Origin of the sequence: Peribacillus sp. NPDC096622 (assembly GCF_044762665.1) — a bacterium.
Lineage (GTDB): Bacteria > Bacillota > Bacilli > Bacillales > DSM-1321 > Peribacillus > Peribacillus frigoritolerans_B.
In genome coordinates this window covers 1-57671 of record NZ_JBIWES010000003.1, presented here as the reverse complement: position 1 = coordinate 57671, position 57671 = coordinate 1, and the positions used below count along the sequence as shown (strand labels likewise).

Here is a 57671-nt window from a genome sequence, read left to right as displayed (position 1 = left end):
CCAGACGTGCCGGGTGAAGTGGGCTTGATGGCATACGAGGAGGCTGTATTTATGCAAACAAACATTGTCATTGGCACTTATCGATTTGTGGGATTCTATGTGACTCAATATTTTTTGAACCAAGGGAAAGAAGTAATCGGAATCGATTGGGCTGATTCCGAAGCAAATCAATATATTATGGAAGAAAAGGAACTTGAAATAGGCAGGAATTCAAATTATATATACTTTCCGATAACTAAACTAAAATTATTGGATATTTCACAGGAGGACACGGTGTTCATCTCTTGTTACGATATTCAAAGCGGAAAAATGGACAAAATCGATTTTCTGATTGGCGAAATCGTTTCCTTCATTGAGAAATTCAAAAATGGCAAGAATGAAACGCCAAATTTCGTTCTTTTCATGCCCATTGAAAAAGATATCAGTATATTTCAGTCCATTTTAAGCACGATTCGTGGCATAGATTCTGCAAAAATCCTATTTTTGCCGACGATTTATGGACCTTGGCAATCGGAAGGCATGAGCTTTGAAGCTGGAATCAATCAGCTTGGACGGTCTGATATCGAAGCGGCAATTGCTGCCGAATATACCGGCGATGCTCTCTATATCACTGATTTTGTTAATGCTTTGGAAGCGGTGCTTACCTCAAGTTCCGATAGGGACATCCAATTGTACAGCAGTATAGATGATCATTGGATTGAATGTGCCAAGCTAATATTTGGTGAAAGTATGGATTCATTCACTACCCAACAATCAATAACTAAAATCAATAAAGGAACAAAATTTGAAGTGCAATGCAAAATGGAACCAGAAGAAGGCATTGCATTGCAAAGAAAACATAATAAACGGTTAAACTTACTTAAAAAGTGGAGAAAGCGTGATTAACGCGGGACAGCGATAATCAAATATTTTCGTTATTTGGGAAGGACAAAACTGTATATTTGCCTCTAATCTATATGTCTTGTACTATAATGTTCAAGGATAGGAATTAACATCAAAAGATATTCATGATTTTATATGTGCGCCCTTTACGAAAGGGTTCTGTGGAATTATGATATTATTGAGCTTTATTTGGGCATCACAATGATCAATTGATGAACATTCAAAAGATAGGGGGGAAAGCGAATGAGTTCAGATAAAACTCTTGAATTTATGGGAATCGCCATGAAATACTTCCCAGAGGCTAAAGCGAAGCTTGAGGCAAGCGGGATTCCATTCTCAATGGAGATGGCAGAGCCATTCATGGAGCTCTTTAAAAGCGTAATGCAAGAAGCTTATGAGCTTGGTAAACAAGATGCTCAGCGTTAATTAAAGGCAGGCTGTCCGGATAAAGGGCAGCCTTAATTTTTTTATTCTTTTTTCAAGAACTTGGCGATCAATGGGTTCAGATTGATTTTATCAATGGTCGGTTTGTATTGACTGTATAAGCCCATCAATGTTTCAACGCTCGCCATCAATTGCAAGTAATCAACCTGCGATTCCTCTTGCTCCGGTTCAGCTTTCCTGCCAAACATCAAATTCGAAAAATGATCATCCGGTTTTCTTTCGCGGTTGCGATTGAAGATGTCCACAATGAGTTCCTCCTCTGCTCCTTTTATTTATAATGTATGTCCCTGAATTTCCCCTGGCATAGGCGCTTGACCGACTTCCGAAAGAGATTTCTTTAGCTTTTCAAACTGTTAACTCTTGCAAGGAAGTCTTTTTTTATATAAAATTAGTACCAGGTAATAATAGATGATTATAATAACTCATTAAAATATAAGGGGATGGCAAGATGAATGCTGGAATACTAGGGCTTGGCCGCTACTTACCCGACAAAATCGTTACAAATGCGGATTTAGAAAAAATTATGGACACTTCCGACGAGTGGATCCGGACTAGGACGGGTATTGAGGAAAGAAGAATTGCAAATGATGATATTGATACATCGGATATGGCTTATGAAGCCGCAAAAGCTGCATTGAAAAATGCGGAAATTTCGGCTGAAGAGATAGATTTAATTCTTGTGGCCACTGTTACACCTGATCAGTCGTTTCCTTCTGTCGCTTGCATGATTCAAGAGAAATTGGGAGCGATGAAGGCAGCTGCAATGGATGTAAGTGCTGCATGTGCCGGATTTATGTATGCAATGATCACGGCGCAGCAATTTATTCAGTCAGGTGCATATAAGCATGTGTTGATTGTCGGTGTTGAAAAACTTTCGAAAGTAACCAATTGGGAAGACCGCAATACTGCTGTACTTTTTGGTGACGGAGCGGGTGCAGCTGTACTTGGACCTGTATCTGATGGCAAAGGGGTCCTTTCCTTTGAATTAGGCGCAGATGGAACTGGCGGGAAGCACTTATTGCAGGAAGGAGATTTCATTCATATGAATGGACGTGAAGTATTTAAATTTGCTGTCCGTCAAATGGGGGAATCCAGCCTGGGTGTATTGGACAAAGCTGGTTTGACAAAGGAAGATGTGGATCTGCTTGTTCCGCATCAAGCAAACATACGCATTATGGAAGCCTCAAGGGAACGATTGGGTCTCCCGCTTGAAAAAATGACAAAAACGGTTCATAAATATGGGAATACTTCATCAGCGTCCATTCCAATGGCCCTTGTGGAAGAAATGGAAGCGGGTAGAATCAAGGACAATGACTTAATCGTCATGGTCGGTTTTGGTGGTGGCCTTACTTGGGGAGCGATCGCTCTTAGGTGGGGTAAATAATAGAAGAAGCAAAACGTAAGAGCTTTAAAAATAGGAAGGAGCCATTTTTAATGACTAATCGTCGTGTAGTTGTAACAGGTATCGGAGCAATCTCTCCAGTTGGTAATGATGCAGAAACTGGATGGAAGAATATAATCGAGGGGAAATCGGGAATAGGGCCTTTAACTCGTTTGAATGCTGAAGAATATCCCGTTAAAGTGGCTGCTGAAATCAAGGACTTTGATATAGAGACATATATAAATCGTAAAGAAGCACGCAAAATGGACCGTTTTACCCATTATGCAATTGCAGCTTCCGTTATGGCATATAATGATAGCAAGCTGGAAATAACAGATGAAAATGCTACACGTGTCGGGGTCTGGATCGGTTCGGGTATCGGCGGGCTGGAGACACTTGAAACACAGCATGAAAACTTTTTAAACAGGGGATATAAACGGGTGAGCCCATTTTTCGTTCCAATGATGATTCCGGACATGGCAGCTGGCCAGGTTTCCATCTTACTGGGTGCAAAAGGAATCAATTCATGTACGGTAACAGCTTGTGCAACAGGAACAAATTCAATTGGTGATGCGTTTAAAGCCATCCAACGGGGCGATGCCGATGTCATGATCACAGGCGGGGCCGAAGCGCCAATCACAAAAATGTCGGTTGCAGGCTTCTGTGCAAATACGGCTTTATCGACAAACCCTGATCCACAAACGGCTAGCCGTCCTTTTGATCTTAACCGTGATGGTTTCGTAATAGGTGAAGGAGCTGGAATCATCGTTCTGGAAGATCTTGAACATGCATTGAATAGAGGAGCCAAAATTTATGCTGAAATAGCTGGTTATGGATCAACTGGAGATGCCTTCCATATTACCGCTCCGGCACCAGGTGGAGAAGGCGGGGCAAGAGCGATGAAAATTGCAATTGAGGATGCTGGTTTGAATCCGGAGGACATCCAGTATGTGAATGCCCATGGAACGAGTACACCATACAATGACAAATACGAAACGATGGCAGTCAAGGAAGTCTTTGGCGACCATGCTAATAAACTTGCAATAAGTTCCACTAAATCAATGACAGGCCATATGTTAGGCGCAGCAGGCGGTGTGGAAGCAATATTCACGATTCAGGCAATCAGGGACAGCATTTTGCCTCCAACCATCAATATTGAAACCCCAGACCCTGAGTGTGATTTGGACTATGTTCCGAATCAAGCAAGGAAAGGCGAAATCAATGCAGCCATCAGTAATTCCCTTGGATTCGGTGGACATAACGCAACTATTCTTTTCAAAAAATATCAATAAGTTTTGAAGGAAGAGCAGATCTTTTGGGGTCTGCTCTTTTTATGTTGAAGGGAAAAGGGATATAAAATGTGTCAACCGCCTTCATTGAATCATACGATAGTCAATAGATGCGGAGGTGTATGGGAAATGGGAGTCATTTCAACCAATGAATGGATGAGGAAGGATTTCAACCGGCCGGTCCAGATGATGGAAAGACTTAAAAGCACATTCAACGATACCCTTGATGCGGAAATGATTTATCATCATTTAATGAAGCATGGCATGTATTCACCGAATCAAAAAACAAAACTCACATGGGAAGACTTAAAAGAAAATAATGTATGGGAAAAAACACAAAGCTTGTTTACAGCTTATAAGAAGCTTTGGGGAGGGCCTGATGTTCCCATATATATTTTCCCGCTCATGTCTTCAGGAATATGGAATAAAAAGGTTGAAACGAAGTCAGGGTTGGCATTTAAAGATAAACTATTCCTTTTTTACGGCAAGGGGATAGCGGAAAAGGAAATGGAGGCCCTGTTGATTCATGAATATCATCATGTTTGCCGTCTGCATCATTTGAAAAAGGACCAAAAAGAATTCACTCTCCTTGATACGATGATCATGGAAGGACTGGCGGAAAGAACGGTGGGAAAATATTTAGGAACAAAATTTTTAGCGAATTGGACTAAGTTATATCAGGAAGATAAACTACGAGAATTTTGGAGCAAGCATTTAGAGGAAAAGCACACGATAAAACGTACAGATCCTCTTCATGATGTACTTCTGCTTGGGATGAAAGGATATCCATATATGCTTGGATACTGCAGTGGTTACTACCTGGTGAAAAATTTTGAGAAACTCTCTGTGAAAAAATCGTTCATTATTCAATCTGAAGAATTCTTATCAAAAAATAGTTAATATATACGTTCTTTTTTTCTTAATCTGTTTTCTAGAATAGGAATAAATTGTATGGTTCCTGCCTATACTGATTGACAAACAGAAATTTGTTTAAGTGAGGGATGAATGATGCTATATCTTCATGATGTATGGGTTAACTGGTTTGAAGGAGAAGAAAACGGCTATAATATTTGTCATTTTCATGAATGGAGGAAAGATGACGGGATCGAACTACTAGATCAAGTTCCTTTGTTGAAAGTGTCATCAACATTGTTCCACTACATAGAAAACGACTTGTCAGAGTTACCCAAGCCATTGCTGAATGATGTTTATCAAAAAGCATATGCAAGGAAAAATCATGAGCGAATTCAGCTTGACTATTGTTTTATCGTGACTGACGGAAATGGAATTTTAGCTGTTGATACGATAGGTTATCATATTCCGATTAGGAAAAGCAGAATAATTCCCCGGCAGGAACAAATTGTTTATGACATGATAGAAAACCATGATGAGATGGATTACACCTTTACTGAAAAACCTACATCTGAGAAAGAATATCATATTTTGTCGCCGTCTCCCTTATTCATGAACGGTTTGACAAGAAAAGAAAGACAGCTAAAGCAACTGCTATTCATGGCCATGGACCAATTATTCACGGCGAAAAACACTGCTGAAATCCGCTATTGGTACACAGAATGGGCCCCTGAGAAATATGAAAGCATTCAAGAAATGGATTTTCAGATCGCTTGGCTTGAGTTATATGAAGAAATGAAGGAAGGCTGGTCAGAGAAGCACCTTCAACTTTGTGAAAACCTTGTGAAGGGGCAGCCTTTTTTTGAAAAGCTTTGGCAAGTGGAGGCTGGCGATAGCCCATCGATATTATGAACAAAAAAGACGACCCATTGAGTTAAGTCCCAGACTGTAGACAGTCTCGATGAAAATCGAGTTTGTTTACAGTTTTATTATGGTTTGTACTATTGGAAATGCCTTTCAGGCACTCGCTTTCCGCGGGCGGTCCTTTGAGCCAGCGGAGGAGTACACATCATATTTGGCAGGAATGCGTGAAAGGATCACGAGTCAACTTCTCTCTAACCGCTTCAATTCCAATAAAAAATCAAAAAGGTTTCGGAATGATATCATTCCGAAACCTTTTGTTTACAAACTGAGACGATTCGTTTGGAATCGTCTTTTTTTATCTCTTTCTGCCAAGTCCCATGCCATTATACATTTTTCTGATCATTTTATTGGCTTCAATATTCGCCTTTTCTGCACCGCGGTCCAGAATTTCATCCAATTCAGGTGAATCGATCAATGCATTATAGCGTTCTTGGATTGGAAGGATTTCACCAAGAACCACCTCAGCCAAATCACTTTTAAAGTCACCATAGCCTTTGCCCTCATACATCTCTTCAATTTCTGAATAGGATTTTCCACTGAAGATGGAGTAGATGGACATCAGGTTGGAAACACCGGCTTTGTTTTCCTTATCGTAACGGACAATTCCTTCCGAATCGGTAACTGCGCTCTTGATGTTTTTCTCGATTTGCTTCGGATCATCCAATAAGGCAATCGTCGCCTTTTTATTAGGATCTGATTTACTCATTTTCTTGGTTGGTTCCTGAAGGGACATGATACGGGCCCCTTCTGTAGGGAGGCTGATTTCCGGGATTTTAAATATGTCATTATGCTTTTTATTGAACCGTTCAGCCAAATCGCGTGTCAATTCAAGATGCTGTCTTTGATCTTCCCCAACAGGAACCACATCTGTACTATAAAGGAGAATATCGGCAGCCATCAACGGCGGGTAAGTAAGCAGTGCTGCGGATACCCCTTCTTTGCCAGCGGATTTGTCCTTGAATTGTGTCATTCTCTCAAGTTCCCCAATATAGGATATACTCTGTAAAATCCAGCCTGCCTGTGCATGTGCTGGTACTTCTGATTGAATGAAGATGGTATTCTTTTCAGGATCCAGGCCAATGGCCAGATATAGAGCGGCCAATGTTTTGATGCTTTTCCTTAACTTAATGCGATCTTGTGGAACTGTAATTGCATGCTGGTCAACAATACAAAAGAAACATTCATATTCATTTTGTAAGTTAACGAATTGTTTCATGGCTCCGATGTAATTTCCTAAAGTAACGGAACCGGATGGCTGAATGCCGGAGAAAATCCTTTTCAACTGCTAGTCACTCCTCTAAATACGTTATTGATAAATGGATATTCGCTCTTCATTATTGTAAGGATAAATAGAAAATGAATCCACATTCTTTGAAAGAAATGTGCATATTCCTGTGATGGGAAACGCTCATTTGAATCTTGTGGAGGGCCGTTTTGTCCTGTATCGATGCCATTTTGAGAATACGAAATGTCCACTATACTGTATTTTAGCATTTATTCATATTAAATGTATAATTGAAACGGAAATCAAGCCAATTGAACGGATTATCCGTTTCTTTTTTTTGACATGGAAGAAATGAAGGGTTCAAGGAAAATCAAACCGTTTAACATATATCACAATGGGCAGACCATTTTAGGGAAGGATACTCACAAGGGGATACAGGATTGTTTAACGTTTTAAATTATTTTTAATATATAGGAGTAAAATTAATTGTTTGTGGTATTAAAGAAAGGGGTTTATTATATTTGTTGAATATTGATGACTGATGGCGAATGAGGTGGAGAAAATGAAACCAATGTGTAAATGGTTGATGACAGGCATGTGCATATTCCTGATTCAACAGCCAGTTCATGCGCAAGGCATGAACGAAACCAGGCAGGTAGCATTAGAAAATAAAGAATTGCCTGTGAGCGTACCACGTTTTGTTTTTGATTCGGGGTTGAAATTTGACTATCCGGATGCTGTACGCGGGATATATGTGACAGGGCCTGCAGCGGGTGGCACTAAATTGAATGAACTTATTAAATATGTAGATGAAACCGATTTGAATGCGATGGTCATTGACATTAAGGATGACAAGGGGAACGTAACGTTTAAAACCGAAGATCCCGATTCTCCATATGCTGGGATTGGTAAAGACTACATAAAAAACCCAAGGGCAATGCTGAAAAAATTTGAGGATAAACAGATTTATCCGATTGCAAGGGTTGTCGTCTTTAAAGATTCCCTTTTGGCCAAAGAGAAACCTGAATTGTCTTTTTTAGATGGTGAAAAGGTGTGGAAGAATGGCAGAGGTGAAGCCTTCGTGAACCCATTCTTAAAAGAGGTATGGGATTATAATGTCGGTGTTGCCATTGAAGCGGCAAAGATGGGTTTTAAAGAAATTCAATTTGACTATGTCCGTTTTCCCGAAGGATTCGAAAATAAAGAAGATGATTTGGAATATAATGTCGGTGAATATGATGAAGCGAAAATGAGTCATACAGCCAAAAGGGTTCAGGCAGTGACAGACTTCGTAAGTTATGCGAGGAAACAACTGGAGCCATACGATGTGGAAGTGTCAGTGGATATTTTTGGATATGCGGCTACATTGCCTGAAGCTCCCGGAATCGGGCAAAACTTCACAAAAATCTCTGAGAATGTCGATGTAATTTCCTCGATGATCTATCCGAGTCACTGGACATCTTATTTTGGTATCGATAAGCCTGATTTGGAGCCTTATAATCTCGTTAAGGAATATGCGAAATTGGAGAACGGAAAGCTGAAGGAATTAAAAACACCACCAACTTCAAGACCTTGGTTACAAGATTTTACTGCCTCATATTTAGGAGAGGGTAATTACCAAAGGTATGGTAAGGAAGAAGTGGAAGCCCAAATAAAAGCATTGAATGATAATGGTATTGATGAATACTTATTATGGAATGCAGCAAATCGATATACAAAGGGAGTAGACTATACCCCATGAAAAAAGGATGACCTTGGAATTTCCTTCCGGTCATCCAATTTCTCTCAGAATCACCGCTTTTTATTCCCGCCAACTTTACTCCACCCTGACTGAATTCGTTTCGATTGATCGAAAATATGAGAGTGACGTTTCCCGCCAAACCATTTTTCGCCGACGCCATTCGTTACAACGCCATTCACAGCTGTAATGCCAATAACGCAAGCAGCGACTAAAAAAAAGTCTAAAAAGTAACTGATCATCAAAACCCTCCTAATATTTTCAAGCTATTCAAGTTCCATTGTAGTGGATAAGAAAAAATCTGGAAAGTATAATCTAGCAAATGAGGAGATTAAATTATGAATTGGTATGATAAGTTGAACCAGTATTTCCCTATTGAGGAAATGAAGTCCAAAGAACATATAGAAGTTCTTTTAGAAGATAAGCAGGAAATATATAAAAAGGATGAAGGCCCCGACCATGTTTTATTGTATGTGGAAGGGGAAGAGTTTATATTCGTTGATTACCTTTTTGTATCAAAGAATTCAAGAGGGCAGGGACTAGGAAGGAAATTGATTCAAAAATTGCAAAAAAAGCAGAAAACGATCTTGCTGGAAGTAGAACCAGTACAAGAAAATGATGACGATACATTTAAAAGGCTGAAATTTTATAAAAGGGAAGGATTCCAGCATGCCTCTTCAATTTCCTACAGCAGAAAATCCCTTGCCACCAAGGAGAATACGCCTATGGAAATTTTATATTGGCCGGCAAATCCATCTGTTGATGAAGAAGACGTATTTGATTTCATGAAAGAGATATATTCTGAAATCCATACTTACAAAGATGATGACCTTTATGGGAAATCTTATCAAGATGTAGATGAAGTACTAAGTTTGAATGCAAGTCAGGAAACGGATATTTTTAAAGAGATGGAAATTTGAGGGGAAAGGGCCGGTCGTTCACCGGCCCTTTTTAGTTTGTCGAAAAAAGTTGCGGAAAAGGACGAAAAAAGTACTCAGCAGAGAACATTTATTTTAGAAAAAGTGAAGCAATCTGTTTTTTCTTAGAATTTGTCGATAAAAGAGATCCGGAATGGTTTTACTTCACACCATGCTTTTTAAAAGGAGAACTTGGTTAAGATCCAATGTTCACCCTTTTCACTTGGATGTAACCCCAAATATATTGAAGAATTTTGCGACACTCCAGCCGAGCAACTGGCTGACCAAGCTACCGGAGACGCTTGAGTTCAGGAGGGGATGGCAGACAGTCGACGGAAAGGGGGCGGATTTCTGAAATCAACTGGAACGCTTTTAAAGAAAAAACTGTAAGCAAACTCGATTTATATGGTTTTTTATTGTTTTAGGAAACCCTTAATGGATTGAAGAAATATGCGACACTCCAGCCGAGTAACTGGCTGACCGAGCTACCGGAGACGCTTGCGTTCAGGAGAGGGTGGCAGACAGTCGGCGGAAAGGGTGAGGGTTTCTGAAAACACCAGGATCTTTTTTTAGACTGTCTTTTCTTATTTTGCATATTTTGCAAGAAAATGAATATCTATAACTTCTTGGATGGTAGATTACTCCCTTATCGTTGATTCTTTCGAATTACCTTTTTAACTTTTGGAAATATATGTGCTAAAAGAATGGTTTTTAATGTAAAAGGAGGAATTTGCTTTTTATTAAAGAAAATATATTAACATGAACTTGTTTATTGACAAGGATTGGGGGTAAATAAAAGTAACGAATTAATTAAAAAATCATGAGGGCCGAATTGAGAGTTAAATGAGAATGGCAGGTGTGTTTTTTCAATTAGAAAATGTGGTCTTAATGTATTACATAAAAAAATGAAAAAGCTATAGTACAGGCTGAACAGGAAGTTTTAAAGGATTTTTTCAAATATCAAAAAGGGTATTCATTTTAAAAAAATTAGTGTATAATAAGGAACATGAAATACTTATTTAAAATTATTTCAAATTAGAGTGGTACTTATGAATACTAATAGTAGATTTCCCCTCATAGATCACCGATTCTATATTTAGGGAGTGTGAGTAAGCATGGTAACATTATATACATCACCTAGTTGTACTTCATGCAGAAAAGCAAAAGCATGGTTAGAGGAACATGAGATTGGATATAAAGAAAGAAACATTTTTTCAGAACCGTTAACGATTGATGAGATTAAAGAAATTCTTCGTATGACAGAAGATGGAACGGATGAAATCATTTCAACACGGTCAAAAACTTTCCAAAAGTTAAACGTTAATTTAGAGAGCCTGCCTCTTCAAGAATTATATAAATTGATCAAGGAGAATCCAGGATTGTTGAGACGCCCAATTATCCTTGACGAGAAACGGCTTCAAGTTGGTTATAATGAAGATGAGATAAGACGCTTTTTACCGCGTAAAGTCCGTACCTTCCAATTACGGGAAGCACAACGTATGGTCAACTAATAAGGTCTTTCAAGCTCTGCCAGGAAATGTGCAGGGCTTTTTCTTTATACATATCCGATTTTCCGCCGATTTTTTTTACTTAATGACGGGGAACATAACAGGATTCATAGGCGACAGCGGTCGTTCCCGAGCTGTAGCAGGTTCCTTGAACCGTCATCATTTAAAGAAAAAATAAGAATGCAGCTCATCATGCCGTGTATATAATATGACATTGACGGCATTAAGATTAAAATTTATTAAAGCATTATGATAGTTGCATGTGGATGTATTTTTTTATAGAATGTATGGAATATTAGGCAAACAATTGTTTTTTAGATAAGTAATGTTTTTTATTTCCCTTCTTCAAGGTTTTGTCATAAAATGATGTAAAATAGTCTGTTTTAATGACTATCATGATTTACAGTATTCACTTACGGGTAAAGAGCTTTTAAGAGCAATTTTCGCTTGGGGGTTATTATCCCTTCAAAATGAGAAAGGAAGGGAGAGGGGAATCATGGAAATCGAACGCATTAATGACGATACGGTAAAATTTTATATTTCCTATATAGATATTGAAGAAAGAGGCTTTGATCGCGAAGAAATTTGGTACAGCCGCGAGCGAAGTGAGGAACTTTTTTGGGAAATGATGGATGAAGTGCATCAAGAAGAAGAATTCATGATTGAAGGACCTTTATGGATTCAAGTTCAAGCCCTTGAAAAAGGCTTGGAAGTTTTGGTCACAAAAGCCCAGCTTGCCAAAGATGGTCAGAAACTCGAGCTGCCTCTTTCAGATGATAAGTTAAGGGATTTGAATGTATCAGACAAGATGGATACGCTTCTTGATCAACATTTTCATGGTAAAGATGAAGAAAGCGGTATGACATTCGAAGATGGAATGATTGAATTCATCACGACTTTCGAGGATTTTGAAGATGTCATTTCATTGAGCAAACGTCATGGCTTGGATGATTGGACGACTAAACTTTATGTTTATCAGAATAAATATTATCTTTATATCGAATTTTCCGAAGCGGAGATTGATGAGGAAGAAATCGATAATGTTCTAAGTCTTTTATTGGAATATAGCCAGGAGTCACCTATAACGGTGCACATGCTTGAAGAGTACGGAAAGATAGTTATCGAAAATGATGTATTCACAACGGTCGATAAATATTTCGCATAGACTGTTGAGGCCGATTTCAGTAGAAATCGGCCTTTTCGTCTAAGGGGGTTTTTTAGTGTGCCTGTGTTTGTTAATTGGAGGGAGTCTAGGTGAAGAATATAGTTGGCATCGGTCTGCTTATTCTCATGTTGGTCAGCACTTGGTATTTTCTAATAAATGGCGTTGATGGGGGGCTGATTTTTTATTCTAGCCTTATATTGACCCTTTTCTTGGTGATAATTGGATTCAACATTTTCCTGGAAAATCGAGATCCCATCCAGACCATAACATGGCTTGTTATTTTTTGCGCTTTCCCATTCATCGGTTTCATTTTTTACTTTTTGTTTGGCCGTAATTTTCGGAAAGAAAGGATATTTCGCAAGAAGTACTTTTTGGATAAACAGACTTTCGTGAAAATAAGCGGCGAAGCGGGATATAATGAACGAATTAAGGAAATGGGCGAGAACCCTCAGCAGTTAATCACTCTTGCAAATAGGCTGGGGAATAGCCCTGTTTCATTTACGACCGAAACCAGGGTTTTAAGGAATGGTGAGGAGACATTTTCCAATATCATCGAAGAATTGAAAAAAGCAAGACATCATATTCATTTAGAATATTATATTGTTAGGGATGACCGCATTGGCGTACTGCTAAAAGACATCTTGATACAAAAAGTAAAAGAAGGGGTAAAGGTCCGTTTTCTCTATGATGCGGTTGGTTCTTGGAAGTTGGCTCGCTCTTATATCGATGAACTGAAGAATGCGGGAGCCGAAATGGTGGCCTTTGGTCCGTTGCATTTCCCTTTATTAAATAATAAATTCAACTTTCGCAACCATCGTAAAATAATTGTGATAGATGGTTCTGTCGGTTTCATTGGCGGCCTCAATATAGGGGATGAATATTTGGGACAAGACCAGAAATTCGGTTCTTGGCGGGATACGCATCTTATCATAAAGGGGGAAGCGGTCAGGACTTTACAGCTCATATTTCTGCAGGATTGGTATTATAGCACCAATAATAGTTTTTTAAGCGATGAATACCTCATGGCCGGAATGACGAACCATCACGGACATGGCGGAGTACAATTGATTGGCGGCGGGCCGGATAGTGAATGGACAATCATTAAAAGCATTTTTTTTAAGATGATCACTTCAGCAGAAAAGTCCGTCTGGATTGCCTCCCCGTATTTCGTTCCTGATGATGATATCTTACAAGCATTGAAGGTGGCTGCTTTAAGTGGTTTGGATGTCAGGCTTCTCGTCCCGAAGAACCCCGATAAACGTATCGTATTTCATGCATCGAGAACTTATTTTCCCGAATTGCTTGCTTCGGGAGTTCGTATATTCCAATATAATGAAGGCTTCATGCATAGTAAAATCATCATTGTGGATGACCAACTGGCATCAATTGGGACAACCAATATCGATATGAGAAGCTTTCACCTGAATTTTGAAGTCAATGCTTTTCTCTACCGGACGGAAAGTACTCAGCAGCTGGTGAATGATTACATGGAAGATATGAAGGTATCCCAAGAACTGGAGATTGATGCGTTTTCCAAACGGAATTTCGGTTTGAAATTATTGGAGTCCACTTGCCGATTGCTTTCCCCCCTTCTTTAGATAGTAACTCTCTTTTATGCCGATCAGGCATTTTTTTTTGCACATTAAAAGGAATCCTAAGCGAAGCAGGCGAATGTAGTGGATGAGGAGGAGATGTATGCTAACTGCGATAAATAAAGATGGGGCTTGGATTACCCTTCCTGAAAAGATACCGGCAAACATGATTGATGAGTGGAGAAAATCAGCAGATTATTACTGTCCATGCTGCAAGATGGAATTGACCATCAAAGCGGGAAACGTAAGGGTTCCGCATTTCGCCCATAAAAATAGTTCTTCATGCGGTGCTTCTTCAGAACCGGAATCTGCCTATCATTTAATGGGAAAAAGAAAATTGTTTCAGTGGTTTTTATCACATGGTTATCAAGTGGATCTAGAAGCCTACCTTCCCGAAATTAAGAAAAGGGCTGATATTTTAGTTAGGATAGGAAGTAATCGCTATGCGATAGAATTTCAATGCTCAGTTATTCCCGAGGTGGAATTCATGGAAAGGTCAAGAGCCTATCAAAGCATAGGCATCAAGCCAATCTGGATCCTCGCTGCAAAAAGCTTAAAAAGGAAAGGCTTTTATGAATTCAGTTTATCCCGCTTCCAATGGCTCTTCGTCACCGGCAGCTTCCATCATCCGTTTCTTTGGTTGTATTGTCCGGAAACTGATCATTTATCAGTATTGAAAAACCTCACTCCTTTTACCCCTAGAACCGTCTTTGCCGAATTGACAACAGCTTCTTTCAAGCTCCTTCCCCCTAGTCGGGCATTGCCCCAGAACTGCTTCCGTTTCCCTTTTCTCCCTGTATGGAGATATAAACGAAATGGCTGGTCCCTCCATCGAGTGAAAACAGCACGCAGACGCGATCCTTTTTTCGAAGCGCTATATTTACATCATATATCACCTGCGACACTTCCAATTGAAGTGGGTGTTCCCGTCAGAGGGATGCTGTTGATCGAAACTGCCTCAATAGAATGGCAGGCATGGTTATACATGGAGGTGTTTCAAGGAAAAAGAACAGGGGAAAAGATTTCTATGGCTGATATTATCCACATTTTTAGAAAGCGTTCAAAAAAAGGGGAAATAAAGTTCAGATCGTTGCCATTGCTTCATGAAAAAACCATCGAGTATCCTATAGGTCAATATATCAGGATTTTGGAGCAATTGGGTTATCTATCAAAGCTGGAAGAAGGGGTTTTTAAAGTTGAAAAGGAAATTACTCTTCCCGTCACAAGTGATCAAGCTCAAATTTTGGAAAAAGATTTCTATGAAAAGCATAAATTGATGATTGAAAAGGGGAATATCCAGTATAATCAGTGATGACATCTCTATTTATCTTGAATTCAGATGAAATGGCAGGATTATTTTTGTAAATGGAGAAATAGTAATAAGAACTGGGAATCAAAAACGTTAAGAAAGAATGAACGCAGAATGAAGCATTGCAGTGTTCAATCGGATTAATGAGTCAGCCCAATGGCAAGTTTCTATAGAATGGGGAGGAATTTTTTATGGCACAGGAAACAAAAGCGAATACATTACCTTCAAGAAGCGAAATAGCTCCTGAAGATACTTGGAGACTGGAAGATATCTTCGCAACCGAGGAAGATTGGGAAGCTGCCTTCAAAACGGTAAAGGAAGACCTCAAGAAAGCGGAGGCACATAAAGGGACGTTGGGGGAAAGCGCAGAAAAGCTATTTGCGGCCCTTCAACTTCAAGATGAGGTTTTCGAGAAGCTAGGCAAAGTTTATTCTTATTCACATATGCGCAATGATCAAGATACAACCAATCCTTTTTATCAAGGGATGGAGGATCGGGCAAAAGCTTTATACGCCCAGGCAGCGGCTGCGTTTTCATACATGGTTCCTGAACTATTGAGTATTGACGAAAGCAAAGTGGAAGGGTTTTTGGAAGAAAAAGAAGAATTGAAATTATATAAACATTCTTTAGAGGAAATCAATCTTCAGAGACCCCATATCTTATCAGCAGAGCAGGAAGAATTATTGGCGCAGGCATCAGAAGTACTCGATGCATCGGGCAATACTTTCGGTATGCTTAACAATGCCGACCTGAAATTCCCGACCATCAAGGATGAAGAGGGAAATGAAGTCGAAATTACTCACGGAAGGTATATCAGGTTTCTTGAGAGTGAAGATCGCCGTGTACGTGAGGAGGCATTTAAAGGGGTATACAGCAAGTACGGGGAGTTCCGTAATACATTTGCTTCAACCCTGTCAGGTGAGGTGAAAAACCACAACTTCAATGCCACGGTTCGAAAATATGAATCAGCACGCCAAGCGGCGTTAAGTAATAATAACATTCCTGAGACCGTATACGATAATCTCGTTAAAACGGTCAACGACAACTTGCCATTACTGCACCGTTATCTTGATTTACGTAAAAAAGTACTGGAATTAGATGAACTTCATATGTATGATCTATTCACTCCTCTTGTTAAAGAAGTGAAGATGGAAGTGACATATGACGAGGCCAAAGATTATGTCCTTAAAGGCCTTGCTCCGCTTGGGGAGGACTATTTGAACGTTTTGAAAGAGGGATTTGAAAACCGTTGGGTCGATGTGCATGAAAACAAAGGGAAACGAAGCGGTGCCTATTCTTCGGGTACATACGGGACGAACCCTTATATTCTGATGAACTGGCAAAATAACGTCAATAACTTATTCACGCTCGTTCATGAGTTTGGGCATTCGGTCCATAGCTACTATACACGGAAACATCAGCCATATCCATACGGGAATTATTCAATATTTGTAGCGGAAGTTGCATCGACTTGTAATGAAAACCTGTTGAATGATTATTTACTGAATTCAATCGAAGATGAAAAGAAACGCATCTATTTACTGAACCATTACCTGGAAGGTTTCCGTGGCACATTGTTCCGACAAACGATGTTTGCAGAGTTCGAACATACCATTCATTTAAAAGCTCAAAATGGGGAAGCGTTGACAGCGGATATGCTCACTAAGGAATATTATGAGCTGAACAAGAAATACTTTGGCGAGAACGTGACGATTGATGAAGAAATCGGTTTGGAATGGGCTCGTATTCCACACTTCTACTATAATTACTATGTTTATCAATATGCAACTGGAATCAGTGCAGCAACAGCATTGAGCAAGCAAATCCTTGAAGAAGGAGAGCCGGCTGTCGAAAGGTATCTGGAGTTCTTGAAGTCAGGAAGTTCCGATTATCCGATTGAAGTACTCAAAAAGGCCGGCGTAGATATGACAAAAGCCGAGCCTGTACAAGAAGCCATGAATGTATTCGAAGAAAAATTAAATGAGTTGGAAGAACTTTTGAAAAAATAGGATGTGAAAAGGACCCGAACACTTCGGGTCCTTTTCATCTTTATATCGATGTCCGTCATAATCCTTTAAAACGATTTCTCTGATTTAAACTATGAAGAATTATGAAGAAAGCAAAAAATAGAATAGGGGAGGTAAAATACAGAGGAATGAGGTCCATGATACCGAGTAGCTGGACAAATAGCGACCCTATCAAGAGTATGAGTAGAATAAAGCCTTTCAATTTGGTCACCTCCAACCTGGCAGCAGTAAAAACTCATCTGCTCTTTATTAGATAGTATGTTTTAGAATAAGCAGTATTCTAAGAATATGACAATAATGTGAAGTTGCGCACAAAGTTCTTGCAAATAAGGTGTATAATCTGCTATAGTACAGATATAGAAGTTATCACATCCCAAACATATACCCCTTTGTTTGTTCGTCGTGAAATTTCTCCCATCCCCTTAATCGTATAAATAGATGAAAACCTCAGCAAATTTCGCGATTTGCTGGGGTTTTTCATTTGAATGAAATGTAAAAAGATTAAAATGGTAACGGTAGTAACAAAAGTAACGAAAGATGAAGTTATAAAAAGAAATGAATTAGTTTATTATTGTGATATATTTCACAATTAGTTCATTCCAAGCTATATCAGATATCAAAAACACTTAAGGCTTTAAATTAAAATTGGCTCTTATTTAGCTATATATACCAGCAGGGATAATAAAAGATGAAAAAATATATATTGTGAACAATTTGTGAAAAGTTACACATATAGTTGAAACGTAAAAGGGTTATCTGTTATATTATATATTGTGAAGTGAATCACAAACAAACTTATACCCCTTTGTTTGATCGTGTAAAATTTCTCCCATCCCCTTATTTCTAAATAAAAAAACCATGCAATCTTTTGATTTGCATGGTTTTTCCTTTTTATAACTAAGAAGCAGCCAAATTCATGACTGCTTCTTTGTATATCTCCAAAAAGTTCCGTATTTAGCAGGAATTTTCTCTGCCAACTGTTTTAAAACAAGCTTTTTCATTTCCAACTCGACGTTATTCTTACTCATATTATAAACCGTTTCAATCTCCTTTGTGGCCACTAGTTTGAAACAGCTTAAAAATTCTTCGAGAGAGGGAGGGGGTGCAGGGGCTGGAAGACCATTCAGCATATCTTCTAAAATTTGAACATATACCTCGTAAGAATAGACACCTGAAACCTTTATTCCCTCTTCTTCAATATTTTGATTGAAAAAGACAAGGGAAGGTATTTCAGTCACTTCCATTTCACTTGTGATTTTCATGTCACATTGAAAGCCTTTGGCTGCACTGGAAGAATTGATGTCATAAAGGAATTCCTCAACATCCAGTCCAACCATTTTGGCACATTCGGTCAAGACTTCGATATTGGATATATCCTTTTTACCTATGAATACATATTCTTGAAGCTGCCTTAAAAAGCGAATGGCCAATTTACGGCCCTGCAATTCCGCGGCTTTTATTGCGATGGAAGCTGTATATGGAGAAGAAATTGGGTTTTCAGACCAAAGGCTCCCGTCACAGGACATTCCCGAGCGGCTGGCTGTCTTTTCCCAAACTTGAGCAATGTTTTCATAATTTTTATTTTTCCCCATATTAAGAGAATCGATTTTACCGCTTAAAACATGGCGTAAACTGAACAATTGGCCATATTCTATCTGTAATTTCCTAATAATTGGTTCTAAGCCCCAGCATTCGGGACAAAGCGGATCAACAAAAACATAAATTTCAATTGGCTTTTTTCCTATATCATAGCAATGCTGCGTCTTGATCCAATCGGAAATATTGAAAACTGGTTTTTGTGCGCTCAACTGTCTTCTCCTTTCCCGTCAGTTCCGGATGTATTGATCATATGCTGTGCCGTCAAATAGAGGCGGTGATAGAAAAACTCCCTAATCTCACCTTCAAGGCCAACTTCGTCCATGGCTTGATACATGCATGAGAGCCAGGCTTTCGCACGTTCTGGTGTAATTTCAAAAGGTATATGTCGAGCCCGCAACATAGGATGGCCATGCTCTTCGGTATATAAAGAGGGACCCCCTAAATATTGAGTCATGAATTGTTTTTGCTTACGGACCGTTTCAGTTAAATCGTCAGGGAATATTGGCTGCAGATCCGGGTGTTGACTAACGTTGGAGTAAAACACATCAATTAATTTGTGTAATTGCCCTTCTCCAATTAATTCATATGGTGTAGGGTTCCCTTGCATCATGTTGATTACTCCTTTTAAAGAAAGATGGTTGATATTTATTCATATTTTATCAATGACGTACTGATATAACAAATATATAGCTTAAAGAAAATTTTACATCTGTAGTATGACACAGGGGAATGGTTGAAAATGAAGGCTTTTGGGGAGCTTTACCATTTGCTCGGGGTGCGTGGAAGAAGCATATATAGACATGAAAAAACTGACCCGTCATGAACAAACAGGGTCAGCTTGCTTTAGCTTGAAAATGTGCCAAAAACTTTTTGAACATAGTTCTGAGTTTCTCTAAAAGGCGGGATGCCGTTATATTTATCGACATTTCCTGGTCCTGCATTATAAGCAGCAAGGGCAACCTGGATGTCCCCGTCATAACGTGCCATCATTTGACTTAAATATTTACTCCCGCCCATGATGTTTTGTTCTGGATCGGTTGCATCATCCACCCCAAGGCTTTTTGCAGTTGCTGGCATTAACTGCATAAGGCCAGTTGCACCCGCATAACTGGTGGCTTCAGGGTTGAAGTTCGATTCTTGTTTAATGACAGACTTAATCAGTTTTTCCGGGAGATTATATAAACTTGCCGCCTGGCTGATGATATGATCATAGTTTGTTTCGGTTTCGCTGCTCTGATTGTTAGCATGGGCAGTGGATATCGGGTTGATGTTCATGTATGTCAGGCTGCCGGGCTGAAGAAAGGACTTCGTTTCCGCTTCCACATTGGATAATAAAGAACCCAATGTCTGTGAAGTGCCTTCCAGAGCATCACCCGAAACCAGCGACGAAAGCATGTCCTGGAAAACGGATCGAGATGAATTTGTATTTTTGATGTTGTCGTTCGTGAATTGCTGGATTGCCTGCAATTCCATAAACGTTTTGAAATCTTGGATTTTCAAACTCTCCACCTCCGAATGGGTTCAAACAGGATTATTCCTGGAATTTGGCACGATAAAACCTCTTAACTTTATTTTCGGTTTCCCTTACCGGAATTTGAAGGGTTTCAAGGAGGGCCAGGAAATTTTTTTTCCCGGCTTTTGCATCCGTCACTTCATATTCAAGCTCAAAATCTTCCTGATTCAAATACGAACTATGATCTAAAACGATTAAACCCTCTTTGTAAGGAAATTCAAAACGGTCTGTCTTTAGTGTCCCGAAGCATATAAAGTCTTTTGGATCAATTCCGCATTCGAGGATAAGATGTCGGATCCCGCCATCAGGGAATATGTTTTGTTTCAGGAACGCATATGCAGTTTCTTCAGGAATATCCTGATTCGTTTCCAATAATCCTTCTGTAGCTGGCTGTTTTAAAGTCAGCTCGTAATGCCCGTTTTTCTCCCTGATCCTAAGTGCAGAGTCTTGCTTTTTCAAAGAGAATCCAGGTGTATCGAAGTAATGGTTTTTCTGTGTTTTAAACTTCGATGCCCCGACATGAAAGTAGTCGATCAGTTGGCGAAATTCTTTTTCGTTTAAGAGGTTTTTAAATTCAATTTCAATATGCTGGTTCATGTGTTACCTTCCTTTCTGGCTGATTCTTAGGTTAATCATATAAGAACCATTCCAGCTGTCAAATTGAATTCAATAATTTTTTGCTATTGTACTTGAATATTTAGGAATCAATTGCAGGATATGATAAAATATAAACGTTGAGCACGAGAATGAATCATCGTATATATAGAAATTTAATACATACTTTTTGCTAGGGAAAGATTTAATAGGATCCAGTGGTGAATTTTGCATAAGTCATGTGACTTCTGGATTCAGGAGAGCGTTCTGCCCATACCAGAGTTGAACAGGCGCTTTTTAGATAGATATAGGTGGTGTGGCAATGGAGAGTTGGGACGATTTCTTGGCGCCTTATACTCAGGCTGTCGAAGAATTAAAGGTTAAGCTAAAGGGTTTAAGGAAACAGTTTGAGAGAGAGAATATTCACTCACCGATCGAATTTGTAACAGGCAGGGTAAAGCCGATTGTCAGCATATTGGATAAGGCGAGCCTAAAGGACATTCCCATTGATAAATTGGGAACTGAAATTCAGGATATTGCAGGGCTTCGCATGATGTGCCAGTTCGTGGATGATATCGAACAGGTAGTTGAACTATTACGAGGTCGCAATGACTTCGAGATAGTCGAGGAGAGGAATTATATTTCCCATAAAAAAGCAAGCGGTTATCGATCTTATCATGTTGTAATCCGCTATCCGGTCCAGACGATACATGGCGAAAAGAATATCCTTGCCGAAATTCAAATCAGGACTCTTGCGATGAATTTTTGGGCGACGATTGAACATTCTTTGAATTATAAATATAAAGGCATTTTCCCGGAAGATATTCAACTGCGGCTCAAACGCGCAGCTGAAGCGGCCTTCCTGCTCGATGCAGAAATGTCGCAAATCCGTACGGAAATCCAGGAAGCACAGCGTCTTTTTTCCAGGAAGAAAGATTCTTGAACGCATAAATGGGAAAACGAGAAGAAGTCTAAATTGAAGGTGGGATTACATGAAATTTGCGATTACGTCAAAAGGAGATGCTAAATCGAATACTTTAATGCAAAGGATGCGAACATATCTCCAGGACTTTCATTTGGAATATGACGAAGATCAGCCGGATATTGTCATTTCTGTCGGTGGTGATGGCACTTTATTATATGCTTTTCACCGTTATAAGAATCGATTGGATAAAACCGCCTTTGTTGGTGTACATACAGGACATCTTGGGTTTTATGCAGATTGGACCCCTGATGAAATCGAAAAATTGGTGATAGCTTTAGCGAAAACCCCATTTCAAATAGTGGAATATCCACTGCTCGAAACGATTGTCCGTTATCAGCATGGAGGACGGGAAGCCAGATTTTTGGCTTTGAATGAATCGACAGTCAAAAGTGTTGAAGGTACGCTCGTAATGGACGTTGAAATACGCGGCCAGCATTTCGAGACGTTCCGTGGAGATGGTTTATGCATTGCGACGCCATCTGGAAGCACTGCGTATAATAAGGCGCTTGGCGGGGCCATCGTCCATCCATCAATCGATGCCATCCAGATTACCGAATTGGCATCCATTAATAACCGGGTATTTAGAACGGTAGGATCTCCACTTCTGCTGCCGGCACATCATACATGCATGTTCAGGCCGGTAAATGCGGTCAATTTTCAAATTACTGTCGACCATTTGTCCTTGCTTCAGGAGAATGTAAAGTCGATACAGTGCCGAGTGGCAGATGAAAAGATCCGATTTGCCAGATTCCGCCCTTTTCCTTTCTGGAAAAGAGTGCATGATTCATTTATTGCTAATTAAGGAGATAGACTCACCTCATGTCAAATCAAAACTTTTCTTTGACCTGGTCGGTTTTTGAAGAGGATTCTGGCTCTTTATTGCGAGAGTTTCTCAGCAAATGCGATATTTCAAAACGAGCATTAACGGATATTAAGTTTAAAGGTGGATATATCCGGTTGAACGGCGAAGAAGTAACCGTTAGGGAACGGATTGAAACAGGCGACACCGTCACCGTCATATTCCCGCCGGAGCAGGCTAGCGAAGGCCTTTTACCGGAACCCATCCCACTGGATGTCAGGTATGAAGATGACTTTGTATTGGTGGTGGCCAAGCCCCCTTTCATGAATACCATTCCTTCCCGCGAGCATCCCAACGGCAGTCTGGCGAATGGCTTGGCGGGTTATTATAGGGAGACGGGAGTACAGGCGACGATCCATATAGTTACACGTCTTGACCGGGACACATCGGGTCTGGTTTTAGTTGCCAAGCACCGGCATATCCATCACCTTTTAAGTGAACAGCAAAAATCAGGACAGGTTAAACGGAGATACCAAGCCATAGCTGAAGGTATCGTTGAAGGACCTGTAGGGGAGATAGTCGCGCCAATCGGACGAAAATCGACAAGCATCATTGAACGGGAAGTCAGGGAGGATGGCCGGCATGCCTGTACCCTATTTAAGGTATTGGCACACACAGAGTCCCATACATTCCTTAATTTGGAATTGCGAACAGGGCGTACACATCAAATCAGGGTCCATATGGCGCATATTGGTCACCCGCTGGCTGGTGATGATTTATATGGAGGGAACAGGAGAGGTATCCCTCGCCAAGCCCTGCATTGTTTTGAGTTGAAATTTTTACATCCTTTCACAAAGAAGATGATGTTGTTTCAAGAAGAATTGCCAGAAGATATGACCCGTTTGCTCGAGGGAAGTAAAGGATGGGATTCCTGACTTTATAACGGGGCACATTAAAACGAATGATTCAAGATTATGAAAAAATCCATAGACGCAAAAAAACTCACCAGGATGGCGAGTTTTTTTGGTTAATCAAAAGATGTCCTGAATTTTTCAGCTATATATGGCATCGTTGAAGGCACCTCTTGAAGATCCATTTCGGGATAACGGACAGCCGTCAGTTTTCCACCGAAGACGCAGCCTGTATCAATATTGTATGTATGATTGACTCGTCTAGCTTCAGGGACAGGTGTGTGTCCATATACGATCCAAGTTTCCCCTTTGTATGATTTGGCCCAGTCCTTCCTGACCGGAGACCCATCCGGATGTTTGGAGCCATTTATATCACCATAGAGGACAAAGGTTTTTACTTTACTGCTATATTGACCAATATAGTCACTGCGAATTCCTGCATGGGCAATGATCAATCGCCCTTCATCAATGAGTTGGTAAAGTGGGGAACGTTCATACAGATCCATGAATTTTTTTCGGATTTTTTTCTGCTCCCGACTGTTCAGTGATTCGTATTCAGCTACAGTAGTCTCCAAACCATGTGATATTTGGACTTTATTGCCTGAAAAATAACGATACAATTTATTGCAGTGGTTACCTGGGGCATACCTTGCTATATTTTGGTTAATGACTAATTCATGGACAACCTCGATCACTTGCAGGGAATTGGGGCCGCGATCGGTTAAATCCCCTACAAAGCCGAGGATCCTTCCAGAGGGATGTACAGGAAACCCAGTCTCCCATGTATAGCCCATTTTTTCGGTCAGCTGCCTGAATTCAGCGAAACATCCATGAATGTCCCCTATGATATCGATGTTCATTTGACACATCCTTTGTTTGTTTTGTATATGTTTATGGTATTAGTATAGTATTATTTAAAAAATAAAATATAAACCGAGGAAATGAAAAAATATGTTTTAGGAGGTGTATGGTTATGGAGGAGATGAAGGACCGGGAGCGGGAGAGTAGTCAAGTGGATAACGAGTTTTTGCTTGAAGCGCTTAAAACGGAAAATCTAGATCAGTTTCGTACGGAGTTCCTTGAAATGCATCCTTATGATCAGGCTCAATTTTATACAAGCTTGTCAGATGAATTCAGATCCGTCGTTTACACATATTTGTCACCGGAAGAAATGGCGGACCTTTTTGAAAATATAGAAATAGATGAAGAGGATTACGAAAGCCTGTTGGCTGAAATGAATCCTTCTTACGCAGCCGAAATGCTTTCCCATATGTATGCGGATGATGCTGCTGACGTCCTGAATGAAATCAATGATGAGCAGGCCGTCAGCTATTTGACCATCATGGATGATGAAGCCGCAAGTGAAATCCAGGGGCTTCTGAATTATGAGGAATCTACGGCAGGAAGTATCATGACGACAGAGTTCATTGCCATAGAAGCAAATGAAACGGCTCGATCAGCCATGCAGATCTTAAAAAGGGAAGCTCCGGATGCGGAAACGATATATTATGTTTTCGTTACCGATCAGGATAAGAAGCTGCTTGGTGTTTTATCGCTCAGGACATTGATCATTGCAGATGAAGATGCTTTAATCGGTGATTTAATGGATGACAGGGTAGTTTCGGTACCTGTATCTGAAGACCAGGAAGAGGTGGCACGAAAAATAAGGGACTATAATTTCCTTGCCGTGCCGGTCGTCGATTTCCAAAACCATTTGTTAGGGATTATTACGGTTGATGATATCATTGATGTCATGGATGAAGAGGCATCCGATGATTATTCTAAATTGGCAGGTATATCTGATCTTGATCATGTTGATAAGAGTCCATTTTCAGCTGCAAAAAAACGGCTGCCATGGTTGGTCATCCTCTTGTTCTTAGGCTTGCTGACTGCGAGTTTGATCGGCCGATTCGAAGAGACACTAAGCCAAAAAGCGATTCTGGCTGTATTTATTCCATTGATTGGCGGAATGGCTGGAAATACAGGAACACAAGCATTGGCAGTAGCGGTCAGAGGGATCGCAACAGGTGAATTAGAACAGGAAAGCAAGTGGAAACTAGTCCTTCGAGAGGCTGGAACTGGCCTTATTATTGGCCTGACATGCGGAATTGCCATCATTTTTATCGTCTATTTTTGGCAAAATGATTTAATACTGGGATTATTAGTCGGTATTTCGATTTTCATAACTCTAATCGTTGCCACACTTGCCGGTTCAATCGTCCCGCTTCTCATGCATAAAATGAAAATCGATCCAGCAGTAGCTTCAGGTCCTTTCATTACAACTATAAATGACCTTATCAGTATTCTTATTTATTTCGGATTAGCAACATTATTAATGGGCTATTTATTATAAGTCAAAGAATGCCCTCTTGGAGGGTCATTCCCAGAGGACTTTAGAAAACGGTTTTTTTATCAAAGGAAATTTGATATACTGTAATTAGTAGCAGGTACTAATAACTTGTATTAAAAATAGGAGGTCACATACGATGACTTTTTCATTAGAGGGAAAAACGTTTGTCATAATGGGTGTTGCGAATAAAAGAAGTATTGCATGGGGAGTTGCCCGTTCCTTACATAAAGTAGGTGCAAAGCTGATCTTCACTTACGGAAAAGACCGTACAGAAAAAAGCGTTAAGGAATTATCTTCTACATTGGAAGGGGAGCCCTCCATCATTTTACAATGTGATGTAACGAAGGATGAAAGCATTGATAAATGTTTTGCGACGATTAAGGAAGAAGCAGGTATCATTCATGGCGTGGTACACAGTGTCGCATTCGCTAACAAGGAAGAGCTGGATGGTGAGTTCGTCAACACGAGCCGTGAAGGGTTCTTGCTTGCCCATAATATCAGTTCATTTTCTTTAACAGCTGTAGCTAAAGCAGCGAAGGAAATCATGCCTGAAGGTGGCAGCATCGTCACAATGACGTATCTTGGCGGTGAACGGGTCATGCCTAATTATAATGTAATGGGAGTGGCCAAGGCTTCGCTTGAAGCCAATGTCCGTTACCTGTCAAGTGATCTTGGCAAAGATAACATTCGAGTCAATGCTATTTCAGCGGGACCTATCCGTACTTTATCCGCTAAAGGTGTTCGTGACTTCAATACAATTTTAAAGAAGATTGAAGAAGAAGCACCGCTTCGCCGTACAACGACTCCTGAAGAAGTAGGGGATACGGCAGTATTTTTACTAAGTGACATGTCCCGCGGAATTACCGGGGAAAATATCCATGTGGATTCCGGTTACCATGTAATCGGATGACAATAAAAGTAGGGGGCCGATATCGGTCCCCTTTTTTATTGATTTTCACCTCCTTTGTCTCTATGCCCTTCAAAGATAGGAGATAATTTTGTTTACCGGTATCTTGAAGTTCTACCTCAACCCAAATTGATCTGAGCGTATCATCTTCCAAGGGGATCATTCCTTTGTTCTAAATTCTTTTCCAAGTATCATTTCCATTCCGATAGTATTTTAGGGAGGTTGAAGAGGTCGATATCTCTTTTTTGCGTATATTGATATGTCTTTTTTATCTCTTTCTTGATTGAGCGTTTTATTTCTGATTCATATTGTTTTACGCGTTATATCATTTTTCATCAATTCCACACTTGCCCTTATTTTTAAGTCCACATCAAAACGACTTTCCCGTTTTTCCCTTTGCTAGGAGTGATTTTTGTCTTTTTATCGTAAAGGATGACAGATGTATCCTTTTTTGTTCCGGGGAAAAGGGTTACGTTATCACGAACGAAATCTTTATTGACCAATCGTCCGCCATTCATGACGTTATTCGGCAGAAAATCTTTTATTTTATTATTGGAAATGATAGTTACACTTTCCATTAATAATGACTTCTTCTTTTTATCCTGACCGGTCCATTGTTTAGTTATTTTTAATTCTGGAATGGATCTCTCTAAGATTGATGGGCAGGATGAATGAACTTTGATGAGAGTTATCATCCGGATCACTCAATTTTGAAAATGCAATGGAGATACCCGTTTTGCACTTGGCAGTAAATGAGGAAGGATCGATCTTTCCGCTTTTTTTCATCTTCGGAGCTCCTTTAACAGCCATTATTTATTAGTTTTCTCCACTAATGCCCAACATATCCAAGATTGGGTGATGTCCTTTTTTTGGGGGAGTGGCACATCTCCAGCATAAAGAAGGGTGAATCTCATATAAATGATACATAGAGCTGATATTCATTATTTGCGAGAATCGGCAAAAACCTGCTTTCAACCCTATTCGTAAAAAAGAAGGAGGGGCATCATGGACGTGAAGAAAGTTGGTCTGCCTTGTGCTGTTGGAAAACAAACCAGACACAATCCGCTGAAGAGACATATTGATTTGAATGAAAAAAATATCAGCACTTCATATACCGCCGAGGAATTGGTGGAGCTATTGTCCCGACTTCCAGCCTTTGCACCTAAGCCTGTTTGTAAGTTCATCATCAATGACCGTACACTATTCGGGAAATTGGAACAAAAAAAAGAATCCAGTTTGTTCATAAGGCATAAATTCGGGAAAAAAGTTGTCCAATACCAGATGGAACAGCTACAGTCCGTGGATATTCTGAAATATTAAGGAGGGTTTTCATGTCAGAGAAAAATGGCGATAAGGAATCCAAACCACTTTTGTATGTCGATCAAGCAAAAATATCAGATCAGCGTGGAAATATGCAAAGTGATTTTCGAACGAAAAAAGCTAAACCTCAAGACAGCGCTGAGCCGGAACTTCAGGAAGAAGCCGAGAATAAAGAAGAAAAAATCGAAAAAGTCAAACGCGAATTTGGTGTTTATGATGCCATGATGGAAATTGAAAAAGAGATTACGGGATTAAGGAAAATCACCGAACAATATGTCCCTGAGCAAACTCCAGTTGAAAAAATGGAACACCCTGAACATATAGAACAGGAAAACGAAAAGCCAGTTAAGAGAAAAAGGAAAAAGGTGGAGAAGAAAGAATCTTCCCGGGACATCATTTCCCGCCTATCCAATCATCAAGGTTTTCCGAAACCATTATGTGAGGCTGTAATTAACGGAGAAACGCTTCGGTTTCATGTGTTGGGAATGAGAGGGGAGTCAGTGAAGATTAAAAGAGGGAACCATATCCGTTTCGTGGGTCTGCCGGATATTATCGATGCCAAAATAATTGAAGAATCCAAGTGAAGGAGCAATATTAAATGTTTCCCCCACAAAATGAATTTACCTTATTTATCATATTGGGCTTGGCTTCCTTCAGGCTGACACGCTTGATCGTTTTCGATAAAATCATGGAGCCGCTGCGCAGCCCCTTTTTTAAAGAGATAGAGGAAAAAAATGAAGAAGGGGAAGTGGAAATATTTTTAATGCCCAAGGAAAAGGGCCTGCTTGGCTGGTTTGGACAATTGCTAAGCTGTTTTTGGTGCGTGGGTGTCTGGGTCAGCCTGTTTCTGGTTTTCCTTTATATCCAACATTGGTTTATAGGCGACGTACTGATATTAATCCTTGCCGTCGCAGCAGTAGGAGCGATTATTGAGGTCCTAATCAGCAAAATTATGGACATATGATTGGAAACAACTTGTCTATTCGTTCATATAGTATGATATAGATCTTAAAGGAGGAGTCATGAATTGAATCAGAAACAGAATCCATGGGCATATGCCAAACCGATAAAAAAAGATCAGCCAATCAAAATCAAGAAGGACTGTGGCTGTAATAATAACAATAAAAATAAAGGCTATTGAGTAAAAAAACCTTTCCATTTTGGAAGGGTTTTTTTATTTTCCTAATCCTACCATTCATAAAAAAACAGTTAAACAAGAAAATAACAATAGAACGATAAATTAGGATGTGATTCTATGTTCAGACAAGGAAGATATTTTAAAGGAAGCTGGCTGGTTTTTATAGTTGTTTTGTGTGTGCTGCTTACTGCATGCAGCAATCAGAATGATGGAAAAACGGAGAATTTAGCAATGATTAAACGTACGAATCCTGAACCGATGGATATCATTAATGGAATGGATGAGAAGGATGAAAAGGGACTGATCTCAAAGGTCAAGGAAACAGTTGCTAATGAAGACACCATCTATGACGTGATCGTCGTGAAGAACGGGAAAAAGATTATCGTCGCTTATAAAGTTAAGCACTTACAACGTTTTCACATGAAGAAAATTGAAAAGACTGTGACTGAACATCTGGAAGAAAGGTTTCCCGATAATGATTTTATTGTTTCAAGCGATTATAAAATCTTTTTGGAATCTGTAAGATTGAACGAGTTACTCAAGGAAAAAGATGTACCTGAGAAAAAGGCAAGGAAGAAGTTCAAGGAAATTGAAGAACTTCAAAAAGAATTAATTTAGAAGAGAGGTTCAACACATGAGCGGCAAGGATAAAACGACCCCAATACAGGATGCGTATCAAGAGCTTCAAGGGAAGCATGAAATTAAAAGACCATTAGTGAAGAATTGTTTGAAAGCCTTTTTGGTAGGTGGCATATTCTGCGCAGTCGGACAAGCCATTTCCTACTTCTATATTTATTTTTTCAACTTTACGGAGCAGACAGCCGGAAGTCCGACAACGGCAACCATGGTGTTTCTGGCCCTTTTGATGACCGGGTTCGGGTTTTACGACCGCATTGGCCAGTTTGGGGGGGCAGGGAGTGCCGTCCCTGTTACGGGGTTCGGTAACGCAGTCATTTCTGCAGCAATCGAACATCGGACGGAAGGTTTTGTCCTTGGAGTTGGATCCAATATGTTTAAATTGGCCGGATCCGTTATTTTATTTGGAGTATTTTCAGCCTTTGTCGTGGCGTTGATAAAAACGATTTACCTAATGATTGGGGGCTAAGCGGTGTTAAAGGGAAAACAAACATGGATGTTCACCAATAAACCGGTCATCTTGGAAACAGGGGTAACAGGAGGGCCATTTGAAGCTAATGGAGAAATCGCGGGTGATTTCGATATTCTATACGACGATTTGTGGATGGAGCAGGATTCATATGAGAAGGCTCATCGACATTTGATGGAGAAAGCGGTAGAGCTTGCATTGGAGAAAGGGAAGATTGACAAGGAGCAGGTACAATTTTTCTTGGCGGGTGATTTAATCAATCAGGTTACACCGACAAGCTTTGCAGCCAGAACCAATGGAATTCCATATTTCGGCTTGTTTGGAGCCTGTTCCACATCGATGGAAGGGCTTGCTCTAGCTGCCTTCATCACTAATTATGGCGGGGCTAACTATGTGTTGACAGGTGCATCGAGCCACAATGCAGCTGTTGAAAAACAATTTCGCTATCCAACTGAATATGGAGGGCAAAAACCACCTACGGCTCAATGGACGATAACAGGAGCGGGGGTGGCGCTGGTTGCTCCTAATGGAAGCAAGCAAGGGGAATTTCCCCATATTGTCTCGGCCACTATTGGAAAGGTCATTGACATGGGGCTGAAAGATCCTTTCAATATGGGGGGAGCGATGGCCCCGGCGGCCGCCGATACGATTCTTTCCCATTTTAAAGATACTGGTTTGACCCCGGATGATTACGATTTCATCATTACTGGCGATTTAGGTCAAATAGGGAGGGAGACAGCTCTTGACTTATTAAAGCAAAAGGGCTGTGATATCAATCAGGAAAAATTCAAGGATTGCGGATTGATGATTTTTAAAAAGGACCAGCCTGTTTTGGCTGGCGGGAGCGGTGCGGGATGTTCGGCAGTCGTTTTATACGGTCATATATTAAATGAAATGATTTCCGGTAAATATAAAAAAATCCTGCTTGTCGCAACAGGAGCATTATTGTCGCCGCTTTCCGTCCAGCAAAAAGATACGATTCCGTGCATTGCCCATGCGGTGGCCATTGAGTATGGGATGAATTCATGAAAAAGGAGGGATTTCGATGTTAGCAATGTTTTTTTGGGCATTTGTCATCGGTGGCTTGATATGTGTAGTCGGCCAGCTTCTTTTCGATGTTGCTAAGCTGACGCCAGCACATACGTTAAGCTTGTTCGTTGTAATAGGAGCTGTTCTTGCCGGATTTGATTTATATGAACCGCTTGTTGACTTTGCCGGTGCTGGAGCAACCATACCGATCGTTTCGTTTGGGAATTCGCTGGTGACCGGGGCGATGATGGAATCGGAAAAACATGGTCTCGTTGGCGTACTGACAGGTATGTTTGAGATTACGAGTTCCGGTATCTCTGCAGCAATCGTCTTTGGATTCATCGGAGCTTTGGTTTTCAGGCCAAAAGGGTAAAAGAAGCGAAATAGGCAGCCTTCGAATAGGACATGGCCTATACATATTTGTCCAGACCTACATATGTTATCAGTAAGCTTTAGCGAGAGCGAGGTGATATTGTATGTTTGGTTTTGGTGGCTACGGTTGTTGTGGCGGCAGCGGTTATGGATACGGCGGAGGATACGGCGGCGGATCTACTTTCGCGATAATCGTTGTATTGTTTATCCTATTGATCATTGTAGGGGCTTCTTTCTGCTAAGGCATAAAAGGAATAGGCAGAAGAAGCCTATTCCTTTTATTTTTTTTGTTGGGCCTAGCACTTTTTTCTGATAATGCCATAGGATAGGTACAGAAAAGGGAGGGGCTTAAGTATGGATAATAACTTTTTTAAAAACATAGAAGGTAAAACCGGCGTAAATATGAAAGATGTATTAGAATTGGCAAACTCGCTGCAAGGAGCCAACTTCAAAGATGAAACAACGGTTAGAAACGTCATTAAGCGCGTTTCAAAAATAGCGAATAAACCGGTCAATAAGGAAACGGAAGATAAAATCGTTCATTCCATCGTAGCGGAAGGGAATAAACTCGATTTCGGGACGATATCCAATATGATAAATAAAAAGTGAAAAAAGGCCTGCTATCATGCAGGCCTTCAGACTGCAGCCAAACTCGAAAAAAAGCGAGCTTGCCTGCAGTTTTTTTATTTAAAACAGTATTTGCAAGCTTTATAGCATCACCTTTTGGTCAAAGCTTCAGGAAGCGTGATGGATGGGCGGTCCGTCCGCGTCTAGTTTGCAGGATGGAAAGGTAAAGGTCCTTTTTAGCCCTGGTTGCCGCCACATAGAGCAATCGTCTTTCCTCTTCAAGAGGGGATAGTTCCCCTTTGCGGTAAGATTCAAGTGCGAAATCATGAGGAATGCTGCCATCGACAGCAGCAAGGACATATACGGTTTGATATTCAAGCCCTTTGGAACGATGTATGGTGGTAAGCTGTATGGCATCCTTAAAGTGTTTCGATAGCTGTTTAATCTCTTGCACCATCGCGGTCATATGATCGACATGTTCAAGGAAAGCGGCGACGGTCGGGAAACGATTTGCCGCCACCTTTAAGTCACGGATGTCATCGGACCCTTTTTCCAGGTTCGCATCATTACCGCGTTTTTTTACATATTCCTGGTATCCCAAATCTTTCTCGATGATTTCTAACGCTACGAGTGGCGACATGATTTTTAAAGATCGGATCTGTCCCGGAATCGTTTTTAATTTTCGTTCTTGAAAAGCATGTCCAGTCTTAACGAAAGCAAATGCATCGATGAAATCACAATCCTGCAATATTGTCATTGCTTTTAACTCCTGTAATATACTTTGCTTTAAGAATAAGGAGGAAAGGACATCGGATGCTGCCTTGCTGTCATGCGGGAACAAACTCAAGCGCATAAAGGCAAGCATGCCGCGAATGACCTTGCGCTGATAAAACGAATCCGCATCCTTTTCAATGACGAATGGCAGATTGGAAGCGGCTAGCCGTTCAAAAATGGCCCTGGACATCGTGTGTGTCCTGTACAATACTGCAAAGTCCCCAGGGTTTGCTCCCTTGGATATTTTCTCCTGGATATCGGATACGATCATCGTTGCTTCCAATTCCTCATCATAAGGATAAAATAAAACAGGGGGATTTCCTGAATCATGCTGTGCCCTCATCTTTTTCTCCATCCGGTTCTGGTTGCGCTTGATCAAGCGGTTCGCTGTAGCGACAATTTCATGGGAAGAGCGGTAATTCTCCGTCAGCTTCACAACTTGGGAGCGAGGGAAATCATGATTGAAATTCAAAATATACTTCGGATCGCTTCCACGGAATGAATAGATCGATTGATCATCATCTCCAACTGCACATACATTTTTTGATTCAGCAGAGAGGAGTTTTATCAATTCATATTGAACTTTATTAATATCCTGAAACTCATCTACCAAAAAATAGTTAAACCTTTGCTGATATTTCTTTAAAAAATCCGGGTGGTTTTTTAAAAATACATAACAGCCTACAAGCATATCATCAAAATCATACTTCCCTGTTTGCTGTTTATATTCTTCATATTTCTTATATAAAAATAAACACGATTTCTCCCAATCGTCCTTAGGTTGGATATCTTCTGGAAAGGCCAATGAGTTTTTCCAAAGCCCAATTTGTTGAAGGGCTTGATCATATGCAAATTCCTTCTCATCAAGTTCCAATTCCCTGCCAGCCTGTTTCAATACCTTTTCTTTTTCCCACTCCCACTTCAATAGGAAATCACGCTGCCATTTGGCTGGTTCATGGAAAATCAGGATTTTATAAAAGATGCTATGAAAGGTCCCGCTAACGATTTGAGAAACAAGGGAAGGAGTCATATAGGGATAACCGAGCAGACGCTGCTGCATTTCCTTTGCGGATTTCGCCGTAAATGTTACAAGCATGATACTTTTAGGATCAATCTTTTTCACTGTAAGCATGTAGGCTGTGCGTACCGTCAATACGCGGGTTTTCCCGCTGCCTGCTCCTGAAAGGACTAGGATGGGTCCATCGATCGTCGTTACCGCCTTTAGTTGCTCTGCATCGAGAACAACCCCTGATGAGGCTAATTCTTGAAAGTATGGTTCCTCTGATTGTGCAAGGCAAGATGGTTTATCTGAATATTTCGGATTGCCGGTTATGGGCCGGCTTTTAAGGAAAGGTTCGGTAATGGTTTTCGTTTCCGTAATGGTTCGTGATGTAGGAATCCTAAATCCATTCTGTTCCATGTATTCTAATGGGTTTTCCTTATTTATTGGTTCTGAAATTGGCATGTCACAGGGTACCTGCGATGGATCACTATGATAAAAATAAGGCGTTTCATGGATTCCAATAAATAATTTCACTGGTTTATGACAAATGATACAAGAAAGCTGATCACGTTTTCCTTTTTCAAAAAGTGTCTGCAGCTCACCAGCTGAAACGGTATGTAAATGTACGATTTCATTGCCAGATTTTGCTTGATTCATATAAATGGATACCTCTAATCTATTAAAAATATCGGCAATACTCATCATACCAGAAGATCAGGAAAAAAGAATGCGGAAATCATGTTTAAATATTGTTCCGGCAGGGTAATTAAATGACAATATAACTATTTCAATATAAGGAGGGTTAGTATGGGATATATAGCACCTGTCACACAATTTGATTATATTCAATATGCCAACCGGACTGTCGAAGCTGCAGGGAAAGTAAGAATTGTTAAAGGAACGACACCCATTCAACCCATCCGTTTTGATCAGGTGTTGGAAAGGGAAAGGGAAAGCGTTGAAGGATTACATCAAATTCAAGATAATGATCGGGTATGTGCATATGGAGCAGGCACATATCAATATAAAATGGGCATGAGCGCCAGTGAAGATTTAACGGCTGGAATGACGGGAAAAGGCAGATTCATCAACGAAATTGTCTAGTTCCTCCAGAAAGACAAAAGAGGACACGTGAAGTGTCCTTTTTGTGTTGATTTCTTAAAGAATGTCTATTTCCACGATTAGAGCTAACAATAGTTGCAATAAAAGTTGGATGTTTAGAGCGATTTGTGCATCAGTTGTTGTAATGTCGATATCACGGCTGTTTTCAACAATTGTTTTTTGGCGCGTGATTTGTTTAACATTAGAAGATTGGATTAATTCTTGAGTGATCTTTTCAGCATTATCAGCATCTGCAATGGAAATGCTTACGATGACCGCAATTGCAGCTTGTAGAGCAGCTTGTAGTGATAGGGCCGCTTTAACATCCGTTGAAGTGATATTTACATTACAAGAATCTTTAATGTAAATAAGTTCTTCAGAAAGCTGAACTTGATTATTATCCTGTTTCGCATCTTGGTCAATCTTTGTGTCATCGTCGTTACAGAATCCTGAAAGGGGATGTCTGGAAGCTGAATCTAGAGCCGACCATGACCTTTCAGAGTCATCATGTGTGTTACAGTTGCTACGATATACATTTTGGTTCATGTTGTTTTTTCCTCCTTAGGTTTTATTCCCTATTAAAATATGCTTTGCTGGTTAATCGGGTTGGACGAATAAATCAGTTCATTCGTCTATTTTTTAAATACTTAGAGAAAGTATTAGTGTGTGGGGGATGAACAATAAAGAAGCTGGAGCTTTAGGAATGAAATGTAAGTGCTGCTATGACTCGGTTTACTTATTTCTCGCCAGCAAGTAGGGTGATTAGGTGATATGGTGCATCATTTATCTTTGGAATCCGTGAATTTGTTGTGAATGGAATTTGTAACTGGATTAACATCATGTTCCGTGATGTTCTTTTCTTGGTTTATGATTTTTAGTGATTGCTCTTGTAAATAACGCACGGTTTCTTTAAGGTTGTTTCTCTCTTTTTCAGTTAGATCGACCTTTTCCTTTTTGAAACCATGTTTTCTCATAGTCCTCGAAACCAGCAGTTCCATCAGTCTTTTTTGAGACTCCTCCAGGTTAAAATCATTGTTACCCATAAAATTTTCCCTCCTTCTTGCTTTCTATATATAGACTATGTATTTTTGAGGAGATTGCCATTGAACGGAAATGGTTTTTTTCATAAAACGATAATTTAAATCCATGAACGAACAAAAAAAGCTGTCCAATCAGAAGACTGAAAGGACAGCTTTTTCATATCATAAAATGGTTTTCTTCATCGTTTTATGAGGAATGCCAGCATCCATGAATTCGTCGGAAACGATCTCATACCCTAATTTTGAATAAAAAGGGATAGCGTGCACTTGGGAATCAAGCTTCAATTGAGGCACTTCCTGCTGGATTGCGTATTCCTCAATAGCATTCATGATCATGGCCCCGGCACCATTCTTACGGCCCGATGATAGTACACAAATGCGCTGTACTTTACCGATGTTGTCAATGACCCTGAAGCGGCCGGCACCGATTGGCTGATGCTGCTCATCATATAAAACGAAATGTGTAGATTCTTTTTCATATTCATCGATCTCTTCTTCAAGAGGGACGTTTTGTTCTTGGACGAACACTTTTTTTCGAATCATATATGCATTTTCAAGCTCTTGGCTGTTCTCTGCAATTTTTACAAACACGAAATCATTCAGCTCCTAATCTAAATGTTTCATAAACGGTCCATGCCCCGTCATCAAGTTGATACAGCAAGTGAACTCGTTTCACCTCTTCTTCATGGCTGATGTCAAGCATGCTTAATTGGCCTAAAACATCAGAATGCTCATTATCGGATAAATCTTGAGCGATCGTAATATGCGGGACAAATGCATGTTCACTTTCACTTTTTATGAAATCCTCATTGTTAAGTGCATCATGCAGCTCTTGGAGTCCTTCGGATAATTCTACTTTGAAATAAATAGTATTGCTTACTGGTTGGAAAGACTTCGTTTTCGTTACGCTCAGCGTAAAAGGCCTGCACTTTTGAGCGATGCCTTTTAATTGTTCCGCGATTGTTGAAATTTCCATATCCGTCGCTTCGAACGTTGGTTTAAGCGTTAGATGCGGTGGTATGAAAGCATATTTCGTATCATACCGTTTGCGATAGGAGTTAGCTAAATCTTGAAGTTTTTTTGAAGGGAAAATTGCAACACCATATTTCATAAATAAAACCTCCTGATATTTTTTATTGTGTATTATAGTTGGACATGTTTTCTCTTGAAACCATCCCAAAGAAATGATTTCGAGTGAATTAGAACATTTCCAACAGTGCTCGTTTCAAATCTGCCTGCCAGTATTTCCAGGTATGATTACCTTCAAATTCTTCATAGAAGCAAGGAAATCCTTTTTGGTTTATTAATTTATGCAATTCCCTATTTGGTTCTATGAAGTTTGCCTTATTGCCATCCGTCGTCGGAACATCTGTTTCACCAGTCCCGATCACATGGTAAAGTTCGAGGAGATGCGGATCCTCAAAATTACGTACAGCATCCATTACTGCTTCATTGGCAAGTGGGGACTGCATGATGCATTTCCCGAATGTATGCGGATACTGCAAAGCGGCCAATAAAGAAACTGTACCGCCAAGAGAGTCACCGATCAAAGTTCGACCATGTCCCATTTGATAGGTTGGGAATTCATCATCTAAAAACGGGACAAGTTCATGGGCAAGAAAACGTATGTATGCAATGTGCTGTTCCCCGTCCGGATGATATTTGCGCCTGCGGTCAAAGCGGTCTTTATAAGGTATGCCGACAATGATGATATTTTCGATCTCATCGTTCCCTAACAGTTCATCTGCCACCCGGCCGATTCGTCCCATTTGAAAATAATCACGGCCATCCTGAGCAATCACAAGCGAATATTTATACAATGGCGAATAATTAGCAGGCAAGTAAACAAGCAGTTCCAATTCTTCTGCTAAAGCTTCGCTTTTAAACATGTACTCTTTAATTGTGCCTTTGCGTAAATTCATTCTCCCGCACCTCAATGATAATTAATAATGAAAAACAACTTACTTGATTATTTTAGCATAGCCTCGCAACTTTTTCCCGCGACAAGAATTTGGAATATAAAATTTTCGTTATATTTTCTAAAAATTTAAATTATAAGGTGCTATAATACAAGGATATAGAAAAATAATACAAAAAAAGGTGGCGAATAAAATGGCAGATGTACACGTACACAGCAGGGAAGTGACAAAGGCGGCTAAACGAACATTATTGGAGCGTGGTGTCAGTGTGGAGGCAATTGCAAAAATCGTTTATGAATTGCAGTTCCCGTACAAAGCTGATCTTAAGCTGGAGGAATGCATCCACAGCGTTGAGCGTGTCTTGTTGAAAAGGGAAATTCAACATGCCATTTTAGTCGGTGTGGAGCTGGATAAACTGGCAGAGCAAAAAAAGCTATCAGAACCCCTGCAATCGATTGTTGAATCTGATGAAGGGCTTTTCGGAGTGGATGAAACGATTGCCTTTGGTGCAGTACTCGGTTATGGAAGCATTGCTGTAACGACCTTTGGCCATTTGGATAAAAATAAAATAGGCGTCATACACGAACTTGATAAGAAGCAAGAAGGAATCGTGCATACCTTCCTGGATGATATCGTTGCAAGCATTGCCGCGAGTGCCGCCTCAAGGTTAGCCCATCGTTTGAGAGATGAAGAAGAATCGTTAACTGAACAGGAAAAGGACATCCAGGAAGAAGAAGAGTTAATAGGTTGAACCTTGATGAGCAATCTTCATCCAGACCTGTAAAACCTGGCCTTAATGAGGCGGGCAGAAAGGATGTTGGCTACTTTAAATGTCCTTTTCGTCTGCCTTAGAAAACAGAATGCGTGAATATGCCCTGGATAAATTTCAATCACCTGGATTTTCCGTTGCGTAATTTTACCTTGTTCGGAGAGATAAATTATCTCCAATGGAGCATTATCTTCCATATGTTTACGAAGCATATATTTCATTCTCTGTCACTCCTTTGCTGACTTGCTTGCTATTATTATATGCGAACATACGTTTTGTATGCAAGTGAAAAAGGGGGAACGTTAGTTCGCTTTTTTGGTGAGGGAAAATAAAATAAGTTGAAATTATACCTTTTTTTATATAATATGTGGACTTTTTAACAAAAAAACAAATAACAAATTATGTACTTTAAGTACATTACTAGTTAGTCATTACATACGAAAAGTTAGTTCAGTTGAAGAACACTTCCTTGACGGTGAATATCTCTAATGGTGATCCTCAACTGTATTCATCCCATTTTCTGCGGGAGTTTCCTCTTAGTAGTACAGTAGCTAGGTTCTTCATCAATCCAAACTGAAGTGCCATTTATACCCCACCTCTTTTCAGATTAAGAATAAAGAATCTGTTTCCCCGATTATCATCCACAAAAATCCCTTCTTTTTTTATTAACGACCAACCTTCTTAAAATGGTTTATAACCAGTAGATTTTCGCTGTTTGAGTTAGATTTATTTTCAAATTTGTAACATATGTACAAACATCTTTTCTTTTAATGAATAAAATAACCCGAAAATAAAAAAAGAAAAAGGTGATTATAATTAAAAATCATTATTCCATTTCACATTGTAATTCCTTTATAGACACCACATATCTTAATAAGAAATGTGTGCAAAAGAAACCGGATGATTGTCATTGCTGTCATAAGAAGCACAATGACTGTATTTGTCACCAAAAGAAACCGGATGATTGTCATTGTTGTCATAAAAAACACAGTGAATGTATTTGTAAGCAAAAGAAACCGGATGATTGTCATTGCTGCCATAAGAAACACAATGACTGTATTTGTCACCAAAAGAAACCGGATGATTGTCATTGTTGTCATAAAAAACACAGTGAATGTATTTGTGAGCAAAAGAAAACCGGTGACTGTCATTTGTGCCATAAGAAACATAATGACTGTATTTGTCATCATAAGAAACCGGATGATTGTCATTGTTGTCATAAAAAACACAGTGAATGTATTTGTGAGCAAAAGAAAACCGATGACTGTCATTTGTGCCATAAGAAACATGATCTAGTAAGAGCATCTGCGTTCAGGGCTAATAAGAACACACCACAACTTTACAAAGCAGAGGAAACTCCCTCTGTAAAAGTTTTATACCAAACAGAACAGTTTGATTTAGCAGATGAATATAATCCACATATATCAACATTTATTCCAACTAAGGATGGAATTTATGAGATAACAGCAAAAGTCTCGTTTCGTCCGTCAAAAAGTAAAAGCGATGATTCCTCAAAAAACAAAAAAGACAATTGTAAATGTGATTATTGCAGAAAAAATAGTTGCAAATGCGATTATTGCAAAAAAAGCCATCCTTCAAAAGACAAAAAAAAGCATCCTTCAAAAGAAGGAAGTGTCGCATCCATTTCAATTAACGTAAATGGAGATGATTTAGATATTGTTAATGACTTCTTGGAGAAATCAAGACCTATTGGACTATCGGTTACTGCAATCCTTAAGTTACAAGCAGGAGATCGGGTACAAGTATTATTTAGCGCAGATGCAAACGGAGAAATTTTAGCAGAAGCACCTTTAACCAACTTTCAGGCTGCTAGATTCCCTTCTCCAATGTAAAGATCTTTTTTGCTTAAGCCATAGATGGAGCACCTGGACATCATATTGGTTAATTAAAGTTGAGCCTTGAAAAAGGTTAGTCGGATTCTATTCTGAGAGATTTTTGGGGTCAGATCCTGCTGGCTTCTTTTTTTCTTTGACTTTGTTCAAAAAAACGGTTATCGGGAAAAAAGAGTAAACTCTCTTGAACAACTTCTCAAAAACAATGACCTTACTCAGCGTAGCTTTCAGAAGAATGACTAAAATGAAGACAAAAACAGTATCCGACTATAAAGAAAAGATACTTTATCAAATTGGCTCGTGTTACTTTACTACGAAGATCTGGAGATAACGGATATAGGAAATTCATTAAGATAAATAGTTTGAATAGTGAACTGATTCTTACAAGCTTGAAGCTTTCAGGGATTAACTTCAAAGATCGCTTTAAGGAAAAAACTTTTTTAGCAAAACTACTTGTTTTATTTTGAATACCAATATATAATAAATCTTGTCAGAAAAGAAGTCAGCAACTAAGTAAGGTTTAAAACCAAGCTCTAAAGAGCTTGATTTACATACGACTTGTTAGCTCAGTGGGAGAGCACTTCCTTGACAGGGAAGGGGTCGTGGGTTCGAATCCCTCACAGGTCATCAACTAACAAAGGCTCAAATCCTTGAAATAACAAGGATTTGGGTCTTTTTTTATTTTGTCTTACTAGATGCGTTTAGATCAAAGATAGTGATTTGCTCACATTTTGCTAACGTGACTTATGAAGAGCATTGTGGAAAATATCAGCCACTTCATCATCTTGGTTTGGAATCATATGGGCGTAATTCTTTAACGTGATTGTAGGATCCGAATGTCCTAAACGAGCCGCAACTTTGACGATATCTACCCCTTCAGAGATCAAGACGGAAGCGTGTGTGTGCCGGATATCGTGAAACCGAATAGATGTCACGTTAGCTGCTTTACTGATACGTTTCATCACACGTAACACATTCCGTGGATCTTGTAAGGTGCCGAACTCCGTACAAATGACTAAGTCTTGATTTTGATAATGTTCACCAAGCCTTTTCCTCTGTTTTTCTTGACGTTCTTTATGAGCCTTTAATTCCTTGACAAGAGAATCAGGAATAGGGACTTGCCGTTTTGATTTTTTCGTTTTCGGCGTGGATAAACGATATCCTTTATTCGGGATGTGAGAAAGGGACCGTTGTATCCGGATAGATTTTTTTCCAAAGTCAATATCGCTCCATTTTAGCCCCAGGAGCTCTCCTTTCCTCATTCCCGTATAAATGGCGAGTAAGAATGTTAGATAATGTCGTTCCCCTTTGCATTGATTAAGGAACGAATCAATCTCATCAAAAGACCATATCCTCATTTCTTCTTTTTTCACCGAGGGTGGATCAGCATTGATCACCGGATTGAAACTAATCTTTTTCCACTTTACAGCTTGACCGAAGGACTGATTTAACAACTGGTGTAATTTTCGTATGGTACTTGTACTATACTCCTCATCTAATTTGAGGTTATAAAAAGCATCGATATCTTCGGTCGTAATTTTTGAAAGGGGCTTGTTGGCAAAAGGATTTTCTCGTATTAAGTGCTTATCCATCAAATACTTTCTGCTTGAGGTCGTTGTTTCTTTAATCCTTTTTTGATAATGGGACGTAAACCAAAATTCCATATAGGATGAAAAGAATTCTTTGCTCGGTTCGGCATATCGATCTTCATCCAGTGCAGTCAGAATCTTTCGAAGAGCAGCATCTGCATCTTTTTCACGAGGAAATCCACTCTTTGTTTTTTGTCTTCGTTTACCTGAAATCGGGTCTCTTCCTATGTCTACAATATATGACCAAGTTTTACCCCTTTTTTTAACAGTGCCTTTCATATTGCTTGCCCCCATATCCTATTGTAGTTCGTGTTAGAAAAATGGAAAGCAAGTGGTCTAGTATCAGTTTGACCACTTGCAAGCCATTTTATAATGCGTTGAATTGTTGCTGCGACAGCCATTGGAAAAATTCATTTTTAAGAACCCGTTTGCTTCGCCCTATTTTAATGAGTGGAAATGACTTTTGTTCCATTAATTCGTAAGCTGTAGGTTTTGAAATACATAGGATTTCAGATAAGTGTACAGCAGTTAAAATCAATGGATAATCTTCGATGTTTTTAGGCATAAATTTTTTCTCCTCTTATGTTAATTTATTAGTTTAATAGTATTTAATTTGAATTAACTTATTTAATTCGCACACATTATATTTTTTGAATTCCGCATTTTCAAGAGTCTATAGAAAAAATTAAAAAGAAATTTAAAACCCACTTTCAGAGGAAAGTAAAAGCCGGTTATTCTCTTGAGAAATTAATTAGAAGTAAGTGTTTATCGTAGATTTAAAAACTGAAGAGGCAGGTTCACTGTTGTAAGAGAGTTTAATAATGAATTTTCGGATAGTTTTCGAAAAATTAGGTGGGTAATGTATAAACATAAAAAATATAACAGCGAAATCAAATATTGCCTATACCCAGGGCAAAAATTACATACTAAAGAACACGAAAAACAGGAATAACAAATAAGTAAAATTTGTTATCCCTGTTAGGATTAAAAAGAAAAGAAGCATTCCTAGATTTAGCCTGTTGATCAATCTTTTATATAAAAGAATAATTATTCATTTATCAAGGTTTCTAGTTTTAAAAAAATAACCTAAAAAGGGTCGAGTTTGATTGAATTACTGGTAGGATAAAGAGGTGGGGTGATAGGCACGGGAAAATAGGCTGGTTTAATCCATATTTACAGTATTAGATTGTTTTATGGGTTCAGGGTCAACAGGACAAGCTGCTATAAATCTAAATCGGAGCTTTATTGGTTTCGAATTAGATAATACCTACTTCACCAAAGCTTCTAGGGCTTTGCATAAAGCTTTCACAAGGTGATTGTCAATTCCTATTTTCTCGTCTTAGGAAGTTGCTCTTTCAACATTCTTGCATGTTTAGCTTAAATGTCCGATACGGGTTACCTTATTGAGAGTGTGAAGGTTTATACTTAAACTAATGGGTGCTTTACTTTAATAAGAGGGGTTGCTGCAGCGGCCTTTTTCTTATGGAACTAAAGGGTCAGGTTAGTTGCAGAAGGAAAATTACAGACAAATATAGAAACTAGTATTTACTACTTATGTGGGAGGATCTGTATGCTAAAGGAGATTTGCATTGTCAGACATTGCGAAGAACAGGGGCACCTCGGAATCTCAATTAACCGAAAAAGAGCATTGCTTCATTGTTCACTTTCCAAAATGTCGAGCAATGAAGCCTTTTTATCTGCTTTTTCCGCTTCTCTTTCTGATTTAATAATTTCTTTTTCCCCTTTAGCAGCAGCCACTTCCTTTTTAGTGGATTCCACTTCCTGGGTGTCCAATTCCATTTTTAAAAGTTTCTGTTAAGGGAAGTCCATTTACATTAAGTTCGATAAAGGAACAGAAAGAGGGAAGAGAAAGAATCAAAATTATTTCTTGGATTCTAAGAATTTCTCGAGGTCTCTATCTACAATAAACACTTCTAGTCTTTCCTCCATTTTCGTGCTGATATCACTATGACTGGAAAGAACGTTGCATTTTGTCAGCCGTTTCACAATCTCCTCAAAATCTTTACTGTACATTTCCCTTAACACTTGCCTCATTTCTTTGACAAGCTTCCGCCCGGTATCTTGGGAAACAAGGTGTTTTTCTTCCACAGTCAGCACTCCCTTAAAACGGGTAATGATCATATCCTGTACAATGTATGTTTTCGCCTCTTGAGGGCCCCGGCCCATTAGTTCTCGCTGAAAAGTTATAAAGGCTGCACTTATTTCAGCCTCTAGTTTCTTTTTGGAATTTACCATATTGTCTCTCCTGCTTTTCTCCAAATTTATGCAACTTATCATAATGTCCGATTTGAGTTCTTGTCAATCACTTTCGAAAAAATAATTCATAACTTGAATTAGTAAGATTTATAAAGAAAAATAGTTTTTTAACCGGAAAAATAAGTGATATCATAAGGAAACATTAGGAATAAGGAGCATATATTAAGATAAGTATGAAAAATGATCTTATTCAACCCAAAATGACAATTTACAAGGAGTAGTTAACGAGCATAAAATAACATCATATTCAACACCAACAATTGTAAATCGGCTTAGTCCTGAGTAATCAGGAACGGAGGAACCAATTTTTTGGGGTTAATTCTGCATTTGCAGAAGGGATGAGAGACTCTTTCGCCATCCTACCCGTCAGCTAACTTCGTCGGCTAAAGCGAAGGAGGTCATAAGACCGCCTTAATCATGGGGCTTTTTTGTTGTGTAAAAACGGCAAAAGGCAACTTGAATGATAAAGTAGGTCTTTTTAATTTGCCTATTTTCATATGAAAAAGGATCATGGAAGACAGAACGCAAAGGAAGCGCATGCTGGCTAGGCGTTAAGTAGACCAATGAGTACTTTTTCTCCAATTTTATATGTTTGCTTTGCAATGCATCCAATAACCGATGTGTGAATCGTATTGATTAACGCTGGAGTATGGATAGCTACTGCATGGCTGCATACATGGGGAAAGAGTAAGCATTGGTCTATTTTTTATGTTTTCAACTGGCAGGCTTTTCTTCCCCAGAAAGAATGCAGATTGAAATTAATAAGAGAAAGTACAAATGGGGTGAATCGTATGGGAAAAGTACTGCTTGTTGGAAAAGGAAAATTATTTATTTCTGTAAAGGAAAGTATAGGGGCCACCCACACGGATACAAGTAATGTAGAAACTGTTGACTATGATGAAGAATGGTTTAGGCCTACAAGAAACCTGAAGATATGTGATGGAATAATGGTTCATAAATCAGAGCAGGGTAACTGTGTTTATCTATTCCCTAATTCTCTGTTTGATGGAATTAATCTTGTGAGACTATTTTCAGAGTTCAAATCTTATAGGTTGTTTGTTGTCACTCATGACCAACAATATTCTAGTCTATATAAAAAAATGGGAGCCGATTTTGTCATCTTCAGTAAACCAGAATGTTACAGCTATAACTGGCTGCTAGCAAGTGGAACCTAGTTTCTTTAAGAAACTCTAAGGGGGTGAGTCATTGTAATTGTTTAACATATTTACAGTTTGGAAGGAGAGACGTTAATGGATCTTTTATCAGTTTCACTTACAGCTTTTTCATTCTTGTTATTTTTTGGATTTATCCATTTTTGTAACAAAGTTATAGAAGAAAAGGGAGAGTAGAAACATGCTTTTATTATTTATTGTTGGAGCACTTTCGTTGTATTTAATTCATGCTCTAATTTACCCGGAAAAATATTAATAGCTACAAAACGGAGGAAATGCAAATGGATTTTTTACAAATGGGTCTGGTATTGGCACTGGTCATTTTCCTGGCCATACCACTGGCCAAATACTTAGCAAATGTTTATTCCCTTGAAACAACAAAACAAGATCGGATATTTGGTGGGATAGAACGGGGCATTTATAAACTATCAGGTATTCATACCGGTGACATGAATTGGAAGCAATATGCAAAAGCACTGCTTTTGAGTAACTTAGTCATGTTTATTATTTCGTATCTTATAATACGCTTTCAGGGGATCTTACCGGGTAACCCAAGTAAGATAGACAACATGGATCCATTATTGGCATTCAATACTGCTGTAAGCTTCCTTACCAATACCAATTTGCAGCACTACAGCGGGGAATCGGGACTTTCTTATTTATCGCAAATGGTCGTCATTATGTTTTTGATGTTCACGACACCGGCTACCGGTCTTTCGTTATGTATGGCTTTTTTCAGAGGTCTGATCGGCCAGAGCAGTATGGGGAATTTTTATGTGGATTTAATTCGTTCCATCATCCGGGTGCTTCTGCCGTTATCTATTTTAATCGGTCTTGTCCTCGTATCTCAAGGAGTGCCGCAAACCCTTGATCCCACGGCGATTGCAACTACTTTGGAAGGTGCGAAGCAGAATATCGCGCGCGGGCCAGTAGCTGCATTGGAGTCTATTAAACATTTAGGGACAAATGGCGGTGGATTCTTTGGTGTCAACTCGGCACATCCCTTTGAGAATCCTAATGGTTTCACAAATATATTAGAGATTTTATCCATGTTTTTGATACCAGCCTCTCTACCCTTAACGTTTGGATATATGGCAAAAAATAAGAAAATAGGTTGGATTCTTTTTTCGGCAATGGGATTAATGTTCCTTGTATTCTTAGGTGTTACGTATTTCAGCGAACAAAATGGAAATCCATCATTAGAGAGTATAGGGATTTCTCAAGAGAATGGAAGTATGGAAGGCAAGGAGGTGCGGTTTGGAATTGCACAGAGTGCCCTTTTTACAGCCGTTACGACAGCAGCTACTACAGGTACAGTCAATAATATGCATGATACGCTTACTCCACTTGGCGGATTAGTGCCATTGGCAGAAATGATGTTGAACTGTGTGTTTGGCGGTGATGGAGTAGGGACGGTCAATATCCTTATGTACGCAATAATGGCAGTATTCATTGCTGGATTGATGGTTGGGCGAACGCCGGAGTTTTTAGGGAAGAAAATTGAAGGCAGGGAAATGAAACTAATAGCCATTACCATTCTTCTACATCCATTAATCATCTTAGTTCCGTCAGCCATTGCTTTAGCTACACAAATGGGCACTTCGGCTATTTCTAATCCGGGCTTTCATGGAATTTCGCAGGTTGTTTATGAGTTTACCTCTTCGGCAGCTAATAATGGTTCCGGATTTGAAGGTTTAGGGGATAACACTCCATTTTGGAATATATCCACCGGCTTGGTCATGCTATTTGGCCGTTACTTTTCTATGATTGCACTAATCGCTGTCGCAGGTTCTTTACTTACAAAGAAACGAGTTCCCGAGACGATTGGAACGTTTAAGACAGATAATAGCACTTTCCTGGTCATTCTCTTGGCAACGGTAATAGTTATAGGGGCTTTGACATTCTTCCCAGTCATTGCACTCGGACCAGTAGCAGAATGGCTCGCAATTAGATAAATGAAGAAAAGGAGTATTCTCAATGAGTACAACGCGTAAAGGGACTCTTAATAAGAAAATAATCGGGCAAGCCCTAAAAGATGCCTTTAAAAAGTTAGATCCAAGAATAATGGCTCGAAATCCTGTCATGTTTGTCGTGGAAATAGGATTTGTAATCACTCTTTTACTATCCATATTCCCAAACTTTTTTGGAGGAACATCGGATAGAGGTTATAACATTGCCGTGAGCGTAATATTGCTGGTTACAATACTCTTTGCTAACTTTGCAGAAGCATTAGCAGAGGGGCGGGGTAAAGCGCAAGCCGATAGTCTGAAAAAGACGAAACAGGATACTAAGGCAAAGTTATTCCAAAAAGACGGTTCGATAAAGATAGTCGAAGCCACGGAACTTCGAAAAGGTGATATTGTCTTGGTGGAAACCAATGATTTAATCCCAACAGATGGTGATGTAATCGAAGGAGTAGCGGCTGTAGATGAGTCGGCAATCACTGGCGAATCAGCTCCAGTAATCAAAGAATCAGGTGGGGACTTCTGTTCTGTAACTGGAGGAACGAAAGTCATCAGTGACTTTATCAAAATTATCGTCACATCAGATCCAGGCGAATCCTTTCTTGATCGAATGATTAACCTCGTAGAAGGTGCTAAAAGACAAAAAACACCTAACGAAATTGCACTGAGTACCCTGCTTATTAGTTTGACCCTCATCTTTTTGCTTGTTTGCACTACACTAGTACCAATTGCTTCTTATATTAAAGTCACATTACCCATCGCGACCTTAGTGGCATTATTGGTCTGTTTGATTCCAACAACTATTGGGGGCCTATTGTCTGCCATTGGGATAGCGGGTATGGATAGGGTTACTCAATTTAACGTCATTGCCATGTCGGGAAAAGCTGTCGAAGCAGCTGGTGACATTAATACCATCATCCTTGATAAAACAGGAACCATCACCCATGGGAACCGCATGGCTTCAGCTTTTTTACCGGTTAAGGGGATAAGCCAAGCTGAGTTAAATAAAGTGGCTGTTCATTCATCATTACACGATGAAACGCCTGAAGGCCGATCTGTCATCGAACTTGCTAAAAAAGCCGGTTTATCTGATAAAGAATTAGATAAAACCGGGACAGTAGGAATTGAGTTCACGGCTGAAACCCGGATGAGTGGTACAGACTTTTCTGATGGTAGAAAAATCAGAAAAGGTGCTGCTGATTCAATAAGACAATATTTACAGCAACAAGCTGGAAAAGTACCTGGGGATTTAGAGAGCATTACTAATGAAGTCGCAACTGCGGGTGGTACGCCACTAGTTGTTGCAGAAGGAAACCGTGTGCTGGGTGTCATTTACTTGAAGGATACAGTAAAACCAGGCATGAGGGAACGCTTTGATGAATTACGGAAAATGGGGATTAAAACCATTATGTGTACCGGTGATAATCCATTGACAGCTGCGACCATTGCAAAAGAAGCGGGATTAGATGATTATATTGCTGAAGCAAAGCCAGAAGATAAGATTTCCGTCATTAAACAGGAACAAGCACAAGGCAAGCTTGTGGCCATGACAGGAGATGGAACGAATGATGCCCCTGCATTGGCCCAGGCTGATGTTGGTTTGGCCATGAATACAGGAACCATTGCAGCGAAGGAAGCGGCGAATATGGTGGATTTGGATTCTGACCCTACAAAAATTATCGAGGTAGTGGCCATCGGGAAACAGTTACTCATGACACGGGGTGCCTTGACAACCTTCAGTATTGCAAATGATGTGGCTAAATACTTTGCGATCATTCCAGCTATGTTTATGTTGGCCATTCCGCAGATGAAGGCTCTAAATATTATGAATCTGGCTACACCACAAAGTGCTATTTTATCAGCTTTAATTTTTAATGCTGTTATTATCCCCCTTCTCATACCATTGGCAATGAAGGGTGTAAAATACGTTCCTATGAGTGCTTCGAAATTACTAACAAAGAATTTGTTCATTTACGGATTAGGTGGTGTGATAGTTCCTTTCATAGGAATCAAACTTATCGATGTAATCCTAGTCATGTTTCATTTAGCTTAAAATCAAAAGTAAGGGTGAGAATCCATGTTGAAAAATATACGCTTAGTTCTGGTGCTACTTGTTATGTGTGGAATTGCCTATCCATTACTAATGACAGGTGTTGCCCAAGTTATAATGCCTGCAAAAGCAGATGGAAGTTTAATAAAAAACGAATCAGGAAAAATCATAGGTTCTGAACTAATTGGTCAATCATTTAAAGACCCTGGTTACTTTCATGGTCGTGTTTCTTCTATAGAATATGATGCGACAAGCTCAGGTACACCCAATTATGCCTCATCCAATGAGGACATGATCAAGCTCACAAAAAAAGATTTGGCAACATTTTTAAAAGAGAACCCTACAGTCAAACAAGAGGAGATACCTACTGATTTACTGACAAACTCCGGTTCGGGCCTTGATCCAAATATTTCACCCCAAGGGGCGAAAATTCAGGTATCACGCATTGCTAAAGAGAGAGGTGTATCTGAAAAAAGTATATATAATCTTGTTGATAAATATACTGAAGGACGGTCATTAGGAGTATTTGGAGACCCCCGAGTGAATGTATTAAAATTAAACATAGCATTGGACCAACTAAAATAACTTTTGAAAAGGAGAGTTTTTCACTCTCCTTTTAACCTTGAACTGGGTTTAGGAGGTCAGTATTATGTTAGAACAATTCCGAAGAAAAACCCCAGATGAGATATTGAATTCCATATCAAAAATAAAAAAGGGCCGGCTGAAAATTATTCTTGGCGCAGTCAGTGGTTCAGGCAAAACCTATCACATGCTTCTTGAAGGAAACGATTTGAAAAAGCGAGGTATTGATGTCGTTGTCGGTATTATTAGCGCATATAATCGTCCGAAAACCTTGGAACAAGTGGGAGGTCTTGAAATCATTCCAGCTATCGAATGGGAAGTTAAAGGAGAGACTAAGCATGATTTAGACTTGGATGGAATATTCGCAAGAAACCCTGAAGTTGTGTTGATTGACCTGCTCGCTCATAAAAACAGAGCTTCTGCCAAAAACGCTACAAGACTAGAAGATGTACAGGAGTTAATTGACAATAAAATCAGTGTCATTACAACCATAAACATTTATGAACTTGCAGGTGTTAAAGAAGTAGCAGAACAACTCACGGGACTCCCAATTCATGTAAGAAATACTGTGCCAGAGGATACGCTTTCTCACGCTGATGAAGTGAAATTATTGGACGTAACCCCCGAAGCTATCCTAAAACGTCTACAAGAAGGAGATTTAGATGAAAAACATGAGCAAGTAAAAGGACATGCTCACCTTTTTAAAAGACATAACTTAGCTGTACTTAGGGAATTGTCCCTTCGCTTCCTAGCAGGGGAGGTAGAGGATGATTTATACGAATATCGGGAGAGTAAAGGGTTATCTGGTCCCTCTGGTGCTTCAGAGCGAATCTTAGTATGTGCTCAATATCATTGGAATGGTTCCATTTTAATCCGAAGGGGAGATCAAATTGCCAAGCGATTAGGCAGTGATTTATTAGTTACTTGTTTTATCCCTAATCAAAAATCACTTTCCAAAGTAGAAGCCACATTTAAACGATCAATGGGGAAATTAATAAAAAAATTAGATGGGACGTTTGAAGAAATATCTATCAGTAAGGAAAACATTGCTGAAGAAATTGTTGCCTATGCTTTATTGCATAATGTCACTCGAATTATACTTGGTCAGTCTAAAAGAACTCGTTGGGAAGAGATTATTCATGGATCCATCGTCAATCGGATTTTACGTATAACAAAGAATATTGATGTATTTGTTGTTGCAGACCGAGCTGAAGTGGAAGGAGAACGGATCATACCTGCTATTCAAACACAGAGGAAAAAAGAAAATCCCTATCGCAGGCTATCTTCAACCGAATTAAAAGAGAAAATACAAAAAGTTAAAAGAGGTACCTTAAAAGTTTATATTGGTGCTGCTCCTGGAGTAGGAAAAACATATACTATGTTAAGGGAAGCCAATCAATTAAAGAAAAATGGGATCGACGTAGTCATTGGCTTACTAGAAACACACGGGCGTAAGGATACGGGGAACCAGATAGGGTGTTTAGACATGATTCCTAGAAAAAAAGTGCAATATAAAAATGTAACCTTGGAAGAAATGGACCTTGATACTATCATTTTGCGTAATCCTGAAGTAGTACTAGTGGATGAGTTAGCTCATACGAACATTCCGGGTAGTAAAAATGCTAAACGGTATGAGGATATAGAAGAGATACTAAGTGCAGGAATTTCTGTTATTTCCACTATGAATATTCAACATTTAGAGAGTTTAAATGACAGTGTCGAACAAATTTCTGGAGTCCGAGTAAGGGAGACTGTACCGGACCGTATCCTACATTTAGCAGACGAGCTGGAATTAATAGATATTTCGCCTAAGACACTAAGACAACGTATGCGAGAAGGTAACATTTATACAATGGATAAAGTAGAGCAGTCGTTAAGCAATTTCTTTAAAACTGGAAACCTAATTGCACTCAGGGAGCTTGCGTTACGTGAGTTAGCAGACGATGTAGATGATCGGTTGGAATCATTTGAACGGAAAAATGGTGTAAGAGGACCTTGGCGAAAAGAGGAAGTCATTTTTGTTTGTGTAAATTTACGTCAAGATTCAGAACGTTTAATACGAAGGGGATTTCGAATAGCGTATCGTTTGAAGGCAAAATGGTTTGTTGCTTATGTAAAAGACCATCAAAACTTGTCTAATGAAGAGGAAGTCATATTGAAAAGAGTCATGGTTCTAACGGAACGATTAGGAGGGAAATTTGAAATATACCATGCCACACATCGACGTTTAGTTGTAAAAGAAATAACGGGGCAATTAAAAAACAAAAAAGCAACACAAGTAATTATAGGACATTCAGCTAGGTCGAGGTGGAAAGAAATAAAAGAAGGCTCCATAGTTGAACGTCTTCTTCGCGAGACGAGGTATTTAGATGTACTAGTGGTAGCTGATTGAGGAGAAATGAATGAAACAATTTCTATCCAGATATTAAATATGAAGATAACTTTACTTGAGGAAAGGTGACTATGTCGAAAATGATTAACAATAAATTTGATCGAGATAACCAGCCTGTCTTCTTACTAATTAAATCAACAATTCATTTACTTTTTTTAATGTCACGAGTATTGGTAAAGGGTTATGATTTTTTTTTGATATTAAAAGTCAAAAAATAAATCGTAATGGTGCGGAGATAGAAGCGTTATAATATGGAACCCCAAAAGATAATATTTTGATTTGGAAAAAGGGAATGGATTTGCCAAAAGCAAGCGAAGAAATAGAAAATATGTTTCAATTTGAATAGAAGTAAGGTAGTTTTGTTAATTAAATGATGGGTCATTAGCTGAAGATTGGAGCTGTCTTTAAGGCAGCTTTTTCTTATGGAGCTAACGGTTCAGGATAATTTAAGAAAGAATGATAGGTAAATATATAGGGGTTCAACCGAGGTACGTGTAAAAATGGGTCATATACTTACTTTTATTTCCATATCTACAATATTAAAAAATATAAAGAAACACGAATTTATAGGCTAAGATATTTTTTGGAAGTAAAAACCTTGATTATTCTGTTTAGTGTAAATAATCAAGGTTTTTATTTGTAGAGAGACAATAAAGTTATTTAATTTTTGAGTAGATTAATTCACCGATCGTTTAATCTAAGAGTTATTTCATAATCGTGCCCGATGTATCAACTTTTTTATAAAAGTATCATTCAATTGATTATGTTAAAAGCGTGTTTTGATCAAAGGAATATCCTATGCAACTGAAGGCCTCGGGCCATTGCAAGCCAATGGGTTTACGGAGCTATCGCCGCGGAACCAGACTATATCTGCTTTCTTTTCTTTCTTTTCTTATACTAAGTCATATAAAAAAGGTTTAGGCAATCGGGATAGCAGACCCGTTGTTTCGGATAAAACCATAAAAAGACTTTTCTCTTTCTTATCGGAAGCACTAAGTAATCAATAGAGGACTTGGGTTTTTATGTTAAAATATTAAGTGAAACTTATTGTTGGGGGGGGGAGGGGATTACTTGGAACTTATTATGGTTTTAGTCGTATTTTTAGTTTGTATATGTATTAGTTCGGTTCTGAATATACTTTTTAAACTGACGAAAAAAAGAGATTGGCTTATAACATTCTTAATAAGTTTAGGTTTATCAATAATAATAGCTCCTCTATTAAATGCTGGATAAGATCTGGTTAGTGTTATGAGATGATTGAGTGGGATTTTATTAATTATTATTACTTCTTAGGTTGTTGGTATTCTTTTTATCGTTTTGGTTGAATAAGGGTCCTACCACAGGATTCAAGATTCAGTGAAAAAGTCCAATTTTTTCAAAACAACAATATAACCTCAAAAAAAACGAGCCTTTAGAATTGCTTCTAAGGCTCGTTTCGTGAGAAAGTCCGGCTCTTCAGCACGTATTGCGAAAACTGAAGAGCCAGACTTATCATAAATTGAAATTATTTCACTTCTACCCAGCCGTTTTTAATAGCTAGAACAACAGCTTGTGTACGGTCGTTTACCTCCATTTTTTGAAGAATGTTACTCACATGGTTTTTTACTGTTTTTTCACTGATGTATAAAGTTTCGCCGCCAGCACGGTTGCTTTTTCCGTCTGCTAAAAGTTGAAGAACTTCACACTCGCGTCGAGTCAATAGGTGAAGTGGTCTTCTGATCTCTACAGCATGCACTGAATCACGATCAGCAGCTAAACGGCGATATTCTTTGACTAGATTATATGTCACCTTCGGATGAAGGTATGAGCCACCTTCTGCGACTACACGAACAGCATTAATTAACGCATCGGCGTCCATTTCTTTCAACAGATAACCTTGTGCTCCTGTTTTCATTGCATGCTGTACATAGTTTTCATCATCATGAATCGATAAAATAATTACTTTCGTTTCAGGGTAACGGTTTACAAGCATTTTAGTCGCTTCAACACCGTTCATATTCGGCATGTTGATATCCATGATAACAACATCTGGTTTGTGTGTTTTAACAAGATCCATAGCCTCGCTTCCGTCATCGCCTTCGGCAACAACATCAAAGGATGATTCAAAATCTAATATACGCTTAACGCCTTCACGAAAAAGCTGATGGTCATCTATAATGATGATACTAGTCTTCAACGGCTTCTTCCTCCTAATTTTTATAAATGCCTGTTCTCTAAAATTTATAAATAATAGGGAATTTTCTTTTCAGCAACATTTACAGAAAGAATAGCATATTTTTCGTTTTGGGGATAATCCTTTTTCTTAGCTTGATGGCGATGTGGTACTACCCCAATAAGAAGAAGGATTTAGTGTGTTTTCTAGAACCCGAATGTGTCCTTATTTTTTACGGTTCTTTGTGTTCATATTTCACCAACTTTATTGGAGGGTAATCTTTCGGTAGATCTTTCATCAATTGATGACTAGGTTCAACTGCAAAATAAAGAGTATCTTAAAACCTTAATTTCTGAAGTCATATTAAGGCTATAATGCAGTTAATTTTCGTTTGGTTTTTCTAATGGAAATTCTTTAACAATATTTACACCATCTAATATTATTAAGGTAGAATCAAAAGCCAATTTTTCTATATCTTTTATGTCTGTACCTTCTTTAATCTTGTATTCAATGTGAAATGAACCTTCCTTCCCTGGATCAATGAATCCTTCACTTCCGCCACCCATTGAAATCATTTTTTTGTACTTGCTACTATTGTCCATTTCCATTTTAGTTGCTAACTCTTCATTAGGTCTTATCACTACTTCAAGCCCGTAAGGTTGATGTCCGGGGTAATCAAATTCACTTTTAATTTGAGTAGTACCTGTATTTTTAAATTTAATATCATAACGAAGAATATTCTCTGCTTTTATAATAGTCGTTTCAATATTTGATATTACTATCTGATTTGCACTATTGAAGCCAGTTAGGAGAAAAAATGAACTAAGCAAAATTAACAAAGGTAACTTTCTGATGATAATACAATCCTCTCTGTACAGAATGGTTTTATAATTTAGTATTGAAACTTTTTTTGTATTTATGCAACTGATATGAACGAAACTGTCGCGAATAAGTGAGCATTCGAGAGATATTCGCATTAAACTGAGGGAGTGTAATAAGCAAATATAAAAATTAGTCGACAAATAAAGTTTGTGAAAAAATTAAATCTAAACAAATGGGGTGATTATCAAATATGGTAATTTTTTATATTGCTATCGGATAGTCTAATCTCTAGAAAAATAAAAAAGAAACAAAAATCACGAGATGCAATTCAACGCTGATGTGAATCATCTGATTTTTCAATAAATGTGTCCTTTTGATGAATGTTATTTTTCTAAGGTATTTTCAACACGCATTATAAGTGAGATATTACTTATTTTTTCTTTTCAGAAACATGTTCACAAATAGGCTTACACTTACTGAACAAAACCTTAATGAAAAAATATATTATCGAAGAGAGGAGGTTTGAAATGAATCAAAACCATATTTTTTCGCAGCCGTATCCTGTTTTTCCTTATGCTTATAGACAACATCCTGGTGCAATGGGCCCGCAGCCTGGTACACCTGGATTTATGCCAGGTGTGATGGGAACTCAGACCTATCAGCCCACTCAAACATGGTGGCAATGGCTTACATCAGGATCAGGATTTGGACCATCAGCTATTTCGTTGCCTTATTCGGGGCCTTTTACGGGTCCACCTGTATTTACGCCGCCTTATTCGGGGCCTTTTACGGGTTATACGTTTCCTCAGACATATATTCAACCAACAGGGACTGAAGGTTATATTCTTATTGGCCCTCCGCATTATTAATAAGTGGGTACAAAAGGCGACCTCAATAGTCCATTTGAAATAAGGGATTGAACATTGACTGTCTATAAAGCAGAAGTCTCATAAAAATATTTCAACGATAAAAAGTAACCCTCCGTTTTTTTGGAGGGTCCTTTTTTATCTTCATTAATACCTTCCAGTTAGCCAATAAAAAGTCAACTTTCGAGTTGAATGAAATCTCGAGGATATACAAAATGGTCAACCAGAAATAACTGGCTGAACGGGGCAGGTTTGTTGAACAACCTCTGCATGATTTCTACTTATAAAACATATTCTTCTTATAAAGAGGAGGTATATTTAGTGAGGGAATTTCATACCAAATTAAAATATAAAAAATATGTTAATGTTTTTTTCTTGTTTTATATTTTTATGTTAGGTTTTTGGGGTATTAGTACATTCTCAACAAGACTTTACGGGAATATTGGTGATGTTTCACATAATATTGTACCATTTCATACAATTGAAACTTACTTCTTCAATTTTCAACACTATAACTTCGATACTTGGTTTTATAATACATTCGGCACTGTATTAGTATTTATACCATTAGGAATTTTACTACCACTTGTTTGCGCTAATGTAAGAAATATGACATTGATAGTTTTATTCTCATTGTTGGTTAGTCTCACTATTGAAACTATACAATATGTTACTCTGCTAGGTGTGTTTGATGTGGATGATATATTGTTAAATACTTTTGGAGGTATTTTAGGCTTTCTAATTTTTACTTTAATTATAAAAAATATATGGTAAACGTTGTTCATACTAACAGGTGCGAGTTCTATAAGAAACTTCTATGGCGGCGATCCTCGCCGCCACCATCTACCACGAAACCTACTCATTACCCCAAAATAAAGTCTAATCCATTAAACCATTGACAATA

The 57671-nt window shown here is 39.0% G+C and carries 63 protein-coding genes, 1 tRNA gene and 1 riboswitch; of the genes, 41 read left to right on the top strand and 23 right to left on the bottom strand.

The annotated features are described in order from the left end of the window. Positions 1–51: 51 nt before the first annotated feature. Together ACIQYG_RS06715 and ACIQYG_RS06710 are read left to right on the top strand one after the other, a co-directional pair. Positions 52–885 carry a Rossmann-fold NAD(P)-binding domain-containing protein gene (locus tag ACIQYG_RS06715; protein WP_402836468.1) on the top strand — a complete coding sequence of 278 codons (834 nt, stop codon included), beginning with the start codon at positions 52–54 and terminating at the stop codon, positions 883–885. A 240-nt stretch (positions 886–1125) separates the two neighbouring features. Then, complete coding sequence (locus ACIQYG_RS06710) at positions 1126–1308, top strand: ComZ family protein (protein WP_034314525.1); 183 nt, start codon at positions 1126–1128, stop codon at positions 1306–1308. A 41-nt stretch (positions 1309–1349) separates the two neighbouring features. On the opposite strand, the gene ACIQYG_RS06705 is transcribed toward ACIQYG_RS06710, so the two are convergent. Further along, positions 1350–1571: a hypothetical protein gene (locus ACIQYG_RS06705; RefSeq protein ID WP_402836466.1), complete on the bottom strand. Its 222-nt coding sequence runs from the start codon at positions 1569–1571 to the stop codon at positions 1350–1352. A 203-nt stretch (positions 1572–1774) separates the two neighbouring features. On the opposite strand from ACIQYG_RS06705, the gene ACIQYG_RS06700 reads away from it, so the two are divergent. The 4 genes from ACIQYG_RS06700 to ACIQYG_RS06685 all read left to right on the top strand — a co-directional run bounded on the left by ACIQYG_RS06700 (position 1775) and on the right by ACIQYG_RS06685 (position 5760). Further along, the gene (locus ACIQYG_RS06700) at positions 1775–2710 is read left to right on the top strand and encodes a beta-ketoacyl-ACP synthase III (RefSeq protein ID WP_402836464.1); all 936 of its coding nucleotides are present in this window, start codon (positions 1775–1777) and stop codon (positions 2708–2710) included. A gap of 50 nt (positions 2711–2760) precedes the next feature. Beyond that, entirely contained in the window at positions 2761–3999 is a 1239-nt protein-coding gene (gene fabF, locus ACIQYG_RS06695) for a beta-ketoacyl-ACP synthase II (protein ID WP_387548629.1), read from the top strand. Positions 4000–4125: 126 nt separating this feature from the next. After that, positions 4126–4896, top strand: a complete 771-nt coding sequence (locus tag ACIQYG_RS06690; protein WP_402836462.1) for a DUF2268 domain-containing putative Zn-dependent protease — start codon at positions 4126–4128, stop codon at positions 4894–4896. A 108-nt stretch (positions 4897–5004) separates the two neighbouring features. Then, entirely contained in the window at positions 5005–5760 is a 756-nt protein-coding gene (locus tag ACIQYG_RS06685; protein ID WP_034314514.1) for a YjbA family protein, read from the top strand. Positions 5761–6067: 307 nt separating this feature from the next. Here the strand turns inward: ACIQYG_RS06685 and trpS are convergent, their stop codons facing one another. Continuing rightward, the gene (gene trpS / locus ACIQYG_RS06680) at positions 6068–7054 is read right to left on the bottom strand and encodes a tryptophan--tRNA ligase (RefSeq protein ID WP_402836460.1); all 987 of its coding nucleotides are present in this window, start codon (positions 7052–7054) and stop codon (positions 6068–6070) included. Positions 7055–7592: 538 nt separating this feature from the next. On the opposite strand from trpS, the gene ACIQYG_RS06675 reads away from it, so the two are divergent. Beyond that, positions 7593–8738 (top strand): putative glycoside hydrolase, encoded by a 1146-nt coding sequence (locus tag ACIQYG_RS06675; RefSeq protein WP_402837155.1) that lies wholly within the window; start codon positions 7593–7595, stop codon positions 8736–8738. A 50-nt stretch (positions 8739–8788) separates the two neighbouring features. Here ACIQYG_RS06675 and ACIQYG_RS06670 read toward each other — a convergent pair whose 3' ends face one another. Beyond that, positions 8789–8977, bottom strand: a complete 189-nt coding sequence (locus ACIQYG_RS06670) for a hypothetical protein (RefSeq protein WP_402836458.1) — start codon at positions 8975–8977, stop codon at positions 8789–8791. Positions 8978–9073: 96 nt separating this feature from the next. On the opposite strand from ACIQYG_RS06670, the gene ACIQYG_RS06665 reads away from it, so the two are divergent. The 6 genes from ACIQYG_RS06665 (at position 9074) to pepF (ending at position 17235) form a co-directional block, all read left to right on the top strand. Then, complete coding sequence (locus tag ACIQYG_RS06665; RefSeq protein WP_402836456.1) at positions 9074–9655, top strand: GNAT family N-acetyltransferase; 582 nt, start codon at positions 9074–9076, stop codon at positions 9653–9655. A 1112-nt stretch (positions 9656–10767) separates the two neighbouring features. Next, positions 10768–11163 (top strand): transcriptional regulator SpxA, encoded by a 396-nt coding sequence (gene spxA / locus ACIQYG_RS06660; RefSeq protein ID WP_034314502.1) that lies wholly within the window; start codon positions 10768–10770, stop codon positions 11161–11163. 493 nt (positions 11164–11656) lie between these two features. Beyond that, positions 11657–12325: an adaptor protein MecA gene (gene mecA / locus ACIQYG_RS06655; protein ID WP_034314498.1), complete on the top strand. Its 669-nt coding sequence runs from the start codon at positions 11657–11659 to the stop codon at positions 12323–12325. Positions 12326–12414: 89 nt separating this feature from the next. Next, positions 12415–13923, top strand: a complete 1509-nt coding sequence (gene cls, locus ACIQYG_RS06650; RefSeq protein WP_402836454.1) for a cardiolipin synthase — start codon at positions 12415–12417, stop codon at positions 13921–13923. Between the two features lie 97 nt (positions 13924–14020). Continuing rightward, the gene (locus ACIQYG_RS06645) at positions 14021–15229 is read left to right on the top strand and encodes a competence protein CoiA (protein ID WP_402836453.1); all 1209 of its coding nucleotides are present in this window, start codon (positions 14021–14023) and stop codon (positions 15227–15229) included. A gap of 188 nt (positions 15230–15417) precedes the next feature. Beyond that, positions 15418–17235 carry an oligoendopeptidase F gene (gene pepF, locus ACIQYG_RS06640; RefSeq protein ID WP_402836451.1) on the top strand — a complete coding sequence of 606 codons (1818 nt, stop codon included), beginning with the start codon at positions 15418–15420 and terminating at the stop codon, positions 17233–17235. A gap of 932 nt (positions 17236–18167) precedes the next feature. Here the strand turns inward: pepF and ACIQYG_RS06635 are convergent. The 4 genes from ACIQYG_RS06635 to ACIQYG_RS06620 all read right to left on the bottom strand — a co-directional run bounded on the left by ACIQYG_RS06635 (position 18168) and on the right by ACIQYG_RS06620 (position 20962). Beyond that, a complete protein-coding gene (locus tag ACIQYG_RS06635) occupies positions 18168–19061 on the bottom strand; it encodes a ClpXP adapter SpxH family protein (protein WP_402836449.1) in 894 nt (297 codons plus the stop codon). Further along, complete coding sequence (locus ACIQYG_RS06630) at positions 19058–19462, bottom strand: globin domain-containing protein (protein ID WP_053534150.1); 405 nt, start codon at positions 19460–19462, stop codon at positions 19058–19060. Before ACIQYG_RS06630 ends, ACIQYG_RS06635 begins: the two co-directional genes overlap by 4 nt. Before the next feature lie 233 nt (positions 19463–19695). Beyond that, positions 19696–20361, bottom strand: coding sequence for a lytic transglycosylase domain-containing protein (locus ACIQYG_RS06625; protein WP_483878385.1), 666 nt, complete (start codon positions 20359–20361; stop codon positions 19696–19698). Positions 20362–20383: 22 nt separating this feature from the next. Next, entirely contained in the window at positions 20384–20962 is a 579-nt protein-coding gene (locus ACIQYG_RS06620) for a CYTH domain-containing protein (RefSeq protein WP_402836444.1), read from the bottom strand. Positions 20963–21281: 319 nt separating this feature from the next. Between ACIQYG_RS06620 and yjbM the strand changes: the two genes are divergently transcribed. Genes yjbM through ACIQYG_RS06605 form a run of 3 tightly spaced genes read left to right on the top strand, consistent with a single transcriptional unit; the run spans position 21282 to position 23678 of the window. Further along, positions 21282–21902 (top strand): GTP diphosphokinase, encoded by a 621-nt coding sequence (gene yjbM / locus ACIQYG_RS06615; protein ID WP_034314484.1) that lies wholly within the window; start codon positions 21282–21284, stop codon positions 21900–21902. A gap of 49 nt (positions 21903–21951) precedes the next feature. Beyond that, entirely contained in the window at positions 21952–22746 is a 795-nt protein-coding gene (locus ACIQYG_RS06610; protein WP_053534153.1) for an NAD kinase, read from the top strand. A gap of 17 nt (positions 22747–22763) precedes the next feature. Beyond that, positions 22764–23678 carry an RluA family pseudouridine synthase gene (locus tag ACIQYG_RS06605; RefSeq protein ID WP_402836442.1) on the top strand — a complete coding sequence of 305 codons (915 nt, stop codon included), beginning with the start codon at positions 22764–22766 and terminating at the stop codon, positions 23676–23678. 92 nt (positions 23679–23770) lie between these two features. Here the strand turns inward: ACIQYG_RS06605 and prpE are convergent, their stop codons facing one another. Continuing rightward, positions 23771–24514 carry a bis(5'-nucleosyl)-tetraphosphatase PrpE gene (prpE, locus tag ACIQYG_RS06600; protein ID WP_402836440.1) on the bottom strand — a complete coding sequence of 248 codons (744 nt, stop codon included), beginning with the start codon at positions 24512–24514 and terminating at the stop codon, positions 23771–23773. A gap of 122 nt (positions 24515–24636) precedes the next feature. Between prpE and mgtE the strand changes: the two genes are divergently transcribed. Then, the gene (gene mgtE / locus ACIQYG_RS06595) at positions 24637–26007 is read left to right on the top strand and encodes a magnesium transporter (RefSeq protein ID WP_402837152.1); all 1371 of its coding nucleotides are present in this window, start codon (positions 24637–24639) and stop codon (positions 26005–26007) included. A gap of 133 nt (positions 26008–26140) precedes the next feature. Then, positions 26141–26914, top strand: a complete 774-nt coding sequence (gene fabI / locus ACIQYG_RS06590) for an enoyl-ACP reductase FabI (RefSeq protein ID WP_402836438.1) — start codon at positions 26141–26143, stop codon at positions 26912–26914. 356 nt (positions 26915–27270) lie between these two features. Here the strand turns inward: fabI and ACIQYG_RS06585 are convergent, their stop codons facing one another. Then, positions 27271–27489, bottom strand: coding sequence for a hypothetical protein (locus ACIQYG_RS06585; RefSeq protein WP_402836436.1), 219 nt, complete (start codon positions 27487–27489; stop codon positions 27271–27273). A 40-nt stretch (positions 27490–27529) separates the two neighbouring features. Then, entirely contained in the window at positions 27530–27697 is a 168-nt protein-coding gene (locus tag ACIQYG_RS06580; protein ID WP_402836434.1) for a hypothetical protein, read from the bottom strand. Positions 27698–27916: 219 nt separating this feature from the next. On the opposite strand from ACIQYG_RS06580, the gene ACIQYG_RS06575 reads away from it, so the two are divergent. From ACIQYG_RS06575 to spoVIF, 9 genes are all read left to right on the top strand, one after another. Beyond that, complete coding sequence (locus ACIQYG_RS06575; RefSeq protein ID WP_402836433.1) at positions 27917–28231, top strand: hypothetical protein; 315 nt, start codon at positions 27917–27919, stop codon at positions 28229–28231. Between the two features lie 11 nt (positions 28232–28242). Continuing rightward, positions 28243–28815: a hypothetical protein gene (locus tag ACIQYG_RS06570; RefSeq protein WP_402836431.1), complete on the top strand. Its 573-nt coding sequence runs from the start codon at positions 28243–28245 to the stop codon at positions 28813–28815. 14 nt (positions 28816–28829) lie between these two features. After that, on the top strand, positions 28830–29195 hold the full coding sequence (locus ACIQYG_RS06565) for a DUF1360 domain-containing protein (RefSeq protein ID WP_402836430.1): 366 nt from the start codon (positions 28830–28832) through the stop codon (positions 29193–29195). A gap of 291 nt (positions 29196–29486) precedes the next feature. After that, positions 29487–29987 carry a YhcN/YlaJ family sporulation lipoprotein gene (locus ACIQYG_RS06560; RefSeq protein ID WP_402836429.1) on the top strand — a complete coding sequence of 167 codons (501 nt, stop codon included), beginning with the start codon at positions 29487–29489 and terminating at the stop codon, positions 29985–29987. A gap of 16 nt (positions 29988–30003) precedes the next feature. Further along, positions 30004–30474, top strand: a complete 471-nt coding sequence (gene spoVAC, locus ACIQYG_RS06555; protein WP_402836427.1) for a stage V sporulation protein AC — start codon at positions 30004–30006, stop codon at positions 30472–30474. A gap of 3 nt (positions 30475–30477) precedes the next feature. Then, complete coding sequence (gene spoVAD, locus ACIQYG_RS06550) at positions 30478–31503, top strand: stage V sporulation protein AD (protein WP_402836425.1); 1026 nt, start codon at positions 30478–30480, stop codon at positions 31501–31503. Positions 31504–31519: 16 nt separating this feature from the next. After that, entirely contained in the window at positions 31520–31876 is a 357-nt protein-coding gene (gene spoVAE / locus ACIQYG_RS06545) for a stage V sporulation protein AE (RefSeq protein WP_402836424.1), read from the top strand. A gap of 103 nt (positions 31877–31979) precedes the next feature. Then, positions 31980–32117, top strand: a complete 138-nt coding sequence (locus ACIQYG_RS06540) for a YjcZ family sporulation protein (RefSeq protein ID WP_402836423.1) — start codon at positions 31980–31982, stop codon at positions 32115–32117. Between the two features lie 112 nt (positions 32118–32229). Next, positions 32230–32484, top strand: coding sequence for a sporulation-specific transcription regulator SpoVIF (gene spoVIF, locus ACIQYG_RS06535; protein WP_034314458.1), 255 nt, complete (start codon positions 32230–32232; stop codon positions 32482–32484). Positions 32485–32602: 118 nt separating this feature from the next. On the opposite strand, the gene ACIQYG_RS06530 is transcribed toward spoVIF, so the two are convergent. Continuing rightward, entirely contained in the window at positions 32603–34876 is a 2274-nt protein-coding gene (locus ACIQYG_RS06530; protein ID WP_402836421.1) for an ATP-dependent helicase, read from the bottom strand. A 150-nt stretch (positions 34877–35026) separates the two neighbouring features. Here ACIQYG_RS06530 and ACIQYG_RS06525 point away from each other — a divergent pair, with 150 nt between their 5' ends. Then, positions 35027–35323 carry a hypothetical protein gene (locus tag ACIQYG_RS06525; protein WP_402836419.1) on the top strand — a complete coding sequence of 99 codons (297 nt, stop codon included), beginning with the start codon at positions 35027–35029 and terminating at the stop codon, positions 35321–35323. A 54-nt stretch (positions 35324–35377) separates the two neighbouring features. On the opposite strand, the gene ACIQYG_RS06520 is transcribed toward ACIQYG_RS06525, so the two are convergent. The 5 genes from ACIQYG_RS06520 to ACIQYG_RS06500 form a co-directional block, all read right to left on the bottom strand. Further along, the gene (locus ACIQYG_RS06520) at positions 35378–35866 is read right to left on the bottom strand and encodes a spore coat protein (RefSeq protein ID WP_367406946.1); all 489 of its coding nucleotides are present in this window, start codon (positions 35864–35866) and stop codon (positions 35378–35380) included. 233 nt (positions 35867–36099) lie between these two features. After that, on the bottom strand, positions 36100–36363 hold the full coding sequence (locus tag ACIQYG_RS06515) for a hypothetical protein (RefSeq protein WP_402836417.1): 264 nt from the start codon (positions 36361–36363) through the stop codon (positions 36100–36102). A gap of 159 nt (positions 36364–36522) precedes the next feature. After that, the gene (locus ACIQYG_RS06510; RefSeq protein WP_141993164.1) at positions 36523–36951 is read right to left on the bottom strand and encodes a GNAT family N-acetyltransferase; all 429 of its coding nucleotides are present in this window, start codon (positions 36949–36951) and stop codon (positions 36523–36525) included. A gap of 4 nt (positions 36952–36955) precedes the next feature. Further along, positions 36956–37471, bottom strand: a complete 516-nt coding sequence (locus tag ACIQYG_RS06505; RefSeq protein ID WP_402836415.1) for a YjcG family protein — start codon at positions 37469–37471, stop codon at positions 36956–36958. Positions 37472–37559: 88 nt separating this feature from the next. Beyond that, the gene (locus tag ACIQYG_RS06500) at positions 37560–38282 is read right to left on the bottom strand and encodes an alpha/beta hydrolase (RefSeq protein ID WP_402836413.1); all 723 of its coding nucleotides are present in this window, start codon (positions 38280–38282) and stop codon (positions 37560–37562) included. Between the two features lie 190 nt (positions 38283–38472). On the opposite strand from ACIQYG_RS06500, the gene ACIQYG_RS06495 reads away from it, so the two are divergent. Next, the gene (locus ACIQYG_RS06495) at positions 38473–39030 is read left to right on the top strand and encodes a phosphatidylglycerophosphatase A family protein (protein WP_034314446.1); all 558 of its coding nucleotides are present in this window, start codon (positions 38473–38475) and stop codon (positions 39028–39030) included. Between the two features lie 17 nt (positions 39031–39047). Here the strand turns inward: ACIQYG_RS06495 and ACIQYG_RS06490 are convergent, their stop codons facing one another. Continuing rightward, complete coding sequence (locus ACIQYG_RS06490) at positions 39048–39269, bottom strand: hypothetical protein (protein WP_402836411.1); 222 nt, start codon at positions 39267–39269, stop codon at positions 39048–39050. Positions 39270–39948: 679 nt separating this feature from the next. On the opposite strand from ACIQYG_RS06490, the gene ACIQYG_RS06485 reads away from it, so the two are divergent. The 3 genes from ACIQYG_RS06485 (at position 39949) to ACIQYG_RS06475 (ending at position 41528) form a co-directional block, all read left to right on the top strand. Then, entirely contained in the window at positions 39949–40344 is a 396-nt protein-coding gene (locus ACIQYG_RS06485; protein WP_402836409.1) for a hypothetical protein, read from the top strand. Beyond that, on the top strand, positions 40320–40901 hold the full coding sequence (locus tag ACIQYG_RS06480) for a hypothetical protein (RefSeq protein WP_402836407.1): 582 nt from the start codon (positions 40320–40322) through the stop codon (positions 40899–40901). The genes ACIQYG_RS06485 and ACIQYG_RS06480 overlap by 25 nt, the downstream gene beginning before the upstream one ends. Positions 40902–41456: 555 nt before the next feature. Further along, positions 41457–41528 (top strand) — tRNA-Val (locus tag ACIQYG_RS06475). Positions 41529–41635: 107 nt separating this feature from the next. Here the strand turns inward: ACIQYG_RS06475 and ACIQYG_RS06470 are convergent. Next, positions 41636–42769, bottom strand: coding sequence for a site-specific integrase (locus tag ACIQYG_RS06470; RefSeq protein ID WP_402836405.1), 1134 nt, complete (start codon positions 42767–42769; stop codon positions 41636–41638). Between the two features lie 88 nt (positions 42770–42857). Continuing rightward, positions 42858–43055: a helix-turn-helix domain-containing protein gene (locus ACIQYG_RS06465; protein ID WP_402836403.1), complete on the bottom strand. Its 198-nt coding sequence runs from the start codon at positions 43053–43055 to the stop codon at positions 42858–42860. 604 nt (positions 43056–43659) lie between these two features. Here ACIQYG_RS06465 and ACIQYG_RS06460 point away from each other — a divergent pair. After that, a complete protein-coding gene (locus tag ACIQYG_RS06460) occupies positions 43660–43806 on the top strand; it encodes a DNA methyltransferase (RefSeq protein WP_402837150.1) in 147 nt (48 codons plus the stop codon). A 337-nt stretch (positions 43807–44143) separates the two neighbouring features. Here ACIQYG_RS06460 and ACIQYG_RS06455 read toward each other — a convergent pair whose 3' ends face one another. Together ACIQYG_RS06455 and ACIQYG_RS06450 are read right to left on the bottom strand one after the other, a co-directional pair. After that, positions 44144–44290, bottom strand: coding sequence for a hypothetical protein (locus ACIQYG_RS06455; RefSeq protein WP_402836401.1), 147 nt, complete (start codon positions 44288–44290; stop codon positions 44144–44146). Positions 44291–44371: 81 nt separating this feature from the next. Beyond that, positions 44372–44746 carry a Na-translocating system protein MpsC family protein gene (locus ACIQYG_RS06450; protein ID WP_402836400.1) on the bottom strand — a complete coding sequence of 125 codons (375 nt, stop codon included), beginning with the start codon at positions 44744–44746 and terminating at the stop codon, positions 44372–44374. 280 nt (positions 44747–45026) lie between these two features. Further along, positions 45027–45167: riboswitch (cyclic di-AMP (ydaO/yuaA leader) on the top strand. A 232-nt stretch (positions 45168–45399) separates the two neighbouring features. On the opposite strand from ACIQYG_RS06450, the gene ACIQYG_RS06445 reads away from it, so the two are divergent. The 6 genes from ACIQYG_RS06445 to ACIQYG_RS06420 all read left to right on the top strand — a co-directional run bounded on the left by ACIQYG_RS06445 (position 45400) and on the right by ACIQYG_RS06420 (position 52927). Further along, positions 45400–45942, top strand: a complete 543-nt coding sequence (locus tag ACIQYG_RS06445; RefSeq protein WP_402836398.1) for a hypothetical protein — start codon at positions 45400–45402, stop codon at positions 45940–45942. Between the two features lie 178 nt (positions 45943–46120). Beyond that, positions 46121–46195 (top strand): potassium-transporting ATPase subunit F, encoded by a 75-nt coding sequence (locus ACIQYG_RS06440; RefSeq protein WP_133348042.1) that lies wholly within the window; start codon positions 46121–46123, stop codon positions 46193–46195. Between the two features lie 25 nt (positions 46196–46220). After that, positions 46221–47894: a potassium-transporting ATPase subunit KdpA gene (gene kdpA, locus ACIQYG_RS06435; RefSeq protein WP_402836396.1), complete on the top strand. Its 1674-nt coding sequence runs from the start codon at positions 46221–46223 to the stop codon at positions 47892–47894. Positions 47895–47916: 22 nt separating this feature from the next. Continuing rightward, on the top strand, positions 47917–49956 hold the full coding sequence (gene kdpB / locus ACIQYG_RS06430; protein WP_402836394.1) for a potassium-transporting ATPase subunit KdpB: 2040 nt from the start codon (positions 47917–47919) through the stop codon (positions 49954–49956). 24 nt (positions 49957–49980) lie between these two features. Continuing rightward, complete coding sequence (gene kdpC, locus ACIQYG_RS06425; RefSeq protein ID WP_402836393.1) at positions 49981–50538, top strand: potassium-transporting ATPase subunit KdpC; 558 nt, start codon at positions 49981–49983, stop codon at positions 50536–50538. Between the two features lie 64 nt (positions 50539–50602). Beyond that, positions 50603–52927 carry a histidine kinase gene (locus ACIQYG_RS06420; RefSeq protein WP_402836391.1) on the top strand — a complete coding sequence of 775 codons (2325 nt, stop codon included), beginning with the start codon at positions 50603–50605 and terminating at the stop codon, positions 52925–52927. Positions 52928–54431: 1504 nt separating this feature from the next. On the opposite strand, the gene ACIQYG_RS06415 is transcribed toward ACIQYG_RS06420, so the two are convergent. Together ACIQYG_RS06415 and ACIQYG_RS06410 are read right to left on the bottom strand one after the other, a co-directional pair. Continuing rightward, complete coding sequence (locus tag ACIQYG_RS06415; RefSeq protein WP_402836389.1) at positions 54432–55103, bottom strand: response regulator transcription factor; 672 nt, start codon at positions 55101–55103, stop codon at positions 54432–54434. 356 nt (positions 55104–55459) lie between these two features. Further along, positions 55460–55918, bottom strand: coding sequence for a hypothetical protein (locus ACIQYG_RS06410; protein ID WP_402836388.1), 459 nt, complete (start codon positions 55916–55918; stop codon positions 55460–55462). A 510-nt stretch (positions 55919–56428) separates the two neighbouring features. On the opposite strand from ACIQYG_RS06410, the gene ACIQYG_RS06405 reads away from it, so the two are divergent. Both ACIQYG_RS06405 and ACIQYG_RS06400 read left to right on the top strand, forming a co-directional pair. Next, on the top strand, positions 56429–56770 hold the full coding sequence (locus ACIQYG_RS06405; RefSeq protein ID WP_402836386.1) for a hypothetical protein: 342 nt from the start codon (positions 56429–56431) through the stop codon (positions 56768–56770). A gap of 318 nt (positions 56771–57088) precedes the next feature. After that, positions 57089–57541 carry a VanZ family protein gene (locus ACIQYG_RS06400; RefSeq protein ID WP_402836384.1) on the top strand — a complete coding sequence of 151 codons (453 nt, stop codon included), beginning with the start codon at positions 57089–57091 and terminating at the stop codon, positions 57539–57541. Positions 57542–57671 lie beyond the last annotated feature (130 nt).

Bases quoted from the DNA above. Each gene is read 5' to 3' on its own strand.
- ACIQYG_RS06700 (WP_402836464.1), top strand. From the start codon at position 1,775: ATGAATGCTGGAATACTAGGGCTTGGCCGCTACTTACCCGACAAAATC.
- ACIQYG_RS06645 (WP_402836453.1), top strand. From the start codon at position 14,021: ATGCTAACTGCGATAAATAAAGATGGGGCTTGGATTACCCTTCCTGAA.
- ACIQYG_RS06685 (WP_034314514.1), top strand. From the start codon at position 5,005: ATGCTATATCTTCATGATGTATGGGTTAACTGGTTTGAAGGAGAAGAA.
- ACIQYG_RS06495 (WP_034314446.1), top strand. From the start codon at position 38,473: ATGGCAGATGTACACGTACACAGCAGGGAAGTGACAAAGGCGGCTAAA.
- ACIQYG_RS06520 (WP_367406946.1), bottom strand. From the start codon at position 35,866: ATGAACCAAAATGTATATCGTAGCAACTGTAACACACATGATGACTCT.
- yjbM (WP_034314484.1), top strand. From the start codon at position 21,282: ATGGAGAGTTGGGACGATTTCTTGGCGCCTTATACTCAGGCTGTCGAA.
- mgtE (WP_402837152.1), top strand. From the start codon at position 24,637: ATGAAGGACCGGGAGCGGGAGAGTAGTCAAGTGGATAACGAGTTTTTG.
- ACIQYG_RS06575 (WP_402836433.1), top strand. From the start codon at position 27,917: ATGGACGTGAAGAAAGTTGGTCTGCCTTGTGCTGTTGGAAAACAAACC.
- ACIQYG_RS06490 (WP_402836411.1), bottom strand. From the start codon at position 39,269: ATGAAATATATGCTTCGTAAACATATGGAAGATAATGCTCCATTGGAG.
- fabI (WP_402836438.1), top strand. From the start codon at position 26,141: ATGACTTTTTCATTAGAGGGAAAAACGTTTGTCATAATGGGTGTTGCG.
- ACIQYG_RS06450 (WP_402836400.1), bottom strand. From the start codon at position 44,746: ATGGTAAATTCCAAAAAGAAACTAGAGGCTGAAATAAGTGCAGCCTTT.
- ACIQYG_RS06690 (WP_402836462.1), top strand. From the start codon at position 4,126: ATGGGAGTCATTTCAACCAATGAATGGATGAGGAAGGATTTCAACCGG.
- ACIQYG_RS06670 (WP_402836458.1), bottom strand. From the start codon at position 8,977: ATGATCAGTTACTTTTTAGACTTTTTTTTAGTCGCTGCTTGCGTTATT.
- ACIQYG_RS06470 (WP_402836405.1), bottom strand. From the start codon at position 42,769: ATGAAAGGCACTGTTAAAAAAAGGGGTAAAACTTGGTCATATATTGTA.
- ACIQYG_RS06560 (WP_402836429.1), top strand. From the start codon at position 29,487: ATGTTCAGACAAGGAAGATATTTTAAAGGAAGCTGGCTGGTTTTTATA.
- ACIQYG_RS06570 (WP_402836431.1), top strand. From the start codon at position 28,243: ATGTCAGAGAAAAATGGCGATAAGGAATCCAAACCACTTTTGTATGTC.
- ACIQYG_RS06420 (WP_402836391.1), top strand. From the start codon at position 50,603: ATGTTAGAACAATTCCGAAGAAAAACCCCAGATGAGATATTGAATTCC.
- ACIQYG_RS06505 (WP_402836415.1), bottom strand. From the start codon at position 37,471: ATGAAATATGGTGTTGCAATTTTCCCTTCAAAAAAACTTCAAGATTTA.
- spoVAE (WP_402836424.1), top strand. From the start codon at position 31,520: ATGTTAGCAATGTTTTTTTGGGCATTTGTCATCGGTGGCTTGATATGT.
- ACIQYG_RS06485 (WP_402836409.1), top strand. From the start codon at position 39,949: ATGATTGTCATTGCTGTCATAAGAAGCACAATGACTGTATTTGTCACC.
- ACIQYG_RS06715 (WP_402836468.1), top strand. From the start codon at position 52: ATGCAAACAAACATTGTCATTGGCACTTATCGATTTGTGGGATTCTAT.
- kdpA (WP_402836396.1), top strand. From the start codon at position 46,221: ATGGATTTTTTACAAATGGGTCTGGTATTGGCACTGGTCATTTTCCTG.
- mecA (WP_034314498.1), top strand. From the start codon at position 11,657: ATGGAAATCGAACGCATTAATGACGATACGGTAAAATTTTATATTTCC.
- pepF (WP_402836451.1), top strand. From the start codon at position 15,418: ATGGCACAGGAAACAAAAGCGAATACATTACCTTCAAGAAGCGAAATA.
- ACIQYG_RS06585 (WP_402836436.1), bottom strand. From the start codon at position 27,489: ATGGAAAGTGTAACTATCATTTCCAATAATAAAATAAAAGATTTTCTG.
- ACIQYG_RS06465 (WP_402836403.1), bottom strand. From the start codon at position 43,055: ATGCCTAAAAACATCGAAGATTATCCATTGATTTTAACTGCTGTACAC.
- ACIQYG_RS06500 (WP_402836413.1), bottom strand. From the start codon at position 38,282: ATGAATTTACGCAAAGGCACAATTAAAGAGTACATGTTTAAAAGCGAA.
- ACIQYG_RS06580 (WP_402836434.1), bottom strand. From the start codon at position 27,697: ATGAAAAAAAGCGGAAAGATCGATCCTTCCTCATTTACTGCCAAGTGC.
- fabF (WP_387548629.1), top strand. From the start codon at position 2,761: ATGACTAATCGTCGTGTAGTTGTAACAGGTATCGGAGCAATCTCTCCA.
- ACIQYG_RS06515 (WP_402836417.1), bottom strand. From the start codon at position 36,363: ATGGGTAACAATGATTTTAACCTGGAGGAGTCTCAAAAAAGACTGATG.
- ACIQYG_RS06455 (WP_402836401.1), bottom strand. From the start codon at position 44,290: ATGGAATTGGACACCCAGGAAGTGGAATCCACTAAAAAGGAAGTGGCT.
- kdpC (WP_402836393.1), top strand. From the start codon at position 49,981: ATGTTGAAAAATATACGCTTAGTTCTGGTGCTACTTGTTATGTGTGGA.
- ACIQYG_RS06610 (WP_053534153.1), top strand. From the start codon at position 21,952: ATGAAATTTGCGATTACGTCAAAAGGAGATGCTAAATCGAATACTTTA.
- spoVIF (WP_034314458.1), top strand. From the start codon at position 32,230: ATGGATAATAACTTTTTTAAAAACATAGAAGGTAAAACCGGCGTAAAT.
- ACIQYG_RS06620 (WP_402836444.1), bottom strand. From the start codon at position 20,962: ATGAACCAGCATATTGAAATTGAATTTAAAAACCTCTTAAACGAAAAA.
- ACIQYG_RS06540 (WP_402836423.1), top strand. From the start codon at position 31,980: ATGTTTGGTTTTGGTGGCTACGGTTGTTGTGGCGGCAGCGGTTATGGA.
- spxA (WP_034314502.1), top strand. From the start codon at position 10,768: ATGGTAACATTATATACATCACCTAGTTGTACTTCATGCAGAAAAGCA.
- kdpB (WP_402836394.1), top strand. From the start codon at position 47,917: ATGAGTACAACGCGTAAAGGGACTCTTAATAAGAAAATAATCGGGCAA.
- ACIQYG_RS06525 (WP_402836419.1), top strand. From the start codon at position 35,027: ATGGGATATATAGCACCTGTCACACAATTTGATTATATTCAATATGCC.
- ACIQYG_RS06675 (WP_402837155.1), top strand. From the start codon at position 7,593: ATGTGCATATTCCTGATTCAACAGCCAGTTCATGCGCAAGGCATGAAC.
- ACIQYG_RS06605 (WP_402836442.1), top strand. From the start codon at position 22,764: ATGTCAAATCAAAACTTTTCTTTGACCTGGTCGGTTTTTGAAGAGGAT.
- ACIQYG_RS06630 (WP_053534150.1), bottom strand. From the start codon at position 19,462: ATGATGCAAGGGAACCCTACACCATATGAATTAATTGGAGAAGGGCAA.
- ACIQYG_RS06405 (WP_402836386.1), top strand. From the start codon at position 56,429: ATGAATCAAAACCATATTTTTTCGCAGCCGTATCCTGTTTTTCCTTAT.
- ACIQYG_RS06710 (WP_034314525.1), top strand. From the start codon at position 1,126: ATGAGTTCAGATAAAACTCTTGAATTTATGGGAATCGCCATGAAATAC.
- prpE (WP_402836440.1), bottom strand. From the start codon at position 24,514: ATGAACATCGATATCATAGGGGACATTCATGGATGTTTCGCTGAATTC.
- spoVAC (WP_402836427.1), top strand. From the start codon at position 30,004: ATGAGCGGCAAGGATAAAACGACCCCAATACAGGATGCGTATCAAGAG.
- ACIQYG_RS06665 (WP_402836456.1), top strand. From the start codon at position 9,074: ATGAATTGGTATGATAAGTTGAACCAGTATTTCCCTATTGAGGAAATG.
- ACIQYG_RS06530 (WP_402836421.1), bottom strand. From the start codon at position 34,876: ATGAATCAAGCAAAATCTGGCAATGAAATCGTACATTTACATACCGTT.
- ACIQYG_RS06565 (WP_402836430.1), top strand. From the start codon at position 28,830: ATGTTTCCCCCACAAAATGAATTTACCTTATTTATCATATTGGGCTTG.